We start from the raw sequence: 50,376 nt of genomic DNA on the forward strand, positions 1-50,376 counted from the left end.
CGCGTAACGGTATCGATCATGATGATGCCGCCGCTCTTGAGCCGTACCCCGTCGGCGAAGATCTTTTCGCTCGAGAGGGCGTCCATCTCGCGCACGAATTCGCGCGCATTGAAATTGATGATCTCATTGCCGCGCTTGAAATTATCGATCTCCTCGAGCACCGTTATCGGGATGACGACGTTATGCTCCTCGAAGGAGTACATCGCACGGCAGTCATAGAGCACCACGTTCGTATCGAGCACGAAGATCTTGTTGCTGTTCGCATTAAACATTCGTTTCTCCTGCCCCGTGTATGTCGATGCGGTGCACTTCGGCGATGGCGCGGACGAAGACATCGGTTATATGCACGTCGAGCTGCGTGCCCCGGCAGTGCATGAGCACGCGAAGCGCTTCGGCGTAGGTGAGGGATTCCCGGTACGTTTCGGTGGTCAATGCGTCGAAGGTGTCGCAGACGGAAACGATGCGCGCCATCTCCGGTATCGCGTCCGCGGCGAGGCCTTCCGGGTATCCGTTGGCATCGATGCGTTCGTGATGGCTCTGTATGATATCGATGATAGGGACGAAATCGTCAAGGTGCGCGACGATCTCCGTACCGATGAGCGGGTGCCGCCGTATGAGGTCGAATTCCTCCCGCGTGAGCTTGGCCTTTTTGTGGAGCACGGCGTCGGATATGCCGATCTTCCCGATATCGTGCATGAGCGCGCCGGTGTATACGAGATCGATGCCCGCTTTCGGGTAGCCGAGCTCTCGCGCGAGTATCGCCGCGTAATCGGCCACGCGTTCGCAATGCGCCGCGGTCACCGGATCGCGCTGCGAGAGCGCTTTGGAGAGCGTGTGTATCATGTTGCGGGTGTTCTCGCGCGTCTTGTTGAGGAGGTTCTCTATCGATGTGCGGTTCTCCTGCACCTCATGGAAGATGCGCCTTGTGCGCTTGAAGAAGAGCCCCAGAAATGCCGCCGTCATGATGATATAGCCGATGACCCTCGTGACATTCACTTCGTTCCAGGAAGCGGTATGGACCAGGGCCGGTGCAAGCGCGGTCCGGAGCGGCGGGATGGCGTAGTGCAGAAGGTGCGCGAGCACCGCAACGGTGAACAGGAGCAGGAAGGCGGGGCCGAACGGACGATTCACCGCGGTGCGGTAGCGAATGCCGTGCATGAAGAGCGCCGCTGCCGATGCCGCTGTCGTCGCTATCGAAGCGGCAATGTAGACCCCATAGAAAATTCCGGGACGGACATCGATATGTGACCGCCCCAGGGTGATGACGACGAATCGGTCGGTGCCCCAGAGCGCTATGGAAAATATACAGGCGAGACCGAGCGCGACGAGCGAGGAAATATGCGCAAAGCGGCGTGAACGCATGTTGAGCGTCATGAGCTCGGCGGTTATCATGAGAATGACGGGCATGATGAAGAACGAAGCGGTGAGCATGAGACGATAGAAGAGGGCTACCCACGGCATCACGCGGAGAACAAAGAGATGACTGACGGCGAACGAGCACAGGCCCATGCAGATCACGAGCACGCCGAAGTGGAAATACTGCTTCATGGCGCGGTTCTTGGCGTAGGTTATGAGGAAGAGGAGCCCGGTGACGAGCATGAACACGTATGAGAGCACTATGCCGATGAAAACGGTCATGATCATCCTTGCCCGCGATTGCTATTTGGCTGTGCGTGCCTCGACATGCTCGGTACGGCGCACCTCGGCAATTATCGTACGGGTGCGCACGACCGCATCGGTGAGCGCTTTCCAGTCACCCGATGCGACGATCTCTTTCGTGATGAGGTTCGAACCGATGCCCGCACAGGTGATGCCTGCGCCGAACCATGCCGCAAGCGATTCGCGTGTCGGCGATACGCCGCCCGTGGGCATTATCTGCGTCCAGGGCATCGGCCCCTTCACCGATTTCACGAAATTCGGTCCGCCCACGCTGTCGCCGGGGAACACCTTGACGATATCGCAGCCTGCTTCCTGCGCTTCCTGTATCTCGGTGGCGCTCCCGCAGCCGGGCATATACGGTATTGCATGACGATTGCAGATCTTCGCGACCTCGCGGTTGAACATGGGACCGACGACGAAGTTCACACCGCGGGAAATATACATCGCGGCGATGTAGGGATCGACGATGGAGCCCACGCCGAGAATGATGTCAGGGAGTTCGGCGCGGACATATCGCTCAAGATCGCCGAAAAGATCGGCGGCAAAATCGCCTCGATTGGTGAACTCGATGGCGCAAGCCCCGCCGGCATGGCAGGCGGCGACGATGTTCTTTACAACGGCGAAATCGGCATGATAGAACACCGGTACAAAACCGGTCTCTTCCATAACAGTGAGCGTCCTCTGCTTCTTGAAACGCGCCATGCATGCTCTCCTTTGTGCGTATCCGCATAGTACAGGGGTGGGTGTAAAATGTCAATATTCTGCCGGCTGGTATTGAATTTATCCGTCATTATTATACTATAGTCCGGCGATTTTATTCGCCTCTGGAGAGAACATGTCTCGATATCTTGACCGCATTCGGGAACGCCCGCTCATATTCGACGGGGCAATGGGTACCATGCTCTATCACAAGGGCGTTTTCATCAATGCGAGTTATGAGGAGCTCGTTGTTACGCGTTCGGAACTCATTCTTGATGTGCACCGGGAATATGCCGCCGCGGGCGCCGATGTGATACTGACGAACACGTTCGGGGCGAACCGCATGAAGCTCCGTGAATTCGGTCTTGCCGAACGCACTGCGGAGATAAATAAAAAAGCCGTCGAGCTTGCCCGCGCCTCGGGCGATGTGCTCGTTGCCGGCGACATTGGCCCGTGCTCGAAGCAGAGCCGCGGCATGCAGGAGTCGCTCGTCGCGGAGGTGCGTGCAGCGTTCGAGGAGCAGGCGTCCGTGCTCGCAGAGGCGAAGGTCGATCTTATTTTTCTCGAAACGTTCGCCGACCTCAAGGAGATCGAGATCGCAGCGCATGCGGCACGCGCTCTGAACGTCCCGGTGCATGCATCGTTCACCGTGACCGAAGAGGGTATGACCCCGCTCGGTGTCTCGGCAGCCGCCGTTGTGCGCGCACTTTCGGAGAACCCCGACATCGATACGATCGGCCTTAACTGCTCCGTCGGTCCTGCCGCAGTGTTCGATCTCGCGGAATCGCTCGTCGATCTTACGGAAAAGCCGTTCGTCGTGAAACCCAATGCCGGTTTCCCGCGCGAAGTGGGCGGGCGCATGCTCTATATGGCGAGCCCCGAATATTTCACCGAATACGCAAAAAAGTTCATCGAGATAGGCGTACGCGGCGTCGGTGGCTGCTGCGGTACCACGCCCGCGCATATACGCGAGATGGCGAAGGCGATAAAAAATTTAAGCGGCGTGAAGAAACACGCATCGATAGTGACGGTGTCCGCGGAGGCGAAGCGCGCCGTCGCCGTAACACCCCCGGAGAAGAAATCGCGCTTTGCGGCGAAGCTTGTGCGCGGCGAAAAGGTCACGAGCATAGAGATACTCCCGCCCAAGTCGGCGAACATGAACGCGATGTTCGATAAGGTGCGCCAATGCCATTATTCCGGCATCGATGCGATCAACATCCCCGACGGGCCGCGTGCATCATCGCGCGTATCCCCGATGATAGCGTCCATCCTGATAAAGAACACCATCGGGATAGAGCCGATACCGCATTATTCCTGCCGCGATCGGAATCTCCTCGGCATGCAGTCCGACATTCTCGGCGGTTTTGCCGCGGGGCTCACGAATTATCTCGTCATCACCGGCGATCCGCCCAAGAGCGGCGACGGACCGGACATAAGCGGCGTTTTCGATGTCGATGCGGTGGGACTTACACAGCTTATCAATAATCTAAACCACGGGCATGATTTCGGCGGGAATCCGATCGACCCGCCGACGGGCATATTCATCGGTGTCGGTGCCAACCCCTGCGCCGTCGATATGGACCGCGAGATCGAGCGCTACTTCAAGAAAATAGACGCCGGTGCCGAGTATGCCATCACGCAGCCGGTGTTCGATGCCCCGTCACTTCTCAAATTCCTCGACACGGTGGATAAGTATACGAAGCGCATTCCCGTCATCGCGGGGATGTGGCCGCTTGCGAGCTACAAGAACGCTGAGTTCATGCGCAATGAAGTGCCCGGCGTGGTCATACCGGATAAGGTCATGGAGCGGCTTGCGAAGTGTAATACCAAAGAAGAAAGCCGTGATGAAGGTATTGCCATTGCGCGGGAGATGATCGATGAGATAGACGGGCGCGTGAGCGGCTATCAGGTGTCGGCGCCGATGGGCAATGTCGATACCGCGCTCCGCGTACTCGAGGGGAAGGCGATATGAAAGGAGATATCATGAAAGCATTGTTCGTCTGCGTACTTGTCGCCGCCGCCGCGTTCGCGGAGGATTATCCGCAATGGGGCCGGACGCATGATCGGAACATGATATCACCGGAAAAGAATCTGCCCGATGCGATATCCGTACATTTCGGATCGAACGGCATCATCAAACGGCTGTCGACGAATTTCCTCTGGGCGGCGCCCGTGGGTTATTATACGTTCGGCAATCCTACGGTGGCCGACGGCAGGCTCTTCATCGGCACATCGCGTTACAAACCGACCACGGCGAAATATGCCGGTGACCGCGGTGTGCTCACCTGCCTTGATGCGATGACCGGACAGTTCGTTTGGCAGATAAGCATACCGCGTTACGGATCGGGAGGATTTCTTTCGGAATATCCGCTCGGCATGTGTTCCCCGCCGACGGTGGAGAATGGGCGCGTCTATTTCGCCGGCTACAACGCGGAGATCATCTGCGCGGACATCAACGGGCTCTCGAACGGCAACGAAGGTCCATTCACCAATGAAGCATCGTTCTATTCGCCGTCCAACCGCGTCAAGCTCGATAATACCGACGGGGATATCGTCTGGCGTTTCGATGTGTACAAGGCGTTCGGCGTCATGCCGCATGACGGGTATTCCTCGGCCCCGCTCATCATCGGTGATCTCCTTTTCGCGAATACCGGTGTGGGGACGACACGGCGCCACAAGGACAAACCGCCCATGACGAACGCGCCCGCGCTCATCGTGCTCGACAAGCGCACCGGTGCGTTCATAGCCGGGGATGAGGAGCGTATGGCCACGAATACGAAGCACGGCACCTGGTGTTCACCCTCGTTCGCAAAGGCGGGCGGTAAAGAGCTCGTTCTCTTCGGCGGCGGCAATGGCATATGCTACGCCTTCGAGAAGAACCCCGTCATTACGAACAAGGAACAAAGGACGGGCTCACTGCGTACAGTGTGGAAATATAATCTGAACCTGGCCCGCGGTACGAACCATAAGCCGAGCGACATCATCGCCACACCGGTGTGCGTGGGGAACCGCGTATACACCGCGCTCGGGGAGGATTGGACGCACAGGAGCCGACAGGGGCTTCTCGTCTGCATCGATGCGACGAAGACGGGAGATATTACCACGAGCGGAGCGGTATGGGCGTATACGAACATCGCGCTTTCGGTGGCGAACGCGGCGGTCGCCGACGGGCTTCTGTATACGACCGATCTGGCCGGCATCATCCACTGTCTCGATGCGGCGAACGGTACTGTGTACTGGACGTTCGATTCCGGTTACGGCATCTATCAATCGGCGCTGGTGGCGGACGGCAAGGTATATTTCGGGAACGGCAAGGGGCAGTTCTATATCCTTGCCCACGGGAAAACGCTTAAGGTGCTCTCATCGACATATCTTCGCATGGAGATGTGCGGCGCACCGGTAGCGGCGAACGGCGTGCTCTATACGGCGGTGTACGGGACGGTGTTCGCGTTCAAGAAGTAGGGCGGCTGGCGCCGGGCCGCGCCGCTCGCTACGTGCAAAAAAAATGTTGTTGGAAATAAAAACCGAGATAATTTTGATGTAAATTCTCATTGGTTACTACAGAACCAATTCGGCAGCGTTCGGGCCTGATCGTTCCCTGACCGCAGCGCGAGGCGGGACGCGGTTGGATTTGACAGGAAATCGGCTGGTGGTTATACTTGGCGATATGGATGAAGTCTCGGTGAAAAACAAAGGTCCTGTTTCTCTGGATACCCGAAGTTGAACAGCAAGTTACGAACAATATTTTTAATTTCCCTTGTGCTTGTATCATATTCCTGTAATAGCTCAAAAAAACGCATAATGGAAGATGCTTTTCACCGTGCTGTTTCGCAAGGCGATACTTCTATGGTAAAGTATTATATTGATAATGGGGTTAATGTAAACGTCTATGACAGAAACGCTTATAGCGCATTATGGAAAGCGACCAGAGATGAAGAATATGATTTAGTAAAAACTCTTATTGAATGCAAAGCGAATGTTAATCTAAGAAACAATGAGACAAGCAAATATGATGAACCTCCACGGAAAGAAACGTCAATATATTGCGCAATATCAACAAAAAATTTAGTAATTTTGGAATACCTGCTTCAGCATGGAGCAAATCCGAACATGAAAAGACTCGATCCAGAAGGTGAAACAGCACTCAGCTTTGCCATTTCGCATTCCAAAAAAAGCACTAAAGAAACTGACCTCGAAATTGTTCGAACCCTATTGAAGTATGGAGCAGATCCAAATAATCGAGATGGTTTATTTGGAGATTATCCATTGTATTGGGCAATATTAACAGATATGTATTGGTGCAATGGGCAGAATGATTTTGCAAAACTGTTAATGAAATATAATGCGAGAACAGATATTAGGCACACTTCTGACGGAGAACATGTGCTAGTATTTGCTATACAGTATAAGAATTATGATCTTTTAAAGATGCTCGTTAACAATGGAGCAAATGTAAATGCAACTGCTTATAAATGGAAGCGCGGAACAATACTGGAGTATTCGGAAGAAAACGGCGATATAGAATTGTCGAAAATACTCATTTCCGCCGGGGCAAAAAAATCTATAAAATGGCAATAGAAATTAAGAACATGATCTGGGTTTGGGATAATAACGAAATGAGACTGCCGCGAAAATAGAGAACAAGGCGTCACCCCTCGACTTCCACCTCGACAGGCTCGGGGCAACGGCTCGGGAACCGTGGCCCCCAGATGGGAAGTGAGATTTCCCTGCCGGGAAACTGTATTTCCCATCAAGGAAACTGTTCTTCCCGCCAAGGGAATTCAATCCCCGTGCAGGGAAATGGCATTTCCTTGATGGGAAACACGGTTTCCCAGATAGGAAATTCAATTTCCTCCTTGGAGAATTCGATTTCCCAAATAAACCTCGGTCTTCTCTCCCTACTCGATTTTTCACGCACGAAGCGGCGGGGTGTTTTTTTTCGCTTTGGAAAAACACTCCCCTTTCCCTTCTCAGAGGGGAAAGGGGGCGGGGGATAGGGGTGCGTTTCCCGCGCGCTACCTCATCACAAAATACATATCGCTTATCTCGAACGTATTCGTCACCGACTGACTGAGCCCGCCCACTTCCATGAGCCGTACGCTGTCGATGTTCTTCACATCCTCAAGATCGATGTACACGCTGTGCCATTTATTGTCCGATGGATAGAGCGGCTCTTTGTGTCCGATGGTCTTCCCGTAGTCGGAAAGGAAATTGAGCATCATGACCGCGGACGATGACGTTCGCCCGCGTATGACGATGCCCCGTATGCCGCTGAAACTTCTGTCCTTCATCACGAAGAACGGGAATATCCATTTATGGCCGTCCTTCTTGAAATCGACGGAGAAGCGCACGCCCTCCGCGCCGGCACGCAGATCGAACCCCGCGCCGCCGTTCCAGTTGAAATACCGCTGCTTGCTTGACCAGCGGCTTTCATCGGATATCGGGAGTTTTTCGGTCTTCGGATACATTTTGAGGAGATCATCTATCGAGCTTTCGCGGCGTATCTTCACTGCGAGCGGACTTGCCGCCGGGAGCGAGGCGTTCGCTGCCGAGACATACAGGATGCGCGGATCGGTGCCGGTCAGATGCGGCTTCACATTCAGGTGCAAGGGTACATCCTTGTACGACGAGGCCGGCACGCTGACGGACTCTTCTGCGATGACCTCATCCGGCGACTTCACATACGCCTTCAGTCTGAGCGACTGCGCAGTATCGGATAGATTGTACACGCGCACTTCGAAGAACATATCCGAAAGTTCGCTCTCCGGCACTTCATAGTTCTTCGGCGTTGAGAATATCTCGCGGCCGTTGATCAGCCTCCGCTGCAGCACTATCGGTGAAAGCTTTGACGTTTTTTTCTCACCGCGGCTCATCTGATAGAGGCGGTACGCTTGCCCGCTCCTGTTGAGATATTTCCCTACAGCGGAAGCGTCCGCGAAGAGATAGGTGATCTTCCCGAGCGAAACGGTACCGGTCACGGGCACATCGCTCCCGTCGATAGCTGCAATACGTTTCACTGCGAATGGAACATTCTTCAGCACGGCCGGTTCGGGGGAGTACAGCACGATGATCGCCTCTCTTCCCCGGGTGAACACGCGCGTCCATTTCACGCCGTCAAGCGCAAGTTCCCCGGCATATTCGGCGTTCGCAAGCGCCTGTATCGCGTATGCGTAGCAGGCGAAGGTGCGGAAGGGCGAACCGTTCGCGTCGAGAAGGCCCCAGCAGCGCACATCCTCGAAATAGTTCTGCAGATAGAAGGCGTAGTAGCGTTTTATACCGCATGCCATGGATTCAACCGTTTTGAACACGTGGCCGGCAGCAGCGACATCATCCACCGACTGCTCTGGACGTACGGTGCCTTTCGGTATCGGGAAACTCACGCCGGTCTCGGTGTTCACGATGGGCATGGCCGGATGGCCGTATTTCTCCGCCCACGATCGATACGCCTGAATGATGTCGATGTACCCGAGCGTCGTCATATCGGCGTTGACCTGATTGTGATAGTGTATCGAGATGAAATCGACGGCATCGAGTATGCCGTTCTCGGCTGCAAGGTTGAGGAATGCACGGTCGCTACCCGCGATGTCGGCGGCGCTTACATAGTTATTGAGCGTTGTCGAGCGCTTTTCATCGGCCTTGAGCGCTTCGGGCGTGAAACCGCAGGTCCCGATACGCGCAGAAAGCCCCGCGTTTTTATAGCGGTACTGCACTGCCTTAAGGAGCGATACATACTGGTCAACGGGTTTATTGCCGCTGTAGCTCGCGGCGTCGACCTCATTCCATACCTCGAGCATGGCATCGTAATTCTCCCAGCGTTTGCCGAGCTTCTGCATAGCATCGGCGGCGAAGAGCACATTGCCGGGAAGATCGCGGTCGCCTTTGCCTTCCATCCACGTCGGCAGGCTGTGGAACATCTCGAGCACCTTGATCGAATGCTCGGCATACCGCGAGCGTACTATTTCATAGCTTTCCGGCGTGAACACATCCGGTTTCGGCATGATGGCGCCGAGACCGAGCCGCTCGCGAACATGGACCACACCGATGCGTTTGATGATCGCCATGGCATCATCGCGGGAAAGTCTTTTCTGCGTGAGCCAGGAAAGTCCGGCATCGATGCCGAAGAACGGGTCCGGTGTGCCGGAGAACGATGGGAGCGAAACGATGCCGAAGCTCTGTGCGGAAGAAGGAACATGTATCTCATAGTAGCCGTTCGGGAGCGCGAGTTCCGCTCGAGCAGTGTCGTTCACGACCGTCATATCCATGCGCGCAATGACGGCGCCGGAATAATCGATGATCTCACAGGGAATGGCCGCACCTGAACTGTTGGACACGGTGAATTCGATCACTGCCTTCGTGTTCGGCGATATCCACAGCGACGCAATGGATCGCGGCGCAAGCGAGATGTCGGCGAACACCGAGAACGCGCACAGCAGCATGATGAGAAGGCGTCGAATGCTCAGTATCATTGTGTGCTCCTCATTAGCAGTCCTGCTTATTTTTCAGCCATTGAAATCATGATGTCATCGATATAGACGTCTGAACTGCGCTTACCGTCCAGGACATCGGCGCTTGCGAGGGAGAAGTACTTCACCCCGATATCGAGCGCGTTCTGCAGCGGCGCATGCACCACACGTTCGACGCCGTCGTATGCCATGTTCACGCGCCCGTTCGACGACCAGCCCCCGCTTACCGTATGCCAGGCATTGTCGAGCTTTCCGAGATCGCTCGCCGTGTAGCCGCCGAACGGTTCTTTTTCGCCGGTGCCGGCCGTGCACTTGGAAAGATATTCATAGATATCGCCGGAAAAAAGTCCCGCGCTGTTCTTGAAATACCATGTCGCATTTCCGTACGGCGGACCGATCTTGTTCGGGCGCGGTGAATATACTTTAAAGCTGAATTTTCCTTCCGGCATCGTTGCGAATCGTATCGTAAGAAGTCCGCGGGGCGTGTTCTGCGGGGAGTATATCCTCAGGCAGCGTTCGCTCGGATCGACCTCATCCTTGACCGGATTCTCAGCGATAAGGAATTCATCCTCGCCGGAAAGTCTGAATCCCCCGCGGTTGTTCGCTATCCATGCCGCCGTCGACGGGAACGACTCGAAGTTCTCGCTGATCGCGGACGGTATCGGGCGTATCTTTAATGCGCCCAGCACATGCGGCGGGAGCGGTTCGGAAAGGTTCACATAGCGGAAGCGCAGTCCCGATTCGCGCTCATCGGAAACTTGGATGACGGGCGGAAGGTCGACGGTTTTTTCCCCGATCACCGCTGCGACAGGCCCCGGCGCAAGTGTGCCGAGCTCGCCCATCGATAGACCTTGCGGGAGCGTGATCGATGTTCCGTTGACCGAAAGCGTCTGTGATGTTCTTATGTTCGCCCAGTAAAATATCTTCGGCGAATATGCAGGCGCGATCCAATCACCCCACGCCGGTGACAGAGCGGTCACAGCCTTGTCGACGGCATATTTCTCCTGATTGCGTTTCGCATCGCCCCATGCCGGCGGCTTCGACTGCACATTCGCCGGTATCGCAACAGGATAAGCGATGATGATAGTATCGGTATCGGCCTTCGGCTGAATACCGGACTTGAACCATCGATTGTAATATCCGAAAACGGTGAGCAGGCAGTCGCCCTTGTTTGCTGACGGAGCAATGTCGGTGTCCTCGCCGAAATCGTTCCACGTAAGCACCTGTATCTTCGATGCGTTCGCTTTCATCGCTGCGGTATACGTGCGATGTATGCGCTCAAAATCCGGCTCCGTGTATGCGCGAAGTCCCGGGTTGTAATACCCCGGACTCACGACCCACATGAACGGAACGGTGAATATCTTTTCCATGAGATAGGGATGGATGTCGGCGAAATAGTTCTTCGGTCCCGCCGGCGCGAACGAATAGACCGCATCGGCGATGGAATTCCACGCCTGAATATCGGCATCGAGCGGCCGTATATCGGCGATGAAGTAGAATTCGCGGCCCGCATCGCGCACAGACTTCAGCACCGAACGCCAGCCGCCGTCGGGTTCGGGTGCGCCGCGAACGGGCGGCGAATTTCCCGCTTTGATCGACGTGCCGAAATGAATAACGGCCGGTTTTTCGCCGATACGCCAGAGCGCTTTCGCATCCTTGACCGCATCGACGGCACCGATAAGATCACGCGTCCATTCGGCGGTGTTGAGCTTATAGCCCTGCGGATGATCGCCGGACTTGTTCTGCACATCGGCGAATATCCCCGCTTTCATCCCGGTAACTTCAGCGGCACGAAGCCATTCAAGGAATGTCCGGAAATGAGTGAGCGGCGCGTTGGTCGATGAGATCGGCTGTGAAGGATCATAGATGGGCATCGGGAGCATATCGAAGAGCGCGGTGTCGAACGATGCTCCTTTCATGCGGGCAAGATCGATGAGCGCGGCCTTGTACTGAAGCGCATAATATTCATCCGTGCCGACAACAAGCGTCCGCGGGAAGTTTACATCAGGAGGAAGCGGATAATTCGCCGCGCTCTCGCCCGATCTCTGGCGTTCGTAATTGTACCCATTGACCTGCCATTGGCGCGCGCCGTTGAGGGAGCCAAGCGGCGTGTTCCAGCACATCACGCTTACGAGCACTTCGCGTTCGGCGGACGAAAGTGAGATGGTGATAGCGATCAGCATGGCGATCGATCGATACATATGCTTCTCCATGGAACGTACTTGCTGTACTATGCGGTCATCATCCGTACGAAGCGGCAGCACAATACGTCATTTTTTATAGTATACCATCAGATTGCGTACGCGGTAGCTGAAATTCTCCTGTTTCGGATTGCACCCGATACGGATGAGCTTCACCTGCGAGGGGTCGAAATCGCCGGGGCTTTCCGCTTTGAAATGAATGGTTACCGTCTGCCAGTTCGTCGTCATGGAGGGGAACGGGAAGTATATGCTTTTCCCTTTTTCCTGGATGTTCTCGGTCACTGCCATGAAAAGCGTTGTCGTGAAGCCCTTCGGACTTACCGATTCCGCCCGTACCTCAAAGCTCACGCCGACAGCATTCTCAAAGCCCTCTTTTGACAGATCGAGCGGGAATTCCGGATACACCCACCAATCCGTGTTCGGTATGAACTTCACCGAAAAGCGCATCGCCTGTTCGCCCGCATCATATTCGATGTTCATATCGCCGGCTGCGTTCTTCCGCCAGCGTGCGACATCGTTCAGCGGAAGCGTTCGTCCGGAAAGTGCGGCGCTATTTTTTATATCGATGAATATCGGCACTGAGAACGGTGCCACCGGACGCGGGCCCGATACGCCGCCGATGCTTATCGAGAACGGATCGACGGTGTTCACGCGCACGGTGAACGGCACTTTTTTCGCGCTCATCGGCGCTATCTGATGCGATCCGGAGATGCCCGATACCGCATAGCCCGTTCCGAGATTGGTCAGCATCACGGTCTTCGGCGAGCCGCTGAAATTGAATATCTCGACCTCGGCATTACCGCCGCCGTCCGCGATGCGCATCATCGTTTTGCTCTGTAACGCGAACGTGCTGCCGGGAAGGAATCGAAGGACGATATCCTTATCCGTCTTTGTGCGCTGCGGCATATCGGGTTTATTATACGGTACTGCGGTAAGTCCCGAAACACCGGTGCAATAGATCGGATATCTCCCTGCGGTAAGCGTGGTCCCGCATGCCGAACGGCCGCCCATGATGTCGATACATTCCGGTTTTTTTGACTGCGCGGGGATGGAGAACGATCGCGAATCATTCGAGGTCCAATATACCAGTGTCTGCGACCCGTCCGCACGGGAATACAGGAACGCATCGATGCCCTCGCCCGCGGCATAGCGCCCGAGATAACGCGTGCGCGAAAGGACAGCGGTAAGGTTCGCGAGCGCCGCGAATGCAGGCTTCACCGTGAAATCGAAACGGAGTATCCCCCACACCTTGCCGCCGCCCGTCTCATTGTACGGCGGGAATACGAAGAAGAAATCGCGTTCGACGCCGAGTGACTGCATGAGGACCATGGCCTTCGCCAGAAGCTCAGCCTGCATGCGTTCCTGCTCCGCATCGTGCTCGCGGTTCGGATTGTTCGGTACGATCGGATCTTCTTTTCCCGGCCATTCGTGCTTAAGCCCGTTCTCCGTTATCCACATCGGCTTGTCGGAACAGCCGTACTTCGCAAGCACATTGGTCACGCTCGCGACAAGCGGCTCGAATTCATGCACCCTCCGGTAAATATGATAATTGAACACGTCGAAATGGTCCGCGACGCCGTTCTCGAATATCGTGTGATAATAGCGCGGCAGCGGCACCTCCGCCGAAGACCCGATGAGCACCGTCGTATTCGGATCTCCCGCCTTGAACCCGAGATAGGCCGCCTTCTGCGCCGCGGCGAATTCCCATGCGCCGTCGAAGCAGAAATTGATATCAGCTTCGTTCCAGAACTCCCATGCTTTTATCATTGAACCGTACTCGTGCGCAGATGCCTTAGCAAATCGGTACAGGGCGAAAAGGTCATGCGGGAGGCTCGTGAGCGGGCCTTTCGTCCATTTCGGGGCATCATGAAAAACGCTTACGACCGGTACGCCGCGTTCAGAGAGCATGCGCGCATTCGTGAGATAGGCATTATCCCAGCGGTACTCATCCGGCGATGGATTGAGCTGATTGAAACTGTATCGGTCGCGCACCATGGATACACCGGACAGCCGCACGAGGTCGGATGTTATTTCGTAGGAATTCCTCGGGAAGAGCGGATGATTCGACGGGCGTGAGCACCAGCTCTGTGCCGTATCGATGCAGTACGGGCTTTCCGGGTCGGCGATTCGTGATGCCGGGTCGACGACACGCGCGAAGGGTATGAACGGGAGCGCACCCTTCTCGTCGCTCAGAAGGAGACGATAGTATCCGAGCGCGAGATCGGGGAGCGGAAGGTCGGCATCCGCTTTCCATGTACCATGGGCTTTCTCGGTGCCGAAAAAATCGGTCACGCGATAGGCGAACATACGCGCTTTGCCCGGCGATACGTTACGGAACACGATCGGTGTCGCCGTGGTGAACACATTCGCGGGCCTTCCGGTCTCTATCTTCGGCGCGATGACGATGTTCGCGAACGGGTCCTTCACGAGCGCAATGGCATCGATGCGGTACGCGAAGCGCGTATCCATCGCCCGTTTCTCGCTCACGCGGAATGTGAGCGTATGTTCTCCGGCGGCAAGATCAGTGAGTGAAATGAAATTCCAGCGCGTGGCCTTCGACGCATCCCACCCCTGTCCATTCGGGCACGTGCCAAGTATTTTTGATCGCCCGTTGAGCGAAGCGGTGACGGGAGATGTGTAGGAAACACCGGTCTCCTGTCCGGCGACAGCGATGAGATAATTCCCGCCGGTCACCGTGAACGTGTATGATACGCTTGCGCCGCCTTCAGTACGGAAAAGCTCCCAGCGTTTCCCGCCGTAGCAGTTCGCATCGGCGGCGATGGAGCCGCCTTCCTGAGATGTGAAGTCTTCGCCCTCGATCCACACTTCGCAAGCGGGTTTTTCCGGCGGCAGCGCCGTGAACATCGGCAGCAGCTCGAGCGTCTGCGGCATGATCGGCAATGCGCTCAGGATGAAGAGGGCGGCGAGTCGATTCATGTGGTTCATATTATCTCCGTTATGATACGCGCAGGATATTTTTTATGGACGATCGTTCGCAGAATGCTGCGGGGAAGGATATCTGCTTCGGTTTTCCCGAAGGGGACCGCAGGTACGAGATTATCGTATCGACGGTGGTCTCGTAGCGTATGGCGATGGTCGTAAGCGGCGGCGTCATATAGCGCGACGAGAAGATGTCGTCGATGCCGATGACCGACAGATCATCGGGGATGGCAAGGTGTGCGTCATGCACGGCACGATATATCTTCATTGCGGCGAAGTCGTTCTCGCAGAGCGCTGCGGTAATGCCGTTCTGTACCGCGGCTCGGATACTGTCCGTATCGATGAGCTCATCGTAATCGTCATTGTCAAGAGCGATCGTCGACGCGATGCGAAGCCCGACGCGTGACGCTTCCTCCGTAAGGAGCGTGACGCGTTCCGTCGTACGTCCGACAACGGTATGCGTGCGCATCTGCGATGTGACAAGAAGGACATTCGTATGCCCCTGTGACGCAAGGGCATGGACCGCGGTCCGCGCTATACCGCGTTCGGGAACACCGACGTAATTGTGCGTTACTTTCTTCTCGGTGGCCCCGAGCAGTATGATCGAATCGATGTATCGTTCCGCGAGGGCAAGTATATCGAGGTCGGCGGTCGCCGCAGCAAGGACGATGCCCCGCGCGCGTCGGGATGCGAGTGCATGCACGCATCGCCGTTCCTCCTCGGGGTCATTGCGCGACAGGTATATCTCGGGATCATACCCTTCGCGCGCACATGCTTCCGAAAACCGGTTGATGAACGCATCAAAGAACGAGTACTCCATGCGGGGGAGGATGAGTCCGACCGCAGTACGCGTCTTCCTTCGAACCATGCCGGCGGCATGATCGGGTACATAGCCGGTACTCCGTATGATCTTCTCGATGCGAGTACGTGTACCCGCATTGACGCGGGGCGAACCGTTGATGACGCGGCTTACCGTCATATAGCTTACATGGGCTTTTTTTGCGATATCTCGGATATTCATGGAACCGCCTGAAATATGTGACCGGTCACACTATACTGTAGTCAGAATGGGGGCGTTTGTCAAGGGCTGTTGTATCAATTATTTTTCAGCGAATTCGTCGTGTTTGCAGGTGCTTGCCCGGTATCGCATCCAAGTCAATCACCGATACAGTATACCGGGGCTGCATCGATGTCGATCGCAGCCGTTGGCCTCATCGTCCGGCCCCATACCGACACGATACGTCTCGTGCCCGAGGGAGGAGTTATCCGTGCGCGGTGGTTCGGCGCCCAGTACATATCAACCGAACTGCTGCGCCCTTTGAACACAAGATGTACGATGCCGGACGTTCCATCGGATCGGTCCGATATGAAATCACGCCCCTCGAGCAGCGATACTGCAACAGCAAGCGGGACAGCGGTTATTTTCATAGTATTGTTGAAATCGGTAAGGATACGAAGTCCCCCGTCGCCCGCATGCGTCGTGCCGACGGCGCTGTAGTAGAATATCCGCGATAGACCTGCGGCCTTTACCGCGGCGAGTGATTTCGCCAGCATGTATGCACCGCTCTTCGCATCCGATTCACCTCCCGGCGGCATGATGAATTTCCTGAAACTGGAATCGACGGCGATACCGGCCTCGGTGTCCCATAATTCCAGCTGCGGTGTGCCGGCATTAGAGAGAGCCGACCGTATCAGCGCCGCTGAAGCGATGAGTTTCGACGGACCGGTCGTCGTGCTCCACGTCGTTACGCCGTAGCCGTGAAAGCTAATCGCATCGCAATGAGCACCCGCGCCGTTGGATATCGCGCTGAAAAGCCACGGACTGTAAAGCGGGGCAACGCCGCCAAGCCCCACGACGAACGCATCGGGGTTCCCCGCCTTCACGCCGCGATTTGCCGCTGATAGAATATCGCAATACTGCGCGGGGGTGATCTTTTTCAGGTTCGGCTCATTCCATATTTCCCACGCATCGATAGCGCCCTTCCAGTGCGATGCGGTCTCGCGTGCGTATTTTTCCCAGCCCGCAAGCCACTCAGCGGAAACATCCTTCGGGACCTTGTCCTCAAGTGAACCGAGCAGGGAAAAACCGTCTCTGCGCATCGCGGCAAGCGTAGTATCGTCGAAGGTATACGACCCGGGGGCTGTCTCCACAGTGAACCGTTTCGATATCTTTGAAGTGTCATGCATGCGGTCCCATACGAGACCGAGTTTTGCGCAGGCGGTGCGCACAAGCGGCATCGATTCCGGCACATGCGTTCCGGCAACCCATTGAGAATGCGATACCGGCGGCATCGGGGGGACCACGGACAGGAATGTTTCTCCTTCAAAAGCTTCTTTTCTATCGCTGACAGTAACAAGCCGCCAGTATCCGCACGGCATATCGGCAAGGCGCACGACGGCATCCGATCTGGTGAACGAAAGCGGTATCGATCTGTACTCCTTATCATCTTCGTCGAGTATCGTCAGACGTGCCGACGTCGGCGCTGTCGACCGCACCGTAACGCTGACCGTTTCCCCAACGGTTGCAACACCATGCGGCATATCGGTGAATACGGCGAGTTCCTCTTTTGCACGCGGTTCGAATGTATCCATTGACCCGACCGTCTTCACCTCAACAGCATCGACCATGACCGACGAATTGCTCCCCGCGCGCATGCTGAAGTAATAGTCCGCCGTCGCAACGATCTTTCCCACCGGTACCGAGGGCCGCCAGCGGAGTTCGACCGTCCTCCAACCATTGTTCGGCAGTACATCGAATTGCACATTGGTCCCGCTCGACCCCGGCCGCGGGAATATATAATTGCCCATGCCGATGGTGAGCACGGCGGGGGCCTCGCTTCGTACGCGCGCGCGCACACAATATTCCCCTTCGGATGAGAAGCGCATCCACGTGGATGTCACGAGCGCGCCATTGGACATGAGCATCGCACGTTTCCCTTCGAACGCGTTCGCGGTATCGATGACGTACGCATCGCCGCGGATGAACCATCCGTCCATAGCGAGCTCCATACCCCCGTTCGGTATATGATTCCCTTTCGCCGGCGGGGCAGGCGGCGGAAGCTCGCCGATCACTTCTTCCACGGTGACATTGTCTATTAAAAGCGTTGTGACGCCGTTCATCTTGAGCAGGATGCACACCCGCCTGCCGTCCTCGCCGGATGCGCTCATGAACGAGAATGACTGCATCGACTCCGACGCGGTGAAAAGGTCGCGGCAGTATTCGCGGTAGGGGGATATGTCCTGCCGCAGCGTGACCTCGATGCGCTGCGTTCCCTTGCTCGCGATCGAAACGCTCACGCGATAGATCTTGCCTTTTTCCACCGACGATATCATGCCGAGCATTATCTGTGCGAATCCGCTCACCTCGGCTTCGAGGTTCTTGCCGATACGTGTGTCGCCTGAATCGACAACGCGCAGCGGACAGCTCGTTCCCGCCCAGCTGCTATTATCCTTAACCGCGGCGGGTATTGCACCTATCGCGGTCTTTTCGAAATCTTCCCGGTAGAGCACACGGGTTTCCAATGCGGCGAGAGACCAGAAGGATGATAGGAACAGTACGGGGATGCAAAACACGGTGAAGATCCGATGTGCGTTCATGCAGCGGCTCCGTAAGGCGTTCTCTCGCGATACGAAGCTACTATACGCCGCGGTACATTATTTATCAAGCCGACGGACGTATGACGCTCATGAAGATCTATTTTTTCCGTGCCGGTACTTCCGCCGGCAAGAGCCATCGCTCACGCTTGATGAACTCCCCATTATTGAACGTCTGCTGTATCGTTCCCTTTTTCTCGAGGTGATTGAAACAACTCCGCATGCATCCGCGTGAGCCTTCCACGCCGAAACTTCCCGCCTCGCCCCATTGGAGGAGATAGTGATGGCCTTCGATTATCCATCCCGACGGATGTTCTTCCGACTTGCGCCACGGCTGCTGCGAAAGCGTCCAGGCGAATTTGTACGCGGTGTCCTCGCTGAAATCCGACTTTGTCACATCCACGTTCCAGCCGGGCATGTCGCGGTGAATGAACGGCGAGTTCATCGAATCGCCGCCGTGATAGCTCATGGTGCAGCGGCCCATATGCACATCACCCCATTCGTAGGTCTTGTCCTCGATCTTGATCTTCACCGTCTTCTGTTCTTTCATGTGCGGTATGGCGCAGGCGCTGCATCCTTTTACGCACTGCATGCACTTGTCGCAGATTGAATTCGGCTCTACGAGCGGATCGGGTTCAAGCTCCATGTCGGTGATGATGCAGGCGAGACGAACGCGCGGGCCGAATTCATTCGTCATGAATATCTTCGACCAGCCGATCTCGCCGATGCCGGCAGCTACACCCGCGATACGTATGTTCACGTTCACATCCGGAACGACGCCGTCTTTTCGGAGCGGCTCGCCGAGCGGTTTAAAATCATCCGCCGTCACACCGGGATACACCGGCACCGCTTCGTATCCGAAATCCTCGATGAAGCATGCCGTTTCGAACATCGGCGTATGGATGAACGTCGTGTTAAGCTGTCCGTGATAGCCGAAATACGTATACGTCGGCCAGTATGTCCCTTCTTCAATACCGCGCCAATTGCCGCGGAGTATGCGTTTTCCCACGACGATGACCGACTTTGCTTCGGGGAATATCGATGCCGGACTCATATCCTTCGGCGCATCCTTGAAGCGCTCGATGTTGGCGACGCCGAACAGGTCAAGCCCGTGGGATATCGCGAATTCTTTTATCATTTGTTTGGTAAGTGTTTTCATGATTCATTCTCCTGTTTTTTCACTCTCCCTCCCCTCTCTCACTTCCCTGTGAGAGAGGGGAGGGTCGGGGAGGGGTGAGTGTCTACTCTATATCATGCCCCTCGCCGATTATCTCGCGCTCACCGTGTACCACCCATGCCGGGCGTGTGCGGAATGGATTGACGAATTTGTTCGTGAGCTTTCCCTGTTTTTCCAGATGCACCATGAAACTCCGCATGCATACCGCGGCGAGCCGGTCGGGCTTTCCTTTCGGGTGACGGCGATTGCCGACAGCGCCGTTCTTGCACTGCGCGCATTTCCCGTGATCAATGGATGCGACCTTCATTTTCTTGCCGTTGACATCGATGACCGTTTCTTTCTCGGTATTGATCGCGCCAAGGGGACAGTATTTCGCGAATTCCTTCGAGCATTCACCGGTCGTCGCGGTCGAGAACGGTGTTGCATCGAGAACGGCGTCGGTCAGTATGAGATAGAAACGCTGACGCGTGCCGTACTCCGGTGTGATGAACGCGCCGAGATAGCCTATCTCCCCGAGCCCCGCACGCACGGCAGCATCGTCAAAATCGACGAGCACGTTCGGGGCGACGTTGCCCGGCCGCACCGGAACGCCCATGGGACCCATCTCGACGGGGAGATTGATCATCGGTATCGCTTCCCATTTGTTGTTCTCGAGAAATTCAGCGAGTTTCACCGTCGTTATCGAGAGGAAGCGGTCTTCAAGCCATGAATAGCCGTACGAGCTGTAGGTGTTGAACTGTGTCCCTTCTTCAACGCCGCGCAGCGCCCCGCGCGGAATGCGCTTGCCGACGACGATGACCGACTTCACTTCGGGGAATATCGATGCCGGGTTGCGGTCCGCCGGGAGCCCCGCGAAACGTTCGATGGGTGCGATGCCGATAAGATCGCAGTTGACGCTTTTCGCGTACTCCTTGAAATCAGATGTGATGCTCATGGTTTGCTCCTTTTCCTTCTTTGTGTATCGTTACGCCGCGGATTTCGGCCCCGGCAATGATGCCATGTTCAATTGCGTCTCGACACGTTTCGCTATCGATCTGAGGCTGTCGATGATCTCAATGCGGTGTTTTCCCGTAAAGCGTATCGCGGGGAGATACACGCCGATCGCTGCCCATACACCGTCGCGGGTGAGTATCGGAACGCCGACAGCGGCAATATCGGACTTCGATAAGATCCCGATGCCTTTCTCGCGGATAGCGGTCAGTTCGGCTTCGAGTGCCGCATCGATACGGTACTTTTTCTGCCCCGCGCGTTCCTTAGCATTCATATACGCGAGGAGTATGCGCCCGGTGACCGTGGAGAGGAGATTCCCGTCGCGGTAGACATCGGTGTTCACCGTAAGCGCGCGGTCGGCCCGTGCTTCGGCTAAGGTGCAGCGCTCTCCGTTCACGAGCGAGGCGAGGACGACGGATTCATTCACGCGTTCGGCGAGCATGCGTACGTTCTCTTCGGCTATGCGCGCGTCCCTGTCGCGGTTCGCTTTCGTCGCAGCAAGGGCGTAGAAATTGTCGGAAAGGAGGTATTCGCTCTTGTCGTTCTGTGCGAGATAGCCCAGGCGCTTGAGCGTGGACAGTATGTTGCCGGCGGTGGTCCTCCCGATGTCGACGGAAGCGGCGAGGTCGGTGAGACGCATGCCGTCATGTTTGCCGATAAGCGAGAGCATGTCGAACGCCCGGCAGAGCACCTGTATCATGGAAACTCCCATATTCCAATAATATTGGACTAATCCATTAATATTGTATCAGAAATATACGCACAAGATCGCCGAAAGTCAAGTGGCGGTGCGCCGTAATAGGGTGTCCGGTCGGCGCCAAGACAGTGCCAGCGCGGCGGGTTCGATTGCGGCTATTGGCATGCTAGTATATACTGGGCCGCCACATGAAGATAACTGCGCTCATACCCGTATATCAAAAGCCAAAACGCGTACAGAGCATTGTGCGCACCCTTCTGTCCGATCGTCACGCGGAGAAGGAGATCGTGGTCGTTGTCGACGGGGAAGCGACGAAGGAGATAAAAAAGGCGCTCGCTCCGTTCGGGAAAAGGATAAAAGTCCGATATAATCATGAGCGATTGGGGAAGTCGACGGCGCTCAATAATGTCGCACTTGAGGTGAGCTCGGATGTGCTCCTGTTCCTCGACAATGACATCGTCCTGCCCGCGGGCGGGACACTACTCGAGGAGCTGTCCGACATCATGTGTTCGCAGGATATCGTCGAGCTTCCCAAAGAGGCGATAACAAAATCGCTCATCTCTCGCATGATGGGGTATGAATTCCTCTCGATAGCGATGACGGAATTCGTCATGGCCGGTCTATCAGGCCGCAGTCCCTCGATGAACGGGGCTGCCTTCGCTGTACGGACGGCGCTTTTCAGGAAACTCCGCGGTTTCAGACAGGTCTTCCATGAGGACATGGATTTTGCGGCTCGTGCGTTCCGGGACGGCGCCCGTTTTTCCTATCCCCCGCGGCTCAAAGTGAAGAACGAGGTGCCGGATACGATCGGCGACTGGCTCACACAGCGCAAGCGCTGGGCGCTCAATAATATACTCTGGCTGAAAGAGAACTTCTTCATCGTTGTCCTGCATATGTTCAAGTCGCCGTCGTTCTTCCTTTCGGCGATGCTGCTCTTCCTGCCGTTCATAGCCTATCTTGTCATGTTCCTCACGCTGAAGCAGCTGCGTATCACCGCGATACTCCCGATCATCTTCATGACGGTGCAGCAGTACCATGTCATCGCCGGGTTATTCCTGTGGCTCACGCATATCGATCTTATCTTCGTCGAAGGCATCATACCTACTGCGGGGGCGATATTGTTCTCCGGTGTGCTGACCGGCGCATTCGCACGCGTGCTCAATTTCCGTTTCAATCCGCTCGAGTATCTTCTCTTCTATTTCATCTACTCGCCGATATGGCTCATCGCGAACGCGGTCATGTGGATAGTCGTCCTTCTGCGTATCGATATCAAGCACGACTGGAAGGTCTGAACGATTTCTTGAGAAGCCTTGTCATGAGATCACGGTACGCGAAGGCGCTTTTCTTTATATGCCGCTTCCCGTCCTTTGCAACCGAGATCAATCCGAAATGCGGGCTGAACCCGCGCTGCCATTCGAAATTATCAAGATTCGACCAGTGGAAATAGGCGCGTACGTCAGCCCCGTTCGTGCGTGCTTCCATCACCCGCGATACATGTCGCTCGATGAAGGCGGACCGCCAGGCGTCATCGTCGGTGGCGATGCCGTTCTCGGCGATGATGACAGGAAGCTTGTATCGTTCGGTAATTGACGTGATGAAATGCGATATGCCTTCAGGATATTCCGTCCATCCCATGAGCGTCCGTTGTTCGTCAGGTCTTTTTGCGAAGCGCCCGGTTATCGAGAACGCGCCGATATACAGGCGTGTGTAGTAATTGATGCCGATGAAGTCGGCGGTCCCGGGTATCGATGTGTCGCGGGAAAAGAGCGCGAGGGGCGGCGGCAGCATGCCGGTGGAGAGGGCATCGAGATACATATAGTTGAAGAACCAGTCGATGCCCTTTGCTGCGGCGACATCGAGCGGATTATGGCGATGCACGGGTTCCATGCAGGTACAATGCTGCACGGGGCCGACCATGCATGATGGGTTCTCCGCTTTCAGTATTCGGTAGCATCGCGCGTGGGCGAATAGGAGATTGCGTATCACACGGAGGCAGGAGAACACATCGGTCTGCGCGGGCGGGAAATCGCGGGTGATGTATGATTGCAGCGCATAGACCATCGGTTCATTGATGGTGCACCAGTAACGGACGTCGCTAAATTCCCGGGCGAGGAGCGCGGCGAAGTCATCGAAATAGACGAGGTTCCTTGCATCGGCAAAGCCGCCCTGTTGGGCGAACCACTCTGGTATCGTAAAATGGAATATCGTGACGAAGGGCTCGAGATGAAGGCGCTTGAGCGTATCGATGACGCGGCGATAATGGCGTACGGCGCCTTTATCCACTGACGTGGGGCCGTCCGGAAAAAAGCGGCTCCATTCGAACGATATGCGGTGTGCGTTATGGCCGAGTTTTTTGAGCGTGCGGAAATCGTCCGCGAAGCGACGATAATGATCAGAGCTTATGCCCGATCGTTCGCCGCTCGCAGTACCGACGCCGTTCTCGAACGCCCACCACTGATTACGGCGATTATTCCCTTCGACCTGATGCGCGGCGGATGCGGCGCCCCAGTAGAATGGATCGGCTTGTCGTTTTGGCATGTGCGGATTATAGGTAAACGCGGGTGAATGTCAATGTTTTTCCTGCATGGGAAAGGATCGCGGAATACGAGCAGGGCAGAAAACAGGCATTTGCCCGCGGCATTTTCGCGACAGGCTCAGGCGTTTGTCCATCGGACCGATGCATGATATACTTGCACAATGCCGACGCCGTTCCGATACATCTACTCCGGGCACTGTGATGCCGTCACCAATATGGCCATCGACGAATATCTGTTCGATGAGCTCATGCGCGGCGACACCGAAGCGGTGCTCCGCATCTACGGCTGGAGACCGGCATCGCTTTCGCTCGGCCGAAGCCAGGCTTCCGCTTCCGTCGACCGTGCCGCATGTGAGAAGGCCGGCATTCCCGTTGTCAGAAGGATGACCGGCGGCGGCGCGATATTCCATGATGACGAGATAACCTACAGCATCTGCGCACGTTCCGACATCGCGGGTGGATCGGTCAAGGAATGCTATCGTTTCCTGTGCGGCTTTATCATTCACGCCTATCGTGAACTCGGACTTGCGGCGGCGTTCGCCCGCGAGCTCCCGCATGAAGGGAAATTCGGTGAACGCAACCCCGTCTGTTTCGCCGCGCGTGAGGAATACGATATTGTCGTCAACGGATACAAGATAGGCGGCAATGCCCAGCGATGGAAACGCGGGTTCGTTTTTCAGCACGGCTCCATCCCGTTCACGCTTTCCCCCGCGCGTTACAATGAGCTTATGAGCGGGGGAGGGGAGCATCTCGGCGGGAATACGCGTGCGCTCGCCGACCATAATGTGCGTATATCGTTCGAGGATATGGCGGCCTTGCTCAAGCGCTCATTCGCGGAAGCATGCGATGCGGTGTTCGTGAGGGAGGAGATGCTCACGTCGCTTCCGGGAGCGGCAGCCGCGTTCGCGGAGAAGTATTCGTCGGAAGCGTGGACATGGGACGGCGCATACGGCTCGTGAACACGGCTGAGGAAGCAGTATTCCAATATCCCCCCGCCTGTATTATACTGAACGCATCCACGCGGACGTCGATTTACATACGCACGCAGGAAAATGAAACGACAGGAGCGATAACATGGTAATTAAGCACCTCATATACTGCATAGCCGTGCCGTTCCTGGCGTTCACCCAATCCATAGAGATGATGTCCGACCATACGAACGCGGTCTACACCTGCGGAGAAGTGGCCACGTTCACGATACAGGTGCTCGATAAGGACAAGAATCCTCTTTCATCAGGGCGATTGAACGTGAGCGTGAACAATTTCGGCCCGAAGGTCATTACGAATGCGGTGTTCGATCTTGCTGCCGGCAACCCGGTCACTATTTCCGGCACGCTAGCAGAGCCGGGTTTTCTCAAGTGTACTGCGAGCATAAAACTCGACAAGGACTATCGCACTGTGTTCGGTGCGGCGTATGAACCGGAAAAGCTCGTTGCCGGTTCCGCATGCCCGGCCGATTTTGATGAGTTCTGGGCCAATGCCGTAAAAAAGCTCGATACCGAGGTCCCCATCGATGCCCGTATCGAGCGTGTAGAGAAATGGTGCAATGAGAAGCATGAGGGATATCGGGTAAGCTTCGCTACGTTCGACGGTATGCGCGTGTACGGGTTCCTGAGCGTCCCCGCGGGGAAAGGTCCGTTCCCAGTGGAGGTCAATGTTCCCGGCGCCGGTCCCGGTGTCATCGGACCGAGCACCTACATGGCGGACAATGGGTTCATCTCTCTCGTCATGAACGTGCATCCGTTCGAGCCGGCGGATACCGCCGATGCTCAGATGATGCTCTATACGAATCAGGACAATCGGGTGAAGGAGGAGTTCGGTGCACCGCGTTACTGTGTCGCCGGGGTGGCGGCGCGCGAGACGTTCTTTTATTATCGCATCATCCTCGGCATCAACCGCGCGGTCAATTGGCTTGCATCGCGTCCCGACGTCGACAGGACGCGCTTCTGCTACGGCGGCACAAGCCAGGGCGGCGGATTCGGTCTCATCCTCTGCGGACTGAACAGGAATTTCACCAAGGGATCCATCCATGTGGCCGCGATAGCGGACCTGCTTGGTTTTCAGAAAGGCAGGGATTCAGGATGGCCGAAGCTTGTCGAGAACACAAGAGCGGAGGATAAAGGATCCGCAATATCGATTGCGCCGTATTTCGACGGCGTGCATTTCGGATCGCGCATCGCCTGCCCGGTTCGGATGTCGGTCGGATTCAGTGATGAAACATGCCCGCCGGCAGCGGTCTATGCCGCCTATAACGCGCTCCGGGTGAAGGATAAGGCGATCGAACACGGCATCGCCATGCCGCACCGGGTGTATCCGCAGATCTACGATAAGAACGATGCGAAATGGCTTCGCGTGAAGTGAGTCATCGATCGCCTTTCGCGGAGATGGTATCGTCGTGCGTATAAGCAGGCGATCGTAAGGAGCTCATCATGCACAGGGACATTGTGACGGCCGCGCTCACCAGGGAAGGTGCCGGCGTACGTCTTCACCGCGTTTTCGGCTTTCATCAGATCCCGCGATTCGATCCCTTCCTCATGCTCGACGATTTCAGTTCCGATACGCCCGCCGATTATCTCGCCGGTTTTCCCTGGCATCCGCATCGCGGCATAGAGACAGTGACATATCTCCTTGCCGGCTCCGTGCGTCACGGCGACAGCATGGGAACGCGCGGCGTCATCGGTGCGGGCGATGTGCAATGGATGACAGCGGGAAGCGGCATCATCCATGAGGAAATGCCAGAAATGGTCGGCGACGGGCAGCTCAAAGGATTCCAGCTCTGGGTGAATCTCCCGCGCAGACACAAGATGACAGCCCCGCGCTATCGCGGCATAGCGGCGGCCGATATTCCCGTCGTGGCGTCATCCGCGGGCAGCGTACGCGTCATCGCCGGCTCGTATGGATCGGTCATCGGTCCGGTGAAGGAACTCATGATCGATATCGTCTATCTCGATGTGACCTGTGCGCCGAAAAGCGATTTCTCCCATGCGCTTCCCAAGGGGCATGCGGCATTCGCGTATGTGTTCGAAGGTTCGGTCGATTTCGGCGGTCAATTGCTGTCGCGAAGAGAGGCGATGGCGCTTACCAGCGTATCCGCGCATTCCGAAACAGGCGGACGATTCCTTCTCGCGAGCGGCGTGCCGCTCAAGGAGCCGATAGCATGGGGCGGACCTATCGTCATGAACACTGAGGAAGAATTGCGCACGGCATTCGATGATTATGAGAACGGGACATTCATCGCGCGAAACGAACCGTCTCGCCCCTGAGCAATTCCAATCGGATGAATTTCCCGTCGTCGCTTTTCCCCGCATGCGTACCCGAAACGTTCGCTGCCGATGTAAGACCCGGCACGAAGGCCGATACATCGATGGAGACGGCGATATCGGATGTCGCCAGAACGGAAAGCGCGCCGTCATTCCAGTCCATGAGCACATTCACCGGGACATCGGATGTAAAACGCAGGCGGTCGCTCGTATGCCGCAATGCGCCGACATAGAACGCCTTTTCGCCGGTGAACGTATACGCAGAACTTATCTGCGTGTCCGCAGGGGTTATCTCCATCGAAGCGCCGGCGCTGTCATGCGAGTCGGCATATTTTCTGAAGAAGCGAAGCGCTTTCGCGAGCGGCTTTTCGCCGGCATAGCCGGTGGACGGATCGCCGTTATAATAGTAGATGCCGTGGCGCTGCTGCTTTATCCCCCATTTGCCCACCCAGCTCATATTGAAGCGGGCTATCGATGCGGGGATCTCATCGAGCATCCACACGGCAGCGCCGGAATATCCCTTTGCGAAGGCGTAGAGATAGAACATCATCTCACCGGTGGTCTGGTTCGCAACGGTTATCGGTTTTTCAACACCGTCTGTTTTAATGAGATACCCCGCCGAGTAGCCGAATTCACCGAGCGTTATCGGCTGCGCCGGGAATCGCATCTTCAGTTTGTCCATGACCGTCATGTTCTTCATATGCTCTTCGTACGCTGTCGGCAATTGATACACATGCGCCGATGTGAAATCGAGTTCGTCGTTCGCGGGCAGGAGCGCGAGTTCGGTATTGTAGCCGATGGTGATGAAATGGTCCGCATCCGCTTCGCGTATCGCCTTCTTCGCCGTCGCGATATAGAGCGCGAAGGTGCCGTTCACCGCATCGAAGGCGTCCTGATATTTCGCATCGTAGTCGAATTTCCCGGTGAAGCCCGGGAACGTCGAATAGCCGCCTGCGGAAACATTGCTCGCTATTTTCTTGAGCCAGCACACCCACGCAGCGGCGATGTCCCGCTTGTCTTCCGCCGAGAGCCACTTTGTTTTCGAGTGAAATCCATTATTGCCGTTCTTCATGATGAAATCGATGGATGCGGCAGGAAGATCATCCTTGTACTTCTCGTACATCCCGCGGATGAGAGCAATGGGTTTGCCGCCGTACTCCGTCGGAGCGACCATCTGCAGGAGCGGTTCGTTCTCAAGGTCGTAGCCGAGCACCATCGGTTCATCAGCGTACGCTTTTGCGTATGCTGTGAACCATGCGGCGATCTCGTCCTCGGTGCGGTATCTCCCTATCGTCGGTATGCAGAGATAGAGGTATATCTGATATTTCCGCGCATAGTGACGAAGCGCATCGGCTATCGGTCCCGATGACGGCGCGCTCCAGACGCGAAAACAGTTTATGCCCGCGTCGCGAGCGCGTGAAAATACCGATCCAAGGAGCGCTGCATCGAATGTTCCCTTCTCAACGCTCCCGAAAATAAAAGGCACATCGATGGCTCCCGCCATATTGGCCCCGGTGAGAAAAAGTCTTTTCCCGCTCGGCGCAATGAATTGTCCGTTGTGTATCTTCACGAACCTGGATGGCTTTGGGGCGGTACGCGCGGCGACAGAGCGCTTTTGAGACGAGCGTTCCCTCGACTGTTCCAGAAGTGTCCCCGATCTGAATTGCGTAAGAACGCGTGACGTGAGTGAAGCGAATTGATCGTCGTAGAACGAAGGTTCATTGATGCCATAGAGAAGCCACTGTCCGTTCGAGTACGGTCCGGCGTAATGAACGAGCGTTCCCGCTGCGTATCCGTTCGTTCGTCCGTGTCTGTCCAGAGCGGCAAGAAGGGGCAGGTATTCGGAGGCCGCGGGGAAAGTGAACCCCACGGCGGACGTGCCGCTGAATACGCCTTTCATCGAGAACGCCGCACCTTCCGGTGAAACGGGTGATATTCGCACCGTTCCCTCAAGCGAGTAGAGCGAATATCCATTGGGCTCGAACATCGGCAGGGCTGTTTCGTCGGAATTGCAGAGCGATGCCGCGTTGCCTGCAATGACGATGTCGCCGCCCGCCTTGAGATAGCGGATGAAAACGTCCTTCGCTTTTTTCCCCTCCGGGAAGGCGTTCAGGAATACAATGCAGTCGATGCCGCCCGCAATGACGGCTTCGTTTTCCATGTCCGCGGGGGAAAGCGCTTTGGCACGCATGCCGGCGTCGGAGAGCGATCGCATGAGTTTCGTCTGCGCGGCCGGGTTTTCCAGATACATGCCGACGGTGTACGCTGTGTCCGCAGGCGATACTATGCCGAAGAACACACTGAATAATAAAAACGATCGGATCGTTCTCATGGAATGCTCCTTGGAATGAATACGGACGGTCATTGAGCGCCCGTTATTCGCACTGTTTCGCCCTGCAAAAGATCGATCGCGTATCATGGGCACTCCCGGCGGCGGATGCCGCCCTGATGCACGGACCAGTATAGCATAGTACAGCGGTATTTCAAAAACATTGCTGAAGCTCCGGAATGCATTGCTATTTCCGCGCCGTCATTGCACGGTACTGTTTCGGGGAGGAGCCGTATACCGACGCGAAGAGGCGCGAGAAATGGAATTGATTGATAAAGCCGCATCGCATGGCGATATCGCGTATGTAATCATTCGTTTCAACGAGCAGTGTGCGGGCCGCTTCAAGCCGAACATGAGCGAACGCTTTCGCCGGCGACATGCCGAGCGTATCCGCGCACTTCTGGAAGAACGCGCTTTCACTCGATCCGAATTCTTCCGCCATGGCTCTCACGGAAAGCCGTTCGCTGAGCGATCGCGCAAAAAGGGCGTTCAGCCGCTCCTTGAAATCGCCCGATGTCGCGGGGGATACGAATCCTGCGGATAATCGCGCCCTTGGGATATGCCGCACCGTCTGCCAGAAGAATTCCTTCGAACGTTCGGCGACGATACGCATCGATAATTCATCCGCGTGTTTCGCATCGCGTTCAAGTGCTCGCGTCATGACATCGAAGGACGTGCGCGGCACGCGTATAACCTGCTCCGCGGGGCGTACCGATGCGGAGAAGAGTCCCGAGAGCGATGAGGCATTCCCATAGGGAACAGTGCACTTCACCGAATAGTAGCACAGGCCCGGCACGCAGCTGTCTTCGTGTACATCGCCCGGTTCGACGACAACGACAAATCCCGGGCGTACGATGAGTCGGCTGCCGTTGAGCGTGCACCGGTAGACGCCGGATGATACATAGATGAGCTCATAGGCGGTATGTCGATGCTTCGCATAGGAGAAATTCCTCGTCGTTCGCGTGACGACAAAGGCGAAGAATTTCACTTCCGCAGGGAATGCCCCCGGGGTAAGGACAAAATGGTCGGATATGCCGAAACGGAATTTCATCGTATGGTATCGCTCACATTTTACAGGAAAACATTCGAATTTAATTGTCGCAAATTCGAATGTTTCAAGGTGCCCATAGTATAGTCCGGACAGTAGGGCATGTCAAACCACCGGTGCGAAGGCCCCATTTGGATATCGTTTGACATGAGCATTGCTTTCGATTAAGCTGACACCATGCGCATCGCCTATATCCACGCCGGCATGCGTTTTGAATCCTATGTCGGCTCTCCTATTTACGATGCCGTATGCCGCGGCATGTCCATGAAGGGGAAGGGCAGCATCGATTTTTTCGACGCCCGCTGCGATCCGGTACGGCTCCTCGCGGGAAAAGTGCGTTTCGACGGTGTGCTCGGCACTATCCCCGCCGGTGCGCGCCGGAAGGGATGGCATGTGCTTTCACGTAAAGTCCCTTCCGTCGATGTAATGATAGACAGCGGAGCGAAGCGCGGCAATTACGCCGGTACGGATGAGGCGGATGGTATTCGCAAGATCATGGACCATCTGTGCGCTGAAGGGCATGAGCATATCGGCTATTTCGGTACAAGCGCCGAGGGATTCGCGCGCGCGCGCTACCGTGCGTACCGCGAGTATATGCGCGAGCATTCGCTCATGGTCCGGCGTGCATGGATGTTCGGACCGGACGCAGGTTCGGCGCCGCGGCTTCTCTTCAGCCGCCATGCGAACAAGCGTTTCGAGGCGTTCGTTTCAGCGCGCATTGATGCCGTGCTCGGTATGAAGGAGCGTCCGTCGGCCATGGTTTTCGAGAGCGATCTTGCCGCATATATGTTCATAACGAGGGGGCGTTCGCTCCGTATCCCGGCGGATATGGCGATCACCGGTTTCGATGATAAGAAGCCCGGGGACGGGGATGATTTTCCGCTGACCACCTGCGCGCAGGATTTCACCGCCATCGGTAAAGCGGCGGTCGATCTCCTCTGCGATATCATGAGCGGCGACCGGCCCCGCACGGGTAATCAAGTGCTCATACCGCCGCGGCTGATCATCCGCCGCTCATCGCGCAAGCGTACGCTTGAACGATCGGCCATGGACGACGGCTTCGCCGCCGAGGTGCGCCGCTCTATCGAGGAACACTATGCCGATGAGAACCTCTCGCATGCGCTCTCTGATATGCTCGGTTTCAATCATAAATATTTCCTTGATAAATTCCATGCCGTGTTCGGCGTTCATTATATCGATTACCTCAATGACCTGCGTCTTACCCGGGCCGAGGAGCTTTTGCGCAACACCGACGATGCCGTGACCGAGATACTTCTCGATACGGGTTTCAAGAGCCATCAGAATTTCAATCGATTCTTTCAGCGCAGATACGGCATGACCGCCGCTCGATATCGGGCGAAGCACCGGTAATCTGGAAAAAGTTACATTCACGGCCCGGGAAATCCGGGTAGCCGTATCCTCTCCAAAGGAGTACATTCGAGGGAGTTCCTAAGCGGAGGTCCCTATGACGCGTATGATACTTGCAGTGCTCAGTGCGCTGTGTGCGGTGTCCTGTTCATCCGTGCTGCAGTCGCCCCTGAGCCCGAATGCAGTAAAAAAGTCCGAACCGCTCCCCGCGCATGTCGTCATCTTCAAGTTCGACGACCTCAATTACTACAAGGCGGGTACGCAGTATATACGTTCGGAATGGTTTTGGCTTGCCGGGGTATGCGCATCGAACGGTATAGAGGCGAGCATCGGCATCATCGGCAGCGCGCTCGATACGAACGAGGCGTACACGAACAATCTCTATCAATGGGTACGCACCAATGCCGTTGAGAACGGCGGGCGATTCGAATTCTGGCATCATGGCTATACGCATTATATCGGTACTGGTGAAGCGGAATACAGCAATCGTCCGCCCGCTGAAATGGAGTCGTATTACAACAGGACGGCATCGCTCTTTTCTGAGCGGCTTGGTCTTACCTGCCGTACGTTCGGGGCCCCCGGCAACGTGACCGATGTTCCCTTCTGGGCGATCTTCAACGCCCGATCCGATATTCGCGTGTGGTTCATAGGCACGAGTGCCGGCGCAGGCGCGGGAAAAGCCGTGCTCGCGAGAACCGCCCCGTTCCTCGAGACGAATGTGGGCATGGTGTCGTTCGCGAAATTTACCAATCAGTATATGGTCTATCACTGCAGTACGAATGCGTATCTCGTGCTGCAAGGTCATCCGACGCGATGGGACCTTCCCGCGGAAAAGGATGAATTCGAGAAGGTCGTGAAGTTCCTCAAGGACGAGGGCTGGGTGTTCTGGTCGCCGTATCGCTATTGCCGCGCCGCGGGCACGGTAGAATAACGCGCGTATAGGATCCGTCATCCATTCAGGAGGATCAGACATACGTGAGCCGCGGGCTGTGATTATCCTCTATCTACGCTATACTATCCACGCAGGCTCACCATGAAAAAAAGAAGCTCCCGACATCATGCTCATACACCGGCAGTTCACGGGCTGCCGGTCATCGCATCAACGGATGTTGCCGTCATCGGCGGTACAAGCGCTGCCGTCGCGGCGGCGGTAAGCGCGGCGCGCGAAGGCGCACGTGTGCTGCTTGTCGCATCGCGGACCTATTTCGGCGAGGATATAGCGGGCACACTGCGGCTCTGGCTTGAAGATGGGGAATCGGCATCCAACTCGCCCGCGGAAAAAATATGGGGTGCGGACCGCTTCGTCACACCGGCTCGCGTTAAGAAACGTCTTGAGGATATGCTCACTGAAGCACGCGTCGAATTTATGTATGCTTCATTGCCGACCGATATCGTGATCGATGAGAACGGCGCTCTTGCCGGTGTGGTCATTGCGAACCGTGCCGGACGCCAGGCGGTCATCGCAAAAAGCATCATCGATGCTTCCGACAACGGTCTCATAGCACGTCTTGCCGGCGCTCCTTTTCATGCGCGAGCCTTCTCGCGGACGCACGCTCGCACAGCACGATGGGTCATCATAGCGGAAACCGCGCGGGACGGCGAGGGTATATCGCACCGAGCGCTCGATCTTCCGCTAACGGTATTCGACAAAATGGGGCGTGATCCGATATCATCCAAAGCACGCTGGCACGAATATACTATCACGCTCTCCGCCGATGATGGCTCCCTCCGCGCCCGCGCTTCGATAGAGCAGATGATACGCGACCGCACGTATACCCCCGGTCAGCTCTACGCTTCCGAAACGCCGTTCTATCTGCCCGCAGCATGCATCAAGAGCGATGCATCACATGCCCATTCGATGTGCCGTCCAGAGACAGACTATCTCTGGGTAGTAAGCGGCGCTCTCGATGCAGCCCCCGATGCGGCGGAAATGCTCCTGCGCCCGTGTGCGTTCATGGGCTTGGGCGATAGCGTTGGTATTGCAGCCGCAAAGGAAGCGGCTTCCCGCGGACGGATAGCACATGCAGATGTGTCGGTACGATCGAAACAGACGAGATCATCCCCGCGCGGCACGATACGCATACCCGATGATGCACGCGTCGCGTCGCCGGAGAGGATAGCGCAGAAAGACCATTCCCTCCCGATACTCGGCACGTACGATGTTGTCGTTGTCGGCGGCGGAACATCGGGCGCCCCGGCGGGCATTGCTTCAGCAAGAAGCGGCGCGCGTACGCTTGTCATCGAAAACCTCTACGGCCTCGGCGGCGTGAGCACGCTCGGCATGATCGGTTCTTATTGGAAGGGTAATCGCGTCGGCTTTACGAACTCCGTGCCGCAGAATCCCATCGAAGTGCGCATGGAATGGTATCGCAGCGAACTCCGTTCCGCGGGGGCGGACATTTGGTTCGGCGTCATCTCCATCGGCGCATGCATGGACGGCAACAGGATACGCGGTGTTGTCGTCGCAACACCTGAGGGCGCGGGCATAGTGCTTGCCGACGTCGTCATCGATGCGACGGGGAATGCCGATATCGCAATAGCCGCCGGTGCGAAGCCCCTGTATCTTGAGGACGATTTTGCTCTTCAGGAATCGCATTATGCGCGACGCGAAGTGGGCTCGTCGTACACCAACGGCGGGCGGCCGTCAGTCGCCGATCACGACATCGTGCAGATGAAAAGCGCGCTCAAGAAATATTCCGAAAAACCATTCGATATCTCTCCGCTTTTCAATACGCGCGAGCGTAGACGCATCGAGGGCGACTATATCCTTGACTGGCTCGATCAGATCAACGAACGGACATTCCCCGACAGCATCTGCCTCGGCAAAAGCGACTACGACAGCCACGGGTATCAGATACATCCGTTCTTCCTCATGCGAAGCGCCCGCGTGAAAGGCGACTATGACAAACAGTTCACAAGCTTCGTGCCGTATCGATCGATACTCCCGAAAGGGATAGACGGCATGCTCGTTGTCGGTCTTGCCATGAGCGCACACCGCGATGCCATTCCCATCGTACGGATGCAGCCCGATCTTCACAATCTCGGCTTCGCCGCAGGTACGGCTGCCGCTATGGCGGTGCAGGGAAAGACATCGCTCAGAAAGATCGACATCAAAGCATTGCAGCGAGAACTCGTGTATGTCGGCAATCTTCCCGCACAGGTGCTTATCGACCGGGATCCATATCCTTTTCCAAAATCCGTTGTCGCGCAGGCGGTGAAGGATGTGCTTCAAAACTTTCTCCATCTGGAAAAGATCCTTGCAGCATCTGCGGCAGCACTCCCGCTCGTTCGGACCGCGTTCGTGTCCGCTCACGGCGCTGATACGGTTCGCTATGCTGAGGTACTGGCACTGCTCGGGGACGCTCGCGGGCTGGACACGCTCATTGCCGAAAGCGAACGTATTATTCGCGAGAAGGAATTTCCCAATAAGAATGCGGTGACGTGGGTTCGCTCTCAAAGCGACCCCGACGACTATGAGCGGCTTATCTATGCGCTCGGTTTTATTCGCGACGCGCGCGCGGCAAAGGCGATAGGCGCATTGTCAGAACATATCCCGCCGGTGGATTTCCTGAAATATCGTGCCGTGGCCGTTTCGCTCGGACGGATCGCACATGCAGCCGCGGCAGATACGCTTGCGAAGCTCCTCATGGAGAACAAAAAGCGGCTTCATGATCTCGAATCAGCGGCAGCCGCCCCCGAGGATAGAGCGGAGATCTTCGAAGGTGAAGAGTCCTCCGGGGTGAAAATAGTCCCGCCGAGCGAACCATCGCTCGATGATATACGAATACGCGTTCTTATCACCGCGGTGGCGTTGTATCGATGCTCGGATTCGGATGGTGCAGCGGCGAAAGCATTGCAGGACATCAGCAAAGGATGGAGCGGTGCGCATGCCGCACTGGCAACACAAACGCTTGCGAGCGGAAAGAAAAAGGCGGGAAAAGCATGAAAACAGAACGCGAAAATAACGTTTGTGGAAAAACTCATGATAATTGCTGTAATAAAGCGATAGAAACGAACAGAGCAAGGGGTCGGTTGGTGAGCTTGTCGAACCATGACCCCTTGCTCTCTATTCCCGCTGCGGTCTCAAAAAAGGTGTTTCATATTTCTCTTGCTGTTGCGGCTCTCGCATCAGCGGTATTCGCCGATGTGCGCGTATCGAAATTATTCTCCGACAATATGATGCTGCAGCAGGATATGGACATTCGTTTCTGGGGTTATGCCGACGACGGTGAATCGATAACCGTTTCCATTGTTGATGCGGACGGCAGAACGCTCGCATCGGGGATCACGACGGCGGCAGGAGGCAGATGGAAACTGTCGCTTGCACCGCGTAAGGCCGGGGGGCCGTATGAAGTGCGCATTACGGGAAGGAATATCGTTACAATAAAGAACGTACTCATCGGCGAGGTATGGCTTGCCGGCGGCCAGTCGAATATGTGGTATATCGTATCGAATGCCATGCCGGGCGGCAATCCCGCGATAGAAGGGGCGGGGGAGCTCATACGAGCGGCGACGAATACGAGGATACGGTATTTTTTCGACGGGCTCGGCGGTACGAATGAACCCGCGCTCGATGTGTACGAAAGCTCAAAATGGAAGGAAACATCGCCCGGGAATGTGATATGGTTCTCGGCAGTGGGATATGTTTTTGCGGAACGCCTGGCCCGCGCGCGCAACGTTCCCGTCGGCATTATCGGCACCGCGGTCGGCGGCACATCGATGCAATGGTGGATGCCGCGCGAAGCGCTCGCTGCGGACCCGGAATTCGCCCTCTATGCGCAGAAGCCGTGGAACCCGAATCTCAAGCGGATATTTGAACAATCGACAGCGCTTTATAATGCGATGATAGCCCCTCTCACGGGGTTCCCCATGCGCGGGGTGATATGGTATCAGGGCGAGAACAATGCACGCGGCGCTACGGATGATAAGCTGCAGAATGCCGTTCACTTCTATCGGCTCTTTACCGCGCTCATTCGTTCGTGGCGGAGCGCATGGAATGACGAAAAACTCCCGTTCCTTTTCGTGCAGCTTGCGCCGTACGGCAAGCATGTCGATGCCGATCCGAACGACATTGCCCTCGCTTATACCCGTGATGCGCAGCTCAAATCATGGCAGACGACTTCGAACACCGCAATGGCCGTCATCACCGATTGCGGCGACAAGGGGGATATCCATCCCCTGCGGAAGATTCCCGTCGGTGAACGGCTTTCCGCCGCTGCACGCGCCGTCGTCTACGGTGAGAAAATTGAATACTCGGGACCGGTATTTCGTTCGATGAAAATAGACGGGGCTCGCATTGTCATTGCATTCGATCATGCGAACGGTCTTATCGCGAAGGACGGTTCGCTTACCGGTATCGAGATCTCCGGTCCTGACGGCGTGTTTATGCCCGCGAACGCCGTCATAGAAGGGGCTGCCGTTCGCGTGTCGGCCGATGCAATCGCCGCGCCGCGATATGTGCGCTTCGGATGGGCGAATTACCCCGAGCCGGTGTTGAACCTGTATAACAGCGAGGGATTCCCGGCGTCGCCGTTCTCGACGGCCGTTACCATCGGTGAGTATGTGAAATGATCCGCTGCGAGGCGTGACCGCACGATCATCCGCGCGCTTCGAGCGCATGCTGCTTTCGCCATGCATTCGGCGTCATGCCGAAACGCTTCCTGAACACGCGGAAGAAATATTCGGCATTGCCGTATCCGCACTGCGCTGCGACAAAATGCACCGGCATTGATGTAGCCGTGAGCAGAAGTTTCGCGCGATGGAGCCGCATCTCGTTGATGAGCTCGGGGAATGTCTTTCCGTAGAGACTTCGCAGTATCTCGCTCATGCGCGAGGGGTTCAGCCCGACCACGGAGCAGAGATCGTCGAGTGACGGATCCTTATTGTAGCGCATCTCGATGAAACGGTCTATCTGCTGCTTGCGGCTGTGTCCCCCCGTCACCGAAAGGTCATGCACGGCTATCTCGATCTCCCTTTTGATGAGGGAGAGCATGTCATAATGTTCATCGAGTATCCGGGCATCGGCGAGCGGGAGCGATGAGGCCTCTTTCAGCGGCGAACGGACCGGTTCGGAAAGCGCGAACGGTATCGCCTTGCCCCGTGGGTGGAATACGCCTGCAAAGAGCATCCCCTCGACACGCCCGCATCGTCGGAGCGGCATGAACACTTCAATGAAGCCTGCATGGCAGTGCTTGAAGCCGCCGTCGGGGAAATCCTCTATCTCGTTCTGCAGCCGCTTCAGATCAAAGGCGCTACAGCGCAGGTCCATCGTTTTTTTTACCTGCATGCAGAACGGGTTCGCATCGTGCGAGAGATGATCCGTCGGTACCACCTCGGAAAAAACGCCAGTGTAGTCATGTACGGATATGGATACGCCGAGGCGCTTCTCATACGCGGCTATGATCGCTTCCAATAAAGCCATTGTCAGAATCTAACCGAAAACCCTGATAAAGCAATATTGCTATAATCGGAGAAAAGTGCAGTGATATCCCCGGAAACGACATTGCCCTTCGGCGGTCATGGTATTATCATTACTGCATCGCCCAGGGAAGGAGCATGACATGGATACCTATTCGCTTACAAGAACGATACCGCTCAACGATGAATACGATGTCATCGTCCTCGGGGGCGGTCCTGCCGGCTGCACCGCCGCAATGGCCGCCGCTCGCGAAGGGGCGAAGACGCTTCTCATCGAAGGTACGGGAGCGCTCGGCGGCATGGGCACGCTCGGTCTCGTTCCCGCATGGTGCCCGTTCTCCGATCTTGAAAAGATGATATACCGCGGTCTTGCCGAAAAAGTGTTCACCCGCGCACGCGAGAGCGTTCGTCATGAGCCGAGCTCAAAGATGGACTGGGTCGCTATCGATGCCGAGCATCTGAAGCGCGTGTACGACGACATGGTGACATCGTACGGCGCGTCGGTATTATTTCACACATCGGTTTCCGCAGTAGAGGCCGCTCACGGAACAGTAAAGACGATAGTCGTTTCGAATAAGAGCGGGCTTTCCGCGTATCAAGCCGGCGTGTACATAGACTGCACCGGCGATGCGGATATCGCCGCGTGGGCGGGCGCTCAATTCCACCAGGGTGATACGAATGGGGAAACGATGCCTGCCACGCTCTGCATGCTCCTGTCGAACGTGGATGAATACGCGTACCGTTTCGGCGATAATCTCTACGCGGGTAATAAGAACAGCCCTGTCTATGCAATCGTGAACTCGGGGAAATATCCGCGCATCAAGGATACGCATATGTGCACGAACATCGTCGGACCCGGCACGGTCGGTCTTAACGCTGGTCATCTGTGGGATGTGGATGCAACCGACCCGGCGAGCGTATCGGCTGCGCTCATCGAGGGAAGAAAACTTGCCGCCGACATACGCAATGCGCTTGCGGAATATCATCCTGCGTTCAGGAACGCACACCTTGTGTCAACCGGCTCGCTCCTCGGCATACGCGAGAGCAGGCGCATCGTCGGCGATTACAATCTCACACTGGACGATTATCTTGCGCGCAGAAGTTTTGACGACGAGATATGCCGCAACAGCTATTTCATCGATATCCATACCGCAAAGGATGAGATCGAAAAGACAAAAACAGAGAATGTCGTTGAACATCGCTTCGAGCGGTACAAGAAGGGCGAATCGCACGGCGTGCCGTATCGCTCGCTTCTGCCGAAGGGGATTTTCAATGTCATCGTGGCGGGGCGATCGATATCATGTGATCGGATAGTGCAGGGGAGCGTGCGCGTCATGCCGGTATGTCTTGCCATGGGCGAAGCTGCGGGGGCCGCGGGTGCGATGGCGGTGAGAGCGAAGGGCGATGTGCATGCGGTCGATACGAAGAAACTCCGTGCGCGGCTGAAAGAAGAAGGCGCGTATCTGCCGTAGCTAGTGCATCGTGAACTTCAGCGTATACGTCTTTGATCGTTTTACACCGTGCTTGTCAGTCCGCTTGAGCGCAAAGGTGAACGGTTTACTCACATCCTTGATGCGTATCGTCGTTTCATACGGGAATGACCCGACGGATACGATCTCATCCGCGCCGCCCGATGCATACTTCACCGCAAGCTCGCCCTCGGTCATGTCCGTATTGATGAAGGCATCGTAGTAGTCGTTCATGGGGTGCGCGATGAGCGCCGCCTGCACGCGTCCGCCGAAACCGCTGTCCGTTTCGCGCAGGAACGATGCGGTGTCATTCGCAGGCTTCTGTGCGCGTGCGGAGAGGTCGATCATACCGGTGATCTTTGTGCCGGGGAAGGAGAGCGCGCATACGCCCTGCGGCGAAAGGGTGACGCTTACCGAGCCGTTCTTCATCGATGCTATGGTCTGCGGTCCATTGTCCGATATCACCTTGACCGGCGCATCACGATGAGCGAGAGTAAGACCGTCGGAAAGCGATACGGTCATTACCGTCGGGCTGTTTTCTTCGTTCATTAAGAAAACATGGAACGCATTCTTACCGTATGCCGTGACATAATTGCATGCGTCCGAGGAAACGGAAATGAGCCCCTTTTTCAGCACAGGAAAGACCGAGTCGCCATAGAAAGTCCCCGCTTCATGTCCTATCATACGGTTGATGAACCACACATACCCCTGCTGGAGCACCGCCGGGAATTTCACTTTCCCGCCGGAGCGTACCTCCGCGCTCGTGAAGAGGAAATCGATGGTGAAGCCCAGATGCACCGGGATGTGGTGGTAATAGATGTCCGAGAGGTCCGGTCCCTTGAGCGGATAATCGGCCGCGCGTTCTGTTGTCGACATGAGATTGATGTAATAGCCCGGATAATTCATGAACTGCCCGAGTATGCCGTTACGCGCATAGACCCAGTAGCGTTTCTCTTTGGTAAGGCCGTAGAGGCGCATGAGATAGGCCGTCTCGCAGTTCTGCCGTATCGGGAAGAGCGGTGTTTCCGTATTCACATGATTGGACAGCGTGAAACCGCGGGCTATCGTGAACGGCTGCTCAATGCTCACGCCGAGCGGCGATACCACCCATGCGGGCACGGTCTCTTCGAGTATATCGTTCGGGTTCTTCAAGTATTTTTCCATCGGCGCAAGCGTGCTGATGTGCCCGGAGGAAAGATCGAGACTCGATAGATCGAAACCAAGACGAAAGAACGTCGAATCGTTCCACCATGTTGCAGGGCGGCTGAACTCCATGACGTCCCTGCGCTTCACGTCATACGTCGGCTGAAAGGGATACGGGTGAATGTAGAGCGTGGTGAGGAGCGTATCCGCAGCCACCTTCGCCGCTTCGAGCACGGCCGCATCCTTCGTTTCCTCGTACATATCGACGAGCGCCCAAAAATACTGCGGTATCGCGAGCTTGATGAACGAGTTGTAATTCCGCGAGTCCGTCGGCGGCGTATTGATGTTCTTCTCGATATAGGTTTTGCATCCGGCTATCGATTCATCGAGGTATTTCCTGTCGCCGGTGAGATAATACGCATAGAGCTGTTCGCTCCAGAGCGGTATCGTGTTGTAGCCGTTGTTGAGCTTGGCGCTTCCGTCGCGGTTGAGCGCATCGGCGTAGAACACGGGATTACGTCCGCGGAACATAGTATGGAAACCGTGATAGGTGCTCGTGCCGTAAAGCTTCACCGGGCCGTCGAGATCGACCTTCCTGACATAGGCGCTGCCATAATCGGTCGGATGTGTCGGGAAATGCTGCGATCCGCGCGAGAAGAGGAACGCGGATGTCGGCATTACACGCTCATCATAGATGCGTTCATCGCCGGTGAGATAGTACATCTCAAGGAGCGTAAGGAGCGAGGACTGTGATACGGTGTTCTTGTTCTCTATCTGCACGAACCCTTTATGGCGGGCATTCCATCCCGTCGCGGCATCGTTCATGAGAAGCTCGATCATGTTCGCCGCGGCGTCGTATATCGTGCCGCGGAAATTCTTTCGAATGTCGGTCACCTTGAATACATTGAGCGCGATATCGCCGAAGCTTTCGTTCCACGCGCGTTTGGCGGCATACATGCTGAAAGAGAACGTGAACGGTTTTCCCGCCGCCGCCGCGTAGTGTGTTGTTCCCGGCACCGGAGCGAATAACCCGGGCTGCATCTGCTTCTTCTCGTTATAGATCGAGAACGCGGCGAATGAGCGCTCATAGGTCAGCCAGCCGAATTCCTCTTCTTTGAGATTCGCCGTAAGCGCATAGGTCATGGCGGTGCCGTTTTTCTTCGTCTCCATGAGCGAAAGCGGTGCGGTCGCTGTGCACGAGGGAGTGATGCTTATTTCATTGGGAAAACGCCGTGCCTGATAATAGTACGGCAGAAGGAAATAGCTGCACTCATCCTGCGTTATCGGCGCGAAGGCAAAGGCGCCGCAGGTGGCAAAGCCGTTCCCTTTCGGTGTGACCGATACCGTGACGAAGGGGACATCGCTCTCAAAGGCGTAGGTGATGTCCGCAGTGAAGTATGTTGTCTCTTTCCGGAGCACGACCTTTTTCGCATCGCGCGATATCACGGAAGCGCCGTAGAAATAAACTTTCACCGGTGATGATATGAAGGGGTTCTGTACCTGCGCGGGGCCGGACCATTCTTCCGTTTTTGTCCGGAGCGTTACCTGCGTGATGAAATAGGGAAAATGCGATCGCCGCCCGTCATACACGGCGCCGTTCTCGGGATTGAAGAGATAGACGAAATAGTTGTGGCGTGCTTCCGAGAGAACGCCGTCCTTTGTCTGGACCGCGGGTGCGATGACGGTTTCTCCGGCAGCGTCAAAGCTTTGGAAGATAAGCCGGTATTGCCCGTTATCGATGCGGCATACTTCCTTCCCTTGTGTGCTCGGCATGGACTTGTAGATGAGATCGGCATTGTTGTAGTCGCATGTGCGTTCGGGCGTCTTGTGGTCGACGTTCTCCCGTGCGCCGTTGCCGCTCGGTGTGTATTTCGTATCGGTCGTAAGGAGAAGCTTATCGCAGCGCCCGTAGAACGCCGCCGTGTCAAGGAGCGTTACGATGACATCGCCTTTTGCGATCGTGAACGTGCCGCCGTCCTGCCACGCCCATCCCTCCTGGCGATGCGTACCGAATTCCTTCTCCGACTGTTTCCCGTCGACCGCTGCGGTGAAACGTCGTGTGGCCGTCTTGACCGTGGCATAATCCTTCGACCGCACCCACAGTTTGTACGTGCCGCTTTCGGGTATCGCAATGACGGTCACTGCGGCTTTCTCGCGCGGCTTGGGGTTCTCATCCGATCCGCCGACAAGACAGGTCGCACCGGCATCGTTGAGCGTTGACCATCCGCCCATGAGCGGGAAGCTTTCCGCTTCTATCCAGAGCGATACAGGGCCTGTCTTTGTTGCTGGAGACGGTACCGCGGACGATCGGGGGACAGAAGCATTCGCGTCGTCAATGATGATAAGGTGCGGTACGCCGTGCGTCGGGCCTTCGGCGCCGTCATGACCGGGGACATCTACCGTGCCGGCATCCGCGACGCGTGTAAATACGTCGTCGAAGAACTGTGCGCCGTCCTTCGATCGCCATTCGATGACAATACCCGTCTTCTCCCAGATCTTCGGTACCGTCACGGCACCGCGCCGAAGCACGCTTATGTACACGCGTGCACGTTCCGGGAGCGAGAACGACCATGCGGGCGACGGTTTCGATCCGTCACCGCGGTCGCAGATGATGACCGTTTTTCCGATGAACTCGCTCGGGACGCCGGTTATCTCATGCGCACCGGAAAGCCGGTTCATGCCGACGGTAAGCGGCTGTATCTTCGCGCGCATGGCGGCGCTTACATCCGCAGGTGTCGGCGCCGCGAATAGCAGTGTTGCGAGGGATATCGATACGCTATACAGGATGCGGGATACGTTCTTCATCGTTCACTCCTCAATACGGTCGACCGAAATATTATCAATCTGTATCGTACCGGTATCCTTAAGCTGTCCGGTGACGGCAAAGAACAGCATCGATATCTCATCGGTCGATGTGCGGAATTCACTGCTTGCTGTCGGCCGTTCGTTCTCGCCGGTGTAAAAGTCGAATTTCTTCGCCGGTATATCGATGACGATGCGGTACTGCATCCATGCGCCGTTCCTGAAAAACCCCATTGTCTTCCAGTCGGTGACATAGCCGCGCACCTGGTTTTTGCCGCCGTACCAGGTAAGATACGGACCCGCCTTGCTGTAGAACGATGTTGCGGTCGGAGCCTCAACGGCGCCGGAGGCGGCAACGGTGAGCGAGCGGTCGGGTGACGATACCGCTGCACGGAATGACACCGCGATCTTCCCGGTCTGTTTCGGGAACGAGACTGCAGCGATGTCGCCGGCGATGAATTCTTTTGACGGCGGCGGCGGTGTGAGCTTCAGCACTTTGTTGTCATGCGCAAAAACTACGGCTGGCTCGCGATTGACCTTTTGCCATGCCGCGGGGAATGCCCCTTCAGCCGTTGACTCGAAGTTCTCTGCAAGGAGCGTTGTGCGCCGTGCGGACGGCAGAACGATGACCGACGGGTCTACCGAGGGTATGCTGTCGTCATTGGTCATCACTTTATCGCTTATGCGCTTGTATGCGCGCACCCAGTCCACCTGCATCGTTGTGCCGTTCAGGTCATCGCTTACTGCTCCATCGCCCGCCCAGGCGATTATCGCGCTGCTCAGATATATCTTCGCCTCATTGCTCGCAACGGCGACGCCGTCGAGCACGGAGATCCGCCGTATCGGCGCGTCGTCGAAATACCAGATGATCTCCCGCTCATTCCACTCCGCGGCGTAGACATGGAATTCTTTCGAGAGATCGGCGTTCGGGATGAGTATGCGTTCATGCGTTGCCCACGTTGCATGACCGTGGAGCGTCGCGTTTATCTTGTTCGGATAATGGCCTTCGTTGATGTCGATCTCGTGGATATGACGTTTTTTCTCGTCAAGGTCGCGGCTGTAAAGCCAGAATGAATTATTGCAGCCCGGCGCCGGGGCGTATCGGTAGCGGCATTCGAAGTAGCCGTACTTCTGAGCGTGTTTCGTCCAGATGCTCGCGCTTGTCCACTCTGCACCGCCCTTCTTTTCCTTCTTGATAAGATGATAGAGCATGCCGTTCGATACGACATTGTTCTCCGGCCAGCGGCTCGAGAGTATGTGCCTCGGATAGCCGCGTTCGGATTCCCAGACGTTCCACTCGACATTCGTGCCGTTGAATTCTTCTTTAAAGGTGAGTTCCCATTTCGAATGTGCCGGCGGAGCAGCGTATGCGAAGAATGCCGACAGTACGATGCCGATGATCGAACATGTTCTCATAGCGTCCTCCGAAACGTCGCACGGTACCATGCCGTTCGCAACAGCTTAGTAATTCGGCAGGGAACGTGCATTCACGCGATTGACCGGATCTTGGACTATTTTTACCGGGACAGTATAAGCCTCGGCGTTCCGCCGTCAAGCGGCTGTGCAGCCGCGTGTGTGACTTTCCATTGTGGTAACGCAGCGAAATAATTGCATGAGGCCGGAATCAGCAGCCAGACACGAATTACACTAATTTCCACGAATTATTCGTGGTTATTCGTGCAATTCGTGTCTATCCCTCTTGATTTGGCGTCAATCGATCAGAGCATTTCACCTACAAAAAAATTCACTCACTGCAGCCGCTGTGACGTGCCGTGTGGCATGTCAGAACGAACGGCGCCGGCCGCCGGGCAGTGTTTGACAAATACGAATATCATGATATAAATTCTCCCGGTTGCAGAGGGCGATGTGGATTTCTTGCAGGAGATATCGGTGAACTTCAGGGATGCAGGTATACTGCTCATGCTGTGCGCTATCGGCTCGGCAGGTCATGCAGGAGAACGGAAAGTGAGGGTCGAAACATCCGATCATTTCAGCGTCTGGGCATCGAAGATCGACGGGACCGACCGCAGGCTGATAATGACCGATCCAAAGCGGCAGATAACGCATACCCGCATTTCAAATGAACACGAATAAACTTCCCATCAGCGTCAAGATCGGCTTCGGCGTGTGCGATCTCGGCGGCAACATGTTCTACACGATCACCGCGTTCTGGCTCATGAACTATCTCACCGATACCGTGGGCCTTGCCGCGTCGCTCGCCGGTATCTCGCTCATGCTGGTACGCGTATGGGATGCCGTCGCCGATCCCGTTGTAGGCCTGCTCTCCGACCGGACGAGATCCCGCTGGGGCCGCCGCCGCCCGTTCATTTTTTTCGGATCGATAGCGCTTTTCATAGCGATGATAGTGATGTTCACCGCCCCCGCCTTCACCGGTCAGACCGCGCTTTTCATCTGGGCTACCGCGGCGTATCTCTTTCTCTACTTCTCGAATACCGTGGTGAGCATTCCCTATTCGTCGCTTACCCCGGAGCTTACCCGTGATTATAATGAACGCACATCGCTCAACGGTTTCCGTATGTCATTCGCCGTTGTCGGCACGCTCATCGGCGCCGGTACATTCCTTCCCCTTGTCGGGGCGTTCGGCGATCGTCGCCTGGGCCATACCGTCACCGGCGCTCTCTTCGGCGCGATAATGCTCATGACCGCGCTCATCACGTTCGCAAGCGTGCGTGAGCAGCCCGCAAAAAAACTGAAAAGGATGCCGGCATTCGCGTCGTATCGATCGGCCTTGACGAGCGGGCCGTTCCTCATCATCGTTCTCACGTGGATGCTTGCGACCATCGCGGTCACCATCATCAGCGGCACGCTCATCTACTATTTCAAATACATCTACAGCGCGCCCGACAGCGCGATCAATACTGCGCTTATCATCATGCTCCTTGCCGCAATGATCTCTATCCCGCTCTGGGTGATGATAGCGAAAAAAGTGGAAAAGAAATTCTGCTACGCTGCCGGCATGGCATTGCTTGCTGCCGCTGTCATCGTATTTTATTTCTTCGGCGAACGAGGAGGCGTGCCGTTCGCGTATGTGACCATGGGGATAAGCGGTTTCGCCCTCGCTACGCACTACGTGTTCCCCTGGTCGATAGTCCCCGATGCCATAGAGTATGATCGCGTAAAGACGAAACAGGAACGCGAGGGATTGTTCTATGGGCTCTGGACATTTGTATCAAAGCTCGGCGGTGCGTTTGCGGGGCTCGTTATGGGGGCGGTGTTCTCGCTTTCGGGGTATCTTCCTAACATCGCGCAAAGCACGTCGGCGAAAGACGGAATAAAGCTTCTGTTTGGTCCCATCGCTGCGGTATTTTTTATAGCCGCTGCCGTGGTGCTGCTGTTCTATCCGATCGACAGCCGCACGTATGCGAAATTACGCGCTCGTTGATGATCCCGCCGACTATCCGTATACTCGCATATCAAAGATCTCCGCGTACGGGGATCCCCACGTCGCATGCACAAGGAGCCGCACGCCCTTCGCCCGTATCGGTTTGAACTGATGGCGGCGGAATCGCAGTATATTCTCCGGTTCCTCGATGATGGTCTCATATCCCGTATCGGTTATCGCCTGGACTTCGTACGAGCGCACAAGCTCTTCGAACATTTTGTTATAGTACGCGCGGCGCGTGTTGAGCTCGGTATTGAACACGAGATCGATGCTTTGTATCGTCGACTCGCCCTTGAAGCGATATTCTATCCATTCCGAACGCCCCGGTTTCATCCGTGCCGATGACCACTCATTCGGAACGCCGAGCGGACGGATGAATCCATTATTGATATTCTCCGCCGCGTACACAGGCTGCTCCGGCGATATGCGGAAGCACGGTATGTACGGGATGATGTTGAACCATGACTTCACATCGAATTTCGCTTCCGGTTTGAACGTCATGCCGAGCGCGCCTGTCATGCGCCCCGTCGCGTAGCGCGCGAGCACGTTCTTCGCGCTTTTCATCGCAACGATGACCTTCTTTCCTGCACCGGCCGATGCGTTCACTTTGATATCGTACCACCCCTCGTGATCGCACTGCAATTGCGCCGAGGCTATCTTGTTCTGCAGCCGATAATTCTCCGGCCTATCCGTGCCGAACACATCGATCGATACTTCCTTGCTTTCAAGCGGCTTGAGATACACCGATACGGTATCGACCTTTTCCGTCGCAACGGGGATGATGATGCCGAGCGGTTCGATGAGGTTGTGCCATTCCCGGCCTTCTTCCCACACAAGCCGCCGCACGCTCGACGCTGTCACTGCCGACGTGCGGGAAAGGTCATCGCTCTCAATGAGCTTGAACCCCGTCATCGATTGATCGTTCCTTGCAAGCGTACGTCGGAAGCCCTCGAGCTCTTTCTGATAGATATCGCGCGGTGTGATGTTCTTCTTTGCGCATATCGCCGCCGCCGTACCCGCCGCTTCGCCCATGACCGCCGTTGTCGCGATAACGCGGAGCGTTCCGAGGCCTTCATGCGATACGCTTACATTGCGTCCTGCGAAGAGCAGGTTCTCGATATTGCGCGAGTATGAGCTCCGGAACGGAATATCGGTTATGCCGACGAGATAGTCGTGCGTGCACGCGGGGAGTGGATCGCGGTAGCCTTTCGGCGGATGGATATCGATGGGCCAGCCGGTGTGACCGATGGAGTCGGGGAAACTTCTCTGCGCGAGAAAATCGTTCGCCGTACAGATATGATCGCCCAGAAGACGGCGCGACTCCCGTTTGCCGGGAAGATATGCTACCCAGTCTATCTCAAGGTTCTCGACATCCTTGAACGTGCCGGAATTCTTGATGTAATCCCAAAGCCCGTATACGACCTCGCGCGTGTGGCGCATCACCTTGTCATCGTCATGTATCGAATCGATCTGTCCGCCGTATTCGGCCCACCAGAGTCCGTAGAACGTTCCGTCCGGCATACGATAAAATCCCCGTGCGGCGGCGTGATCGGGATTCATAACGGTGGAAAGGTCGCGCGCGTTCATCGCCCATGCGGGCGCTTTGTACGATATCGGATGACCACGGTCTATCGATGAAAAGAGCAATGTTGCGCCCATGGTGCCGCGGTCCGGTGTGTCGGGGCCATAGGTTTCGCCGAATTCGCTTTTCGCCTCGCGCCCCACGCGGTAATCGGCGCCGCCGAGAAAGCCGACGACGGCATCGCCGGAGCAATCGATGAATTCCTTCGCATCGAATTGTATGAACTTCTCGCTCCTCAACTGTACTCCCTCGACGGCGTCGATGCGTTCGTTCCTTGTTTTATACACTTTGCATATCGATGTGTTGAGGAATACTTCGAGGTTCGGCTCGGCATACGTCATGTCGAAATACATGTCATCGTACTGCATCCAGCGCCAGATGCCGCTCTCAGCAGCTTTTCTCATCACGCGCATGGTCATTTCTTCCATGATGCCCGTCTCGCGCGCATAGCGGTTCCAATGCGGCGTATCCGCGCCTGACGGTGTAACGCGCACTTCGCTCGATGCGCTCCCGCCGAGCACCGGCCTGTCGGTTACAAGCGCTGTCTTTGCGCCGTTGCGCGCTGCGGCAATGGCCGCGCAGATGCCCGCCGGGCCCGCACCGACGACGACGACATCTTTTGATACTGTTACGCGCGGGAAATCGCGGTTGGTATATTCATTTTCCTGTTTCAGCATGGGAACGCTCCGTCAGTTGATACGGGATAAGATAGTCCATACAGCGCGAAAGTCATTGACTATTCTGCATCGATACGTGGACGATATTTACCACGGATAGCACATGAATCCGAGGTCCACCCTGTCGTAGATATGAAATGTCACCGGGCTGAGCGGGATGAGGACGCCGATGGTGTTCTTCAGAATAACAGAAATATCTTTTGTGAGAAACGATTCGAGACCAAGCACGATACCGCCGCCGGGGCTGAAGACCGTTACATTGGTCGAGAATACCGGCGGCATGGCCGTGGTCTGCCCGTAGAATGCCGGCATGAGCGAAAGCCCCCCGAAGAGAATGGTAGGTCCCACCGCATCATGGAACCTGAAAAGCGTGCCGCCGAGGGTGATCTCCACGGCAGGCGCAAGTATCGTTGCACTCGAACGTGTTATTCCCTCGAAAACGGCCTCGGCGCTCATGAGCGTAAGGCGTACGGCAAAACTCGTCTCGCCCATGTTCGGGACGAAAGCGAACCCGAACGAGAATTCATCACCGAAACCGACGGGATAGCGCTCAGCGCCGCTTTCCGGTACACCGATGATGTCAAGCTCTTTGGAATAGCCGACGGCGACATGCCATTGATTTTCCGTCCTGTCATCATGCTTCCAGGAGAAATATGAATTCTCCCGGACATCGTACTCCGTGCTCGCGCATCCGATGGCGAGTACGGCGCACAGAAGCGCGGCTGTAAGGCGGAATGAATATATCATCCGGGACAGTATATATCAAAAAGAAGGGGATGGGAATAGCGGGGGCTTGGATATCTCGAAGATCATGAAATAGGGATTGCAACCACGGAGATGATACGATTTTGTCAAGCGAGGAAAAACGTGATATCCTTAATTTGACGGAATTAAGGAGCCGGTGGCAGGTCGTTCAGTGTTG

The 50,376-nt window shown here is 56.1% G+C and carries 33 protein-coding genes; 14 read left to right on the forward strand and 19 right to left on the reverse strand.

The window, feature by feature from the left end; all coding sequences use genetic code 11:
• The 3 genes from AABZ39_14625 to AABZ39_14635 form a co-directional block, all read right to left on the reverse strand.
• A partial coding sequence (locus AABZ39_14625) for a PIN domain-containing protein (GenBank protein ID MEK6796013.1) occupies positions 1 to 272 on the reverse strand: 272 nt, incomplete at its 3' end.
• Positions 265 to 1,638, reverse strand: coding sequence for an HD domain-containing phosphohydrolase (locus AABZ39_14630; GenBank protein ID MEK6796014.1), 1,374 nt, complete (start codon positions 1,636 to 1,638; stop codon positions 265 to 267). The genes AABZ39_14625 and AABZ39_14630, both read right to left, overlap by 8 nt.
• Before the next feature lie 21 nt (positions 1,639 to 1,659).
• Entirely contained in the window at positions 1,660 to 2,361 is a 702-nt protein-coding gene (locus AABZ39_14635; GenBank protein ID MEK6796015.1) for a bifunctional 4-hydroxy-2-oxoglutarate aldolase/2-dehydro-3-deoxy-phosphogluconate aldolase, read from the reverse strand.
• A gap of 133 nt (positions 2,362 to 2,494) precedes the next feature.
• On the opposite strand from AABZ39_14635, the gene AABZ39_14640 reads away from it, so the two are divergent.
• From AABZ39_14640 to AABZ39_14650, 3 genes are all read left to right on the forward strand, one after another.
• On the forward strand, positions 2,495 to 4,330 hold the full coding sequence (locus tag AABZ39_14640; GenBank protein MEK6796016.1) for a bifunctional homocysteine S-methyltransferase/methylenetetrahydrofolate reductase: 1,836 nt from the start codon (positions 2,495 to 2,497) through the stop codon (positions 4,328 to 4,330).
• Between the two features lie 11 nt (positions 4,331 to 4,341).
• Positions 4,342 to 5,820 (forward strand): PQQ-binding-like beta-propeller repeat protein, encoded by a 1,479-nt coding sequence (locus AABZ39_14645; GenBank protein MEK6796017.1) that lies wholly within the window; start codon positions 4,342 to 4,344, stop codon positions 5,818 to 5,820.
• A 339-nt stretch (positions 5,821 to 6,159) separates the two neighbouring features.
• Positions 6,160 to 6,936, forward strand: coding sequence for an ankyrin repeat domain-containing protein (locus tag AABZ39_14650; GenBank protein ID MEK6796018.1), 777 nt, complete (start codon positions 6,160 to 6,162; stop codon positions 6,934 to 6,936).
• A gap of 437 nt (positions 6,937 to 7,373) precedes the next feature.
• Here the strand turns inward: AABZ39_14650 and AABZ39_14655 are convergent, their stop codons facing one another.
• The 8 genes from AABZ39_14655 to AABZ39_14690 form a co-directional block, all read right to left on the reverse strand.
• Positions 7,374 to 9,824: a hypothetical protein gene (locus tag AABZ39_14655; protein ID MEK6796019.1), complete on the reverse strand. Its 2,451-nt coding sequence runs from the start codon at positions 9,822 to 9,824 to the stop codon at positions 7,374 to 7,376.
• Positions 9,825 to 9,850: 26 nt separating this feature from the next.
• Positions 9,851 to 12,022, reverse strand: coding sequence for a hypothetical protein (locus AABZ39_14660; protein MEK6796020.1), 2,172 nt, complete (start codon positions 12,020 to 12,022; stop codon positions 9,851 to 9,853).
• A gap of 69 nt (positions 12,023 to 12,091) precedes the next feature.
• Entirely contained in the window at positions 12,092 to 14,968 is a 2,877-nt protein-coding gene (locus AABZ39_14665; protein MEK6796021.1) for a glycosyl hydrolase, read from the reverse strand.
• A 10-nt stretch (positions 14,969 to 14,978) separates the two neighbouring features.
• On the reverse strand, positions 14,979 to 15,983 hold the full coding sequence (locus AABZ39_14670) for a LacI family DNA-binding transcriptional regulator (protein ID MEK6796022.1): 1,005 nt from the start codon (positions 15,981 to 15,983) through the stop codon (positions 14,979 to 14,981).
• A 134-nt stretch (positions 15,984 to 16,117) separates the two neighbouring features.
• Positions 16,118 to 18,559, reverse strand: a complete 2,442-nt coding sequence (locus AABZ39_14675) for a hypothetical protein (protein MEK6796023.1) — start codon at positions 18,557 to 18,559, stop codon at positions 16,118 to 16,120.
• A gap of 97 nt (positions 18,560 to 18,656) precedes the next feature.
• The gene (locus AABZ39_14680; protein MEK6796024.1) at positions 18,657 to 19,715 is read right to left on the reverse strand and encodes a hypothetical protein; all 1,059 of its coding nucleotides are present in this window, start codon (positions 19,713 to 19,715) and stop codon (positions 18,657 to 18,659) included.
• 82 nt (positions 19,716 to 19,797) lie between these two features.
• Complete coding sequence (locus tag AABZ39_14685) at positions 19,798 to 20,667, reverse strand: hypothetical protein (GenBank protein ID MEK6796025.1); 870 nt, start codon at positions 20,665 to 20,667, stop codon at positions 19,798 to 19,800.
• A gap of 30 nt (positions 20,668 to 20,697) precedes the next feature.
• On the reverse strand, positions 20,698 to 21,423 hold the full coding sequence (locus tag AABZ39_14690; protein MEK6796026.1) for a helix-turn-helix domain-containing protein: 726 nt from the start codon (positions 21,421 to 21,423) through the stop codon (positions 20,698 to 20,700).
• A gap of 185 nt (positions 21,424 to 21,608) precedes the next feature.
• On the opposite strand from AABZ39_14690, the gene AABZ39_14695 reads away from it, so the two are divergent.
• Complete coding sequence (locus AABZ39_14695; protein MEK6796027.1) at positions 21,609 to 22,712, forward strand: glycosyltransferase family 2 protein; 1,104 nt, start codon at positions 21,609 to 21,611, stop codon at positions 22,710 to 22,712.
• On the opposite strand, the gene AABZ39_14700 is transcribed toward AABZ39_14695, so the two are convergent.
• Positions 22,690 to 23,958: a glycoside hydrolase family 1 protein gene (locus AABZ39_14700; protein ID MEK6796028.1), complete on the reverse strand. Its 1,269-nt coding sequence runs from the start codon at positions 23,956 to 23,958 to the stop codon at positions 22,690 to 22,692. The two genes, AABZ39_14695 and AABZ39_14700, sit on opposite strands and share 23 nt — an antisense overlap.
• 159 nt (positions 23,959 to 24,117) lie before the next feature.
• Here AABZ39_14700 and AABZ39_14705 point away from each other — a divergent pair, with 159 nt between their 5' ends.
• The 3 genes from AABZ39_14705 (at position 24,118) to AABZ39_14715 (ending at position 27,219) form a co-directional block, all read left to right on the forward strand.
• Positions 24,118 to 24,915 carry a lipoate--protein ligase family protein gene (locus AABZ39_14705; protein ID MEK6796029.1) on the forward strand — a complete coding sequence of 266 codons (798 nt, stop codon included), beginning with the start codon at positions 24,118 to 24,120 and terminating at the stop codon, positions 24,913 to 24,915.
• Between the two features lie 115 nt (positions 24,916 to 25,030).
• Positions 25,031 to 26,317, forward strand: a complete 1,287-nt coding sequence (locus AABZ39_14710; GenBank protein ID MEK6796030.1) for an acetylxylan esterase — start codon at positions 25,031 to 25,033, stop codon at positions 26,315 to 26,317.
• 68 nt (positions 26,318 to 26,385) lie between these two features.
• Positions 26,386 to 27,219: a pirin family protein gene (locus AABZ39_14715; protein ID MEK6796031.1), complete on the forward strand. Its 834-nt coding sequence runs from the start codon at positions 26,386 to 26,388 to the stop codon at positions 27,217 to 27,219.
• Here AABZ39_14715 and AABZ39_14720 read toward each other — a convergent pair.
• Positions 27,188 to 29,548 (reverse strand): hypothetical protein, encoded by a 2,361-nt coding sequence (locus tag AABZ39_14720; GenBank protein ID MEK6796032.1) that lies wholly within the window; start codon positions 29,546 to 29,548, stop codon positions 27,188 to 27,190. The genes AABZ39_14715 and AABZ39_14720 overlap by 32 nt on opposite strands.
• A 184-nt stretch (positions 29,549 to 29,732) precedes the next feature.
• On the reverse strand, positions 29,733 to 30,596 hold the full coding sequence (locus AABZ39_14725; GenBank protein ID MEK6796033.1) for an AraC family transcriptional regulator: 864 nt from the start codon (positions 30,594 to 30,596) through the stop codon (positions 29,733 to 29,735).
• A 174-nt stretch (positions 30,597 to 30,770) separates the two neighbouring features.
• Between AABZ39_14725 and AABZ39_14730 the strand changes: the two genes are divergently transcribed.
• The 4 genes from AABZ39_14730 to AABZ39_14745 all read left to right on the forward strand — a co-directional run bounded on the left by AABZ39_14730 (position 30,771) and on the right by AABZ39_14745 (position 37,532).
• Entirely contained in the window at positions 30,771 to 31,964 is a 1,194-nt protein-coding gene (locus AABZ39_14730) for a substrate-binding domain-containing protein (GenBank protein MEK6796034.1), read from the forward strand.
• Positions 31,965 to 32,058: 94 nt separating this feature from the next.
• Entirely contained in the window at positions 32,059 to 32,892 is an 834-nt protein-coding gene (locus tag AABZ39_14735; GenBank protein ID MEK6796035.1) for a hypothetical protein, read from the forward strand.
• Positions 32,893 to 32,994: 102 nt separating this feature from the next.
• Entirely contained in the window at positions 32,995 to 35,907 is a 2,913-nt protein-coding gene (locus tag AABZ39_14740; GenBank protein MEK6796036.1) for an FAD-dependent oxidoreductase, read from the forward strand.
• An 89-nt stretch (positions 35,908 to 35,996) separates the two neighbouring features.
• Positions 35,997 to 37,532: a sialate O-acetylesterase gene (locus AABZ39_14745; protein MEK6796037.1), complete on the forward strand. Its 1,536-nt coding sequence runs from the start codon at positions 35,997 to 35,999 to the stop codon at positions 37,530 to 37,532.
• A 25-nt stretch (positions 37,533 to 37,557) separates the two neighbouring features.
• Here AABZ39_14745 and AABZ39_14750 read toward each other — a convergent pair whose 3' ends face one another.
• The gene (locus tag AABZ39_14750; protein ID MEK6796038.1) at positions 37,558 to 38,382 is read right to left on the reverse strand and encodes a helix-turn-helix domain-containing protein; all 825 of its coding nucleotides are present in this window, start codon (positions 38,380 to 38,382) and stop codon (positions 37,558 to 37,560) included.
• 139 nt (positions 38,383 to 38,521) lie between these two features.
• Here AABZ39_14750 and AABZ39_14755 point away from each other — a divergent pair, with 139 nt between their 5' ends.
• A complete protein-coding gene (locus tag AABZ39_14755; protein MEK6796039.1) occupies positions 38,522 to 39,850 on the forward strand; it encodes an FAD-dependent oxidoreductase in 1,329 nt (442 codons plus the stop codon).
• On the opposite strand, the gene AABZ39_14760 is transcribed toward AABZ39_14755, so the two are convergent.
• Together AABZ39_14760 and AABZ39_14765 are read right to left on the reverse strand one after the other, a co-directional pair.
• Positions 39,851 to 43,795, reverse strand: coding sequence for a hypothetical protein (locus AABZ39_14760; protein ID MEK6796040.1), 3,945 nt, complete (start codon positions 43,793 to 43,795; stop codon positions 39,851 to 39,853).
• Between the two features lie 3 nt (positions 43,796 to 43,798).
• Positions 43,799 to 45,208 (reverse strand): glycoside hydrolase family 16 protein, encoded by a 1,410-nt coding sequence (locus AABZ39_14765; protein ID MEK6796041.1) that lies wholly within the window; start codon positions 45,206 to 45,208, stop codon positions 43,799 to 43,801.
• A 474-nt stretch (positions 45,209 to 45,682) separates the two neighbouring features.
• Here AABZ39_14765 and AABZ39_14770 point away from each other — a divergent pair, with 474 nt between their 5' ends.
• Entirely contained in the window at positions 45,683 to 45,886 is a 204-nt protein-coding gene (locus AABZ39_14770; GenBank protein MEK6796042.1) for a hypothetical protein, read from the forward strand.
• Positions 45,873 to 47,195, forward strand: a complete 1,323-nt coding sequence (locus AABZ39_14775) for a glycoside-pentoside-hexuronide (GPH):cation symporter (protein MEK6796043.1) — start codon at positions 45,873 to 45,875, stop codon at positions 47,193 to 47,195. Before AABZ39_14770 ends, AABZ39_14775 begins: the two co-directional genes overlap by 14 nt.
• A 12-nt stretch (positions 47,196 to 47,207) precedes the next feature.
• Here the strand turns inward: AABZ39_14775 and AABZ39_14780 are convergent, their stop codons facing one another.
• Both AABZ39_14780 and AABZ39_14785 read right to left on the reverse strand, forming a co-directional pair.
• Complete coding sequence (locus AABZ39_14780) at positions 47,208 to 49,454, reverse strand: FAD-dependent oxidoreductase (protein MEK6796044.1); 2,247 nt, start codon at positions 49,452 to 49,454, stop codon at positions 47,208 to 47,210.
• 87 nt (positions 49,455 to 49,541) lie between these two features.
• Positions 49,542 to 50,201 (reverse strand): hypothetical protein, encoded by a 660-nt coding sequence (locus AABZ39_14785; GenBank protein ID MEK6796045.1) that lies wholly within the window; start codon positions 50,199 to 50,201, stop codon positions 49,542 to 49,544.
• Positions 50,202 to 50,376 lie beyond the last annotated feature (175 nt).

Source organism: Spirochaetota bacterium (assembly GCA_038043445.1).
In the GTDB taxonomy this organism is placed as follows: Bacteria; Spirochaetota; Brachyspiria; order Brachyspirales; family JACRPF01; genus JBBTBY01.

Bases quoted from the DNA above. Each gene is read 5' to 3' on its own strand.
- AABZ39_14630 (MEK6796014.1), bottom strand. From the start codon at position 1,638: ATGACCGTTTTCATCGGCATAGTGCTCTCATACGTGTTCATGCTCGTC.
- AABZ39_14635 (MEK6796015.1), bottom strand. From the start codon at position 2,361: ATGGCGCGTTTCAAGAAGCAGAGGACGCTCACTGTTATGGAAGAGACC.
- AABZ39_14640 (MEK6796016.1), top strand. From the start codon at position 2,495: ATGTCTCGATATCTTGACCGCATTCGGGAACGCCCGCTCATATTCGAC.
- AABZ39_14645 (MEK6796017.1), top strand. From the start codon at position 4,342: ATGAAAGCATTGTTCGTCTGCGTACTTGTCGCCGCCGCCGCGTTCGCG.
- AABZ39_14650 (MEK6796018.1), top strand. From the start codon at position 6,160: ATGGAAGATGCTTTTCACCGTGCTGTTTCGCAAGGCGATACTTCTATG.
- AABZ39_14655 (MEK6796019.1), bottom strand. From the start codon at position 9,824: ATGATACTGAGCATTCGACGCCTTCTCATCATGCTGCTGTGCGCGTTC.
- AABZ39_14660 (MEK6796020.1), bottom strand. From the start codon at position 12,022: ATGTATCGATCGATCGCCATGCTGATCGCTATCACCATCTCACTTTCG.
- AABZ39_14665 (MEK6796021.1), bottom strand. From the start codon at position 14,968: ATGAACCACATGAATCGACTCGCCGCCCTCTTCATCCTGAGCGCATTG.
- AABZ39_14670 (MEK6796022.1), bottom strand. From the start codon at position 15,983: ATGAATATCCGAGATATCGCAAAAAAAGCCCATGTAAGCTATATGACG.
- AABZ39_14675 (MEK6796023.1), bottom strand. From the start codon at position 18,559: ATGAACGCACATCGGATCTTCACCGTGTTTTGCATCCCCGTACTGTTC.
- AABZ39_14680 (MEK6796024.1), bottom strand. From the start codon at position 19,715: ATGAAAACACTTACCAAACAAATGATAAAAGAATTCGCGATATCCCAC.
- AABZ39_14685 (MEK6796025.1), bottom strand. From the start codon at position 20,667: ATGAGCATCACATCTGATTTCAAGGAGTACGCGAAAAGCGTCAACTGC.
- AABZ39_14690 (MEK6796026.1), bottom strand. From the start codon at position 21,423: ATGATACAGGTGCTCTGCCGGGCGTTCGACATGCTCTCGCTTATCGGC.
- AABZ39_14695 (MEK6796027.1), top strand. From the start codon at position 21,609: ATGAAGATAACTGCGCTCATACCCGTATATCAAAAGCCAAAACGCGTA.
- AABZ39_14700 (MEK6796028.1), bottom strand. From the start codon at position 23,958: ATGCCAAAACGACAAGCCGATCCATTCTACTGGGGCGCCGCATCCGCC.
- AABZ39_14705 (MEK6796029.1), top strand. From the start codon at position 24,118: ATGCCGACGCCGTTCCGATACATCTACTCCGGGCACTGTGATGCCGTC.
- AABZ39_14710 (MEK6796030.1), top strand. From the start codon at position 25,031: ATGGTAATTAAGCACCTCATATACTGCATAGCCGTGCCGTTCCTGGCG.
- AABZ39_14715 (MEK6796031.1), top strand. From the start codon at position 26,386: ATGCACAGGGACATTGTGACGGCCGCGCTCACCAGGGAAGGTGCCGGC.
- AABZ39_14720 (MEK6796032.1), bottom strand. From the start codon at position 29,548: ATGAGAACGATCCGATCGTTTTTATTATTCAGTGTGTTCTTCGGCATA.
- AABZ39_14725 (MEK6796033.1), bottom strand. From the start codon at position 30,596: ATGAAATTCCGTTTCGGCATATCCGACCATTTTGTCCTTACCCCGGGG.
- AABZ39_14730 (MEK6796034.1), top strand. From the start codon at position 30,771: ATGCGCATCGCCTATATCCACGCCGGCATGCGTTTTGAATCCTATGTC.
- AABZ39_14735 (MEK6796035.1), top strand. From the start codon at position 32,059: ATGACGCGTATGATACTTGCAGTGCTCAGTGCGCTGTGTGCGGTGTCC.
- AABZ39_14740 (MEK6796036.1), top strand. From the start codon at position 32,995: ATGAAAAAAAGAAGCTCCCGACATCATGCTCATACACCGGCAGTTCAC.
- AABZ39_14750 (MEK6796038.1), bottom strand. From the start codon at position 38,382: ATGGCTTTATTGGAAGCGATCATAGCCGCGTATGAGAAGCGCCTCGGC.
- AABZ39_14755 (MEK6796039.1), top strand. From the start codon at position 38,522: ATGGATACCTATTCGCTTACAAGAACGATACCGCTCAACGATGAATAC.
- AABZ39_14760 (MEK6796040.1), bottom strand. From the start codon at position 43,795: ATGAAGAACGTATCCCGCATCCTGTATAGCGTATCGATATCCCTCGCA.
- AABZ39_14765 (MEK6796041.1), bottom strand. From the start codon at position 45,208: ATGAGAACATGTTCGATCATCGGCATCGTACTGTCGGCATTCTTCGCA.
- AABZ39_14775 (MEK6796043.1), top strand. From the start codon at position 45,873: ATGAACACGAATAAACTTCCCATCAGCGTCAAGATCGGCTTCGGCGTG.
- AABZ39_14780 (MEK6796044.1), bottom strand. From the start codon at position 49,454: ATGCTGAAACAGGAAAATGAATATACCAACCGCGATTTCCCGCGCGTA.
- AABZ39_14785 (MEK6796045.1), bottom strand. From the start codon at position 50,201: ATGATATATTCATTCCGCCTTACAGCCGCGCTTCTGTGCGCCGTACTC.